Genomic DNA, 57,671 nt, shown 5'->3' with positions numbered 1-57,671 from the left:
GCCTGTCTCATCCGCAACTGGCCGCCGTGCTGGCGCGGCAGTTTCCGCGCCTGCCTGCGGCCGACGCCGCGGCTCTCGTGCCAACGGCCGCGACAGCGTTGCTGCCATCCACCCACGCTGCGTTTATCGCGACGCTGCACGCGCGGCTGATGGACGACGCGAATCCCGCCGTCGACCACGACGACGCCGGCTGTCTCGCGTCGATCATCGCGCACGCCTGCCTGCGCCCCGATCATCTGTGGCGCGATCTCGGGCTCGACGGGCGTGACGCTGTATCCGCGATGCTTGGTCGCTATTTCCCCGCGCTTGCCGCACGCAACGTCGCTCACCTGCGCTGGAAGAAATTTTTCGCGCAGGAAGTGGCGGCATCGCTCGACGTGCCGCCGGGCCCCGCGCCAGGGTGCCCGGGCTGCGAGGATTTCGGCTCCTGCTTTCCTCAAGCGCGATAGTCGCCACGGTAGCCCGTGCTGCCGATTCGATTCGTCGCATCGCCATCCGAAGAAGCCGCGTTGGCCGGCATTGCGGCCCCCAGCCTGCCATCGTGCGGCTTCGAAGCCGCCTTCCGCTTCTACGAAAAACCGGGGTTCGTTGAAACCTGGCACGACTGCGGCTGGATACACATCGAGCGCCGCGACCCGTTGCCGGAATTCCATCCGCATCGCAAATTCGATGCGGCGGCGAGTTGGTTCAGTCGCCGCTTCCGGCTCGCGAACTTCCGCTCGCTCTTCGACGATGGGCTCGCAGCCGGCATTCCCGAACAAACGACCGGTTGACCGCGCGCATCGGCCCACGCACAGAGCCTGGGGCGGCAGAGTCGGCTCACCGATCGATCCGGACAGATTGCCGCCCCGGTTGATCCAGAGCGAAGACCAGGCTCGCCCCCGTTGTTGCGACCACGACCCGGCAGCGCTGCCAACAGATGCGAGCGCGATGCAGCGCATGCCCCATAAACGGTTACCTTACGCGCCGCTTCGTCCGCCGCTTGTGGTGCGGTCAATGCCGGTGCCGGTGATGAATGTCCGGAAAATGCGCATGGCTGTGCGTGATCGGCAGATGCACGTGCGGATGCGTGTGCGGTTCGTTGCCGTCATACGTAAAGTCGTGCGCATGCTGGTGATGTTCGTCGTGCCGATGGCGGTGCGTGTGCTCGAGCCGCTCGTGCGTATGCGTGTGTTCATGCCGCTCGCGAACATGCAGCCAGATACCGAGCGCCATCAGCGCGGCAGCGATCCAGAACGTCGCGGGCGGCAGCGCGGGCCAGATCAGCAGCGACAGCACGACGCCGAACAACGGCGCGATCGAGAAATACGCGCCCGTGCGCGCGCTGCCGAGATGACGCAGCGCGACGACGAACAGCACGAGGCTGATCCCGTAGCCGCCGAGCCCCGTCAGCATCGCGGCGGCCGTGACCGGGAGAGCCGGCAGCGTCGCGCCGGTCGCCAGCGCGATGCCGATGTTCACGGGCCCTGCAATCAGCCCCTTCACGCACGCGATGACCATCGCATCGTTCGCGGCCACCTTGCGGGTCAGGTTGTTGTCGATCGCCCAGCACAGGCATGCACCGATGATCAGCAACGCGCCGACCGGCACACCGGCCCGACCTGGCGTCCACGACAGCAGCGTGCCGCCGGCGACGATCGCGACCATCCCGAGGAACACTTGCGTATCCACGTTCTCGCGAAACACCACCCATGCGATGACGGCCGTCAGCACGCCTTCGAGATTGAGCAGCAACGCGCTCGCCGCCGCCGGCGTGCTCGATAGCCCGAGCATCAGCAAGGCCGGCCCGGCCACCCCGCCCGCCGCGATCGCGCCGGCCAGCCACGGCAGGTCGGCGCGCTGCAGCGGCGCGGCGTCTGCGGCCGATGCGTGACGGCCGTGCAGGCGGCGAAGCAGGATACCGATACCGAGCCCGACGCCGCTGCCGAGATAGAACAGGCCGGCGACCATGAACGGCGACATCGCGCCGATCAGCGCCTTGGCAAGCGGTGTCGCGGCGCCGAACAGCGCGGCAGCGGTGAGCGCGACGAGAATCGCGGAATGTCTCGAGTGCATGATCGGACTGGATTGATGTTGAATGGCGCCGGTAGCGGCTTCGGGTTGTGTCGCGGTTGGCGTTCAGTACCTTTCTGAATGCAAGCTGCATCGCACCCGTCAACTTGCGAACGAACCGACGTGCCCCGGCGAGATTATCGCGCGTCAACGTGTCAGGACGACCGGGCACGAGCGCTCACATGCCATGTCGATGCTTCCGGCATTGCGCCATTTTAGGAAACCGAATTAACTGGATGAAGCGTCGTCGCGTTCCGGACATGCGTACCGTCCACGCGCAAACGACATAGTCGAGACATCGCGCGTGCAGCACCGATCGACGAACTTTCTTCGTCCGGTTGCAGGGTCTGTTCGAGGCGGGATAGATAAGAACCCGGCGCGTCAGGCGCCGGTGGGAGGAGTCCTGACCTGCCTCTGTCGAGGCAGGTCAGTCAGTCGTGTCGTTCGCCGCAGGCGATGTGCATGCGGGTCAGCGCCGCGCGGCATGCAGCCGCGCGGTGCCGGTTACTCGTTTCCGGCCGTTTGCTGCTCGACCTGCGGCACTGCGTCGGCTTGTGCTTCCACGTTCGCCGGTTGCGGCTCGGCGGCCGCCTCGGCCTGCTGCTCGGCCTTCGGCTGCTGCTGCGCGCCCTTGGCCGATTGCGCCGCGCCCTTGCCGGGGCGGCGAGCCTTCAGCCGGCGCGCCCGCGCTGCGTCGTCATGCGTGACGCGCCCTGCTTCGTTGCCCTGCAGGTCGACCCGCACGGCATCTTCGACGAGGCACGACCAGTAGCGGTTGCCGCGGCACCACGTCGACATCGCTTCGCGCAGTTCGGCTTCGTTGAGCCCGACGGCCTGTGCTTCGCGCGCGAGGTCGTCCCAGATGCCAACCTTGAGCGGCACTTTGGGGGCCGGATTCTTCGGGAACGCACGCGGAAACTTACGCTGCAGTTTGCCGATCGCAACGATGACCGGATCGACCGGCGCCGACGGCTTCGCCGATGCTGGCTTCGCGCGATGCGGTGCTTTGCCGCCGGCCGCAGCCGGCTTGGCGCCACGCTGCGGCTGGTCGCCGGACTTCGGCTTCGCGCCGGTGTCCGCCGGCGCTGCCGGCCGCTTCGCGTTGCGCTCCTGCTTGGCCTTCGCTGCGAGCTGCGCCCGCAATTCGGCAAGTTGTTCAAAACCCATAAATTCAATCCACCAGGAATATAAGGTGTGGTTCGTGCGGTCACACCGCGCGGCGCACCCGCTTCGCCGCCATGCGTGCGACCCGTCTGCCGCCGAGGCGGAACACTACGGGGCCGCATCGCGCACGCCACTCTGTTTTCAGGCACCCGGCCACGATGCCGGACAAGGCAGGAGTGGAAGTATACCGGTACGCGCGACGGCCGGTTGACTCACTGGTCTGCATTGACCCGATTCGGGGTACCGGAAATGCATCCGTACGGTCGTGTTGCGCATTATATGGATACGTCTCCGGAAGTCACGTCGTTCACCCTCGTCGGCGGAAATCGGGGCCATCTTGCGCGCCGCGATTGCCCCGGCGGCGGCACTGGCCGACGCGCCATGCGAGGTATGCCGCCTTCGGGCGCAGCCCCCGATCGTGCCGCATCGATGCGCCGCGAACCTCGGTCGCCATTCGCGATCCCGGGCAGCGCCGTCGGTTGCGTGTGAATCGACGATTGCGCCAATGTGAAGCGCCCGGCGACGAAGCAGCGCGTGTGTGGCGACATGCGAATGCCTCCGTCGATCGCATCGATATCCATACTCGACTCGTTGCGTCCGCATCGATCCCGTCGCGTACGAAGATGCCGAAAAGTGCGTAGTATGGCCGGATCGATGGCGGCGGAGGTATCCCTCGGCCTCTTTCGCTGCGCACCGGGCCAGCCGTCGACATCTCGCTTGCCGGCAAAAAGAACCGGTCGCACGAAACGGAGCAGATACATGGTTCCCCCACACGACATCCCGCACGACGGCATCACGCGCGAGGAAATACACCACCGGCAGATCGACATGCGCGGCTATCGGCGCAGCGACGGCCAGTTCGAAGTAACAGCCTGCCTCGCGGACCGCAAGGCTTTCGATTTCACACCGCCGGGCGGCACCCGGACGGTCGCTGCGCTGTCGCCGATCCACGACCTCGGCGTGACATTGGTCTTCGACGCCGACATGATCGTCCGCGCCGTATCCACGTTCCTCCGGTCACATCCGTATGCGCAGTGTCCGGGTGGCGGCGACTCGCTGCAGGCGCTCGTCGGATTACGCATCGGCGCCGGCTGGAACAGCGAGGTTCGCAAGCGCCTGCCGTCCTGCGATACGTGCACGCACCTGAAGGAATTGCTCGGCCCGATCGCCACCACGGCCTATCAGACAATGGTCGGCATGCGGAAGTCATCGCTCGAGGAGCGCGACAGCGACGGAAAGCCGCTCAAGATCGACAGTTGCCATGCATATGGCGCATCGCGCGATCTGGTGAAACGCCTTTGGCCCGAATACCACCGGCCTTCGGCGCAAACAAAAGGCAGCTAAGCGCCAGGCAGTCGCGCCAGTCCAGTGCCCGCACCGCAGGATCGGTACCGCACCGGTGTGCACGCGTCATGTGCACGAACGTACTTCGGTCCGGCCTCACGCCGACCGGCCGAGGCTGTCGGCGGCCTGAGTGATCAGAAAACGCCCAGTGCAAGTCCCGCTGCAAGACCAGCGCCCAATTCGGCGCAGCGCGCGAGATCGTCGCCGTCGATCGTCTTGGCCGCGAGGATGCGTTCCGGCGTCTGCGCATGCGTACAGACGATCAGGCCCGGCGCCACGTTCTTCAACCGCCAGCCTGTCGCGATCCGGTCGATCTGGCGCAAGGCGTTCTGTCCATCGCTTCCCGCGCAGATCATCACCGCATACGGGCGACCGTTCACGCGATCGAGCGCTGCGTAGTAGCAGCGGTCGAAGAAATCCTTCATCAGCCCGGACATCGCCGCGAGATTCTCAGGTGTCGCAAACAGATAGGCATCGGCGTCCAGCACATCGTCTGCGCTCGTCGCGTCCGCGCGCTGCAGCCGGACGTCGACGCCGGATTGCTCACGCGCCGCGCCGGCAGCCGCTTCGGCCATCTGTTGCGTGCCTCCGGTCATCGTGTGATAGACGATCAACAGTGTCTTCATGCGTCGTCACTCGCGTTCGGCTTCAGGTATGCCGGCAGCATCTCCGGGTTCCGCTGGATGGCCAGCGATCATATGAGGCGGTTCCGCATCCGTGGATCTGCCGGTTTGCCGGCTCGTCGGGCCAGGGCGCGCGTCGAACATGCGCATTGCGCCGGCCTCGCTTCGCGCATGATCGACCGGATGCACGATCAGTCTGCTGCGGCGCGTGATGCGTCGGGGTCTTCCGGTCGCGCGTAGTACGCGAGAAACATGTCTGCGGCGGATTCCGCGACTTTTAGTTGCTCCGGCGCCGCGAGTGGCGGCTGGCCCATCGTGATCTGCGGCCAGAACGCGAATGCCTTCACGACACCGTGCAGCTGATGCGCGGCAAACACCGGATCGGTGACCGACAGGCGTCCGGCCGCCGCGGCCGTTCGCACCCAGACCGTCATGTCTTCCTCGCGCTCGCCGAGACGCTCGACCATGTCGCGCGCGCGTTCCGGCGAATGGATGGCCGCACCGATCGCGACACGTGCGAGCGCGAGAAATGCCTCGTCGCCGAGCAGGCGCATTTTGCGCTCCAGCAACGCGAGCAATTGCTCGCGCAGCGGCACGTCGGAACGATAGGTTGGCGAACTGCCGGTTCGAGTCGCATCCCACAATTTTTGCAGGATCGCGGCGAACAGCGTTTCCTTGCCCGGAAAGTGGTTGTAGACCGTACGTTTCGACACGTCTGCGCGCGCGGCGATTCGATCCATGCTGGTCGCGTCGTAACCCGACGCGAGAAATTCCTCGATGGCCGCGTCGACGATGGCCGCGCGCTTTCGATCGGTCAGGCGCTGAGGGGGAGTGCTGGTATCCATTCGGAAATTTTACACCGCGTAGTTTACTTATCCAAAAAATAAACTACACTGTTTAGTGTACTTTATTCTCCGGACGAACCTACATGGCATCGCCTCTCGTTTTGATTCATCGCATTCTGGGTTTTGCGGCCGCCCGACGCGGCCGCACGCTGTCTGGCGGCTCGCCGCAGCACAATGGCGAGCGCTTCAGCAATGTCGCCCCCCGGCCGGCCGAGGGGTTGGGCAAGACACTCGGCATCGCGTGGAACATGCTGTTCAACAAGCCGCGCAATACCGTGCCCGCAGGGATGCTGCCCGTCGATTCGCTGACCCGCGCGGAACTCGACGCGGCCCCCGATCGCAGCCTGTACCGGCTCGGCCATTCAACGCTGCTGCTCAAGCTGCGCGGCGAATTCTGGCTAACCGATCCCGTCTTTGCCGAGCGCGCGTCGCCGTTTCGTCGCGTCGGTCCAAAGCGTTTCCATGCGCCTCCGATCGCACTCGAAGATCTTCCGCCGCTGCGCGGCGTGATCCTGTCGCACGATCACTACGATCACCTCGACCGCGACACGGTGCTCGCGCTCGCGGCAACCACCGGTGTGTTCGTGACAACGCTGGGTGTCGGCGACCGCCTGATCGAGTGGGGAATCGACGCGAAGAAAGTCCGTCAGCTCGACTGGTGGCAGAGTGTCGACGAAGCCGGCTTGACGCTGACCGCCACGCCTGCCCAGCATTTTTCCGGGCGCAGCCTGTTTGATGGCAACAGCACGCTGTGGGCATCCTGGGTCATCGTCGACGACGACTTGCGCGTGTTCTTCAGCGGCGACACGGGCTACTTCGATGGTTTCCGGACGATCGGCGAGCGCCTCGGGCCGTTCGACGTCACGCTGATCGAAACAGGCGCATACGATGCGCAATGGCCGTACGTCCACATGCAGCCGGAAGAAACCGTGCAGGCGCACATCGATTTGCGCGGACGCTGGCTGGTCCCGATCCACAACGGCACGTTCGATCTCGCGATGCACCGCTGGCAAGAACCGTTCGAGCGCGTCACGGCGCTGGCGATCGTGCGTGGCGTCGAACTGTCGACGCCCAGGATGGGCGAGCGCCTCGCTCTGGACGAGCCGCATCGCGGCGAGCGGTGGTGGCGCACTGTGGACGAGCGCGCGCCATCCGTTGCCACGAAATCACGCCGCTGGCCACTTTGCACGTCGCAAGCGACGAAGTAGGTACACCGGACATTGCGCATTTTCCCGGGAGCGCGGCAACGCCGAGCCTCCGGGAAGCTCGTTTCCGGCGTACCTGCACGTCGATGGGCCCGCCTGTAGACCCGATTACCCGAGTAGAGAAGTCATGCATCCGGCACCTGCCCCATACTCCCCCGGCCAACAGGTCGACGCCTCCACCATTGCTGCATTCAACCCCGTCTCTCCTCGATCGACCCGCCAGAGCCGGGAGAGCGACCTGCGGCTGACACTCGCAGAGCGCGTCGCGAGGTGGACGGACGGTGTTGACCACCTCACCACGGCCATTCCGAACCTGAGCCTCCATCGAAGGGAGACACCGACGCAGCCGATGGACTGCATGGTCGAGCCAAGCTTCGGGCTCGTCGTCCAGGGTACGAAGCGGATCATTCAAAGCGGCGATGTGTATCTATGCGATGCCAACCGTTTTCTGATCACGTCGCTCGACTTGCCTGGTTCAACGCAGGTCATCGAGGCCAGCCGAGAAACGCCGTTTCTCGGGATCGGGCTCAAGCTTGATTTTCGCGTCATGGCCGAACTGATGGCGCAGGTCGCACCGGATCACGAGGATGCCCCCGCAGGTCGCGGCCTCGTCGTCGGCGATATGACCGAACCGCTCTACGACGCAGTCAACCGGTTGCTAGCGTTGCTCGATGATCCCAACGCCATTGCAGTTCTCGCTCCGTACGTGGAGCGGGAAATCTACTACCGGCTGCTGACGAGCGACCAGGGTGGCCGCCTGCGTCAGATTGCGTCCGCCGGCAGTCAGGGCAACCGCGTGTCGCGGGCGATCCAGTGGTTGCGAACCCATTATGACGAGTCGCTGCGAGTCGACGATCTGGCGACGCAGGTTCAGATGAGCAGTTCGACTTTCCATCATCACTTCCGCCTGCTCACTGGCATGAGTCCGCTGCAGTACCAGAAATGGATACGACTCAACGAAGCACGTCGGCTGATGCTGTCCGAGCGACTCGACGCCACGTCGGCATCGTTCCGGGTTGGATATGCGAGCCCGACCCAGTTCAACCGCGAATACAGTCGGTTGTTCGGCAATTCTCCGCGAAGAGATATCGATAACCTGCGCAGCGGAACGGATGTCGTTCTGTCGGTGGCGGCAACTTACTGATCGCCGGAGTCGTACCGAAGATGCAGGATACCGATTTTGGCGGTATCCGCAGAATGGTTGGATCGGTTCCACGCTTGGTCCGGGCGAGTCACACGCTTGCAGCGGGACGCGCGCCTCTCGATTTCTTGCCGACTCAGGACTGACGGCTCGGCGGCCGCCTGGCGACTTGTAATTGAGTATCGAGTGATGCGTGACTGCCCCTCGAAGTCGGATGTTTCCCCCAACTCGCGAGCAAAGTGCAGATACAAGCAGTTCGTTCCATGCCGCTCTCATGAGCCGGTGATGACTTCGCCCCCCCCTCTTCAACGACAAAGTCCCTTGGCGGCCTTCCCAGCGCTCGGCCACAAATTCTTTGGCGCCGGGATTCTCGCGTCACTCTGTAATCCAACGAGTTGAGCAACCAATGCGCGTTGTCACGTGACAACTCGCGCCGATTATTGGCGCGGACATCCGATCAGAGACTCGACAGCGTGTCGCGGTGTATGTGATCCGCGGAATTCGATTTGTCTCAGATACCTAGGCGGGCCACATAAATTTCAAAAACTACATAATACGTATCAATAAATACATATCAACGCATCTTTATGCGTGCTCCCGGACGCGGGGCACGAAATGATCATGCGCCCCCATTTAAAGGCGCAATCTTGTCGATATTGCGTGAAACAACATGAAGAATATTGCGCAACTCGTTGCTGGATAAGGACTTCCACGAGCATCGAATTTCTTGGAATTGTTTCACGATCTGGCCCGTTTGAGTTATCACGCGACCTTCAATCTGAGGTTTGTCGCAAATCGGAGCCTCGCACACACGGCTGTCGCGCAAACGCTGATACTGCGCCGGCGGGAACGGGGTAGGCACGACAAAGCCTCGCCCTCCCCTGCTGGCTAACGTTCGATGAAGATGCAACTGAGCGCTTCCCAGAAAATGGGGACATATCATCGATGCTTATGGCATACGTTCGGGGTGCTGTTCCAGTAAGCGGGTCCCACCGTTTTTCGGGGGTATGAATACGGATTGCCGACGACGATGGGGCGGAAACTGCGATCAAACGATGCATCAAGCTCTTCGATACAGTGTGTACCGACCGACGTGCAGGGCAACGTGGCATTCGACACACACGCTCTTCAAACAACACTCCAGTTGTCACGTAACAACTCAGCAAACAACCGCCCCGGAGAATGGCCTTTCGCGACGAGCCAACAGTGACGAATCATCCCTTTACCGATCTATCTGTTCAATCAGCGGGGTTTGGTCGCAACAGGGATCAAAAACGACTCAGAGCGGTCGTCGCCAGACGTTCTGGGTCGATTGTCACGTGACAACTCACCTCGCTGCGAGGTAATCGTGCGAAACCACCGATCGAACATTGAAATGATCTCACCGAGGTCGTAACCGCGATCTATCCAAAGATTTCTCGGTGTCGGACCGCCTCGAAAAGTGCCAAATTTCTACGTCTTGTCACGTGACAACTGAGCTTCCCGACGACATTCTCTAAGCCGACCTACCGGAGTCACTAAGAGTTTTGCCGAGAGCTCCGCAAGATCAAGCGGCCAGCCTCCAAGGCGTCAATCCGTCACCACCGTTAAAGCTCGTCGAACTTTCCCGCGATCTTTGTACGTGCATTTCGAGCAAGATCGTCGATTTTATTTTTACTCGATCATCGCCCATCGCTGACTCGTTAGCCATTCGGCTACTTGTCACGTGACAACCCAATCGGTCACTAAGACATACATCGCATCGACGGCTTTTTCTGGACATTTATATAATAACTGCATATATTACACAAAACTCCGTGGAGGAATTTAATGGCTTTCAAGATCGCCGTCAGTAATCAAAAAGGTGGGACTGGGAAGACAACCATCTCCGTCAATATCGCGGCTGCGTTCGAAGCAGGCGGCAATAAGGTCGCCCTGATCGATGCCGACCCTCAAGGCACGTCCGTCCGGTGGGTAACGAGCGGCGAGAACACGCTGCCGATGACGGTGCTTTCGCTGGCCCCTGCCGGCCGCGGCATTGGCGGTGAAATCAAAAAACAAGACGCGAACTTCGATGTGATCGTCGTCGACTGCCCCGGCAACCTCGAAGATCCGCGAATCGCATCGGTACTCGAAGTTGCCGATTTCTGCCTTGTGCCGCTGTCGCCGTCGCCTGCCGATCTCTACAGCACCGTCGCGATGATCCGCATGATCGAATCGATGCGATCCGTCCGTAACCCAAATCTGTCTTCCGCATTAATGCTGAATAGTGTTAATGGAAAAACTAAAATGCGTGAAGAAATTTTAAAAATTCTAAGAGCAGAAGAAATAGGGGAGCATCTGCTCGACAGCCAGATCGCGCAACGCGAGGTCTACCGTCAGACGTTTGCACTCGGCACCACGATCCATCATCACAATCGGTACCTGAAGGGCCTGAAAGAAGCCCGAGCGGAAATCGAAAAGCTGGTCACGGAAATGGCCCAATACATCGCGTCGACGCGCACTACCGGAGCCGCCCATGGCTAAGGACACCTCGAAAGACAAGAAGCCGACCGGCAACCTGCATCTCGCAGCCGGCCTGCTGCGCGGGCTCGCGCAGGAAAATGCGGCGCTCGAAACGCGGCTGCCCGAACCGGCGGCCGCACCGAGCACCATCGGCGAATCGGCGCCCGCCAGCGCTCCGCCCGCGGCCGCACCCGCTGGTACGGCCGATCTTGGCGCGCCACAGAAGGTGCTGGTCAAGGATTGCATTCCGAACCCGTTCAACCCGCGCGTGTTCTACTCGGAGTCGAGCCTGCACGAACTCGCCCTGACGCTGAAACGGGAAGGGCAGATCGAGCCGATCAAGGTGACGCGGCTGCCGGAGTTTCCCGGCAAGCTCGTCGTGATCGACGGGCAACGCCGGCTTCGCGCGACGAGCATCAACGGCGACGAAACCATCAACGCCACGTTCCGCACCGATCACACGCCCGAGCAGCTCTACACGATCGCGTATCGCGCGAACCACGACCACGAACGCCAGACGATCTTCGACGATGCGGTCGCGTGGAAGCGTCTCCTCGACGAGAAGGTCTTTTCCGACCAGAACACGCTGGCGGAAAAGATCGGCAAGGACAAGGCATCGATCAGCAAGACGCTGTCGCTCAACGCACTCCCGAACACACTCCTTGAACGGATGGCGAGCGCGAACGACGTGGTCGGCCTGCAGGCGGCGTATTTCCTGAAGCTGATCTTCGAACGCCTGGGCGAGCCGACGGCCGACCGGCTGCTGACGGCCGTGATCGACCGGAAAAAGTCGGTTCGTGATCTCGAGAATTTCCTGCGTACGCAGAGCGACGGCAGCAAGAAGGCCGGACGCACCCGTTACAGCGTCCGGCATGACTTCGCGCTCGAATCGCAAGCGATCGGTCAGTTGAAGACCTATCCGGACGGCCGCCTGGATCTGCAGCTCAAGGGCGTCGACGCATCGCACCAGGAGGCGCTCGCCGACAAGCTGAAGACCGTCATCGACGCGTACGTTGCCGAGCTGGCAACGGCTACGCAAAAGTAACGCGCGAAAAGCAGAAGGCCTCGCATCCGCGTTTCATCGCGAAGCCGGACGACGACGTCCTGCACGCGACGCGCACCCGGCTGCGAGGCCTCGTTCAGTTGCCTGCGAGACTGCTTTTCAGCAAGAATTCCAGCAAGTCGTCCGAGGTCGGTTCGCCCCACGTATCCAGCGCGAGCCATCGGAAGAAACTGGTCTGCGCGAGTTTGCTCGCCTTCTTCTTCGGCGACAGCGTCAGATCCTTCGAGCCTGCCACCGTCTCGTTGTAACGCTCGATCAGCTTGGTCTGGTCGTCGATCTCCAGTTCGCGGAAATACGCGCCTGCTTCCTCGACCTTCGCCGCCAGATATTTGTCGCGAATCTGTTCCTGCTTGCTCTGCGCGGATTCCTTCGCCGGTGCGACCGCCTCCGTTCCCTGCCCGTCGGCCAGCGTATAGCCGTGCGTCAACGCCTTGCGGAAGTACGCGGCCACGTTGTCGACCGGCGCCGCATTCTTCTTCGTAGTCCGATTGAGCGTGTAGGCAATTGCAGCCTTGATGCGCTGCACGCCGTATTGCGTGATCAGCCGGCGCGCTTCCGAACGTGGAATGCCGAACTTGGCGACCTCCTCGGCCAGCGCCTCGTTCTTGACGTCGCCGTCCTCCACCGTATCGGCGCTCTGCTTGCGCGTCACCTTGAACTGGACGGCTTCCACGCTCCGGCCGGACTTGTGTTCGATCAGCTCGAGCGTGTGATCCGAAACTTCGTTCACCTCCTGAATGCACGGCACCAGGACCTTGCTCTTGAACAGCTTGTATTCCTTGTACGACTGCGACGCCTTGTCCTGGCCGAGAATGAGGTCACGAAATTTCGGCAGCGGGATCTTCGCGGTGATGCCGATTCCTTCGTAGCGCACCGTGTTTTCCCACAACGCGAGCGAGTGCGACCGCCGGAACTCGCGGGCGATCCGCATATCGATCAATGCGTAGATCTCGGGGTTGAGCAACTCGCTGCGAATCTGGTCGGAGAAGCTGTACTTCAGCACCGATTGCTCGAGCTCCGCGCCGGCGAGGAGGCCTGACGCTTTCCAGACAGTCGATCGATCCGCGGCCAGATAGTCCCAGTTGACGACTGTACTGATCAGCGAGTTGACCGTGTCCTTCACGTATTTCGTGTTGTTGCTGTTCAACCCGCTCTCGTGCGAGAGCGACGCGATCGAGATCGAGAAGCTCGTCCGGCCCGGCTCGAACGCCTCCTGCCGAAGCGCGTTCTTGATCAGCGAGCTGAACATCTTGCGCTGCTGCAGCCCGATCTTCCCGGACTTGGGCGCGATATGAATCGCCTGGACCGCCTTGCGCAGCAAGTCGGGAGGCTCGGGTGTCTGAAACAGCGAAACCTGTTTGTCTGAGCCTTTGCTTGCGGGCTTGCGCGGCATCGTAATGTCCGGATAAGGTCACCTTGTTGAGAGCGGACTTTATACCTTTTCGCGGCGAGGGGCAACGCCCTTGTTCCTGCTTTACTTGCACTATCTCGGCTAACCTTCAGATACGAAAGGAAAATCTTCGATCAGACGATCTTTGTGGGGCCCCATATCCATCTACCTTTCGATCAAAATGCCTCCCACAAGCTGCTACCTTTCATACCCGGTCACGGAAACCCGGCACGGGATTTGCCCTCGCCAAGGTAACCATCCATGGGAAACAGATGTGCAGAACCAAGATCGTTGGGCACATTCATGGTGCCGTGCAGCACAGTCTCGTTTTCCTCCCATAACTTGCTACCTTCATCGATTCCCACAGGAGGGTACCTTTCAACCGGTCTTGATTGCATGGATGCCACATACTGCTCCCATAAACGGCAACCCTCTGTTTTCCCCATAAAAGGTTACCTGTCCGTGCCATCGATCCTGTCCATGGGAACCAACCACTGGAAAACCTGGAAAAAGGCAGTCGGGCAGCCCCGGATGGTACCCATAACCGGGTACCTTTGAAGCGCCCCATAACCGGCTACCCAAGAAAAATCACTGTGCATTCAGGCGTCTAGGGATAAAAAAAATGCCCCATAAAAGGCTACCTACATGCGTTCCCATAGACGACTACCCAACGTGTTCGGTGGCCGATTTCCCATAACCGGGTACGCTTGCCCCATATCCACAACCCTGACTCCCCACAACCCGGTACCCCAAACCCCAAATCCACAGACCTGAAACCCCAGACCCTTACACCTGTGCTCCCATAAATGGGTACCGAACACCTGTCAAACCCTTGTGGGATAAGGCTGTGAGCCGTCTAAAAGTAGTTAAAGAAGTAAACGTCGTTAACAAAAGATGTAAACACACGTGCGCGTCCACAGAAAGACGAACCCCATAAACCGCTACCATTGAGTAGCCGTCTATGGTGTTGCAGGCACCTCAAAGCTTCGATTCAGGCCTGGGAAACAGTGGCCTGGCTCCTCTTTCCGCAAAGGTTCCAGGCCCAACAAGGCTTCCAGAAGAGGTGAGTACATACTCACATCGGCTGAAACGTAGAAACTTATGGGAGAAAAACGGGGGGAAACTGCCCGGTTCCAGGTACAGGTTCCCGTTTATGGGATCGAAAAACCGTCCCCGCAGCCTCGCGAATGAACGTCATCGACCGGCAAAGTCGATCGGCGACCGGAAACATAGATCTCTTCGGTTTCGTTCACAGCAGTTTGAAATCATCCGCTACGGCCGGGGAAGGAATTTTTGCACTCAGGCCTCCTTGTCTGTGAAGAAAGTTCTCCGATCGTCGGCTTGTGCTTCTGGCCAAACCTAGCCTGTCGGTTGTGCACAGAGGAAATCGACGCGACTCGCTTCGCCGCGGCCGGGGGCGTCCAACTTTCTACCTTTGGCTCCATCAACCGAAAATCAATGCTGTGCCTCCCGCCCACAACGAGAGACCCTGGAACGGCTTCCCTGAGATCAAGTAGGGGGCGGCATCATTTGCACGTGTCGCCGGGTTCTGGGTCGATCCAGTATGCGTCGCGGGCCAACGTGAAGATGGAGGGATCACGAAGCTCACCACAGTCGAATTCGAGCGATGATCCCGAACATTCTCACCTTCCGACACTTTTGGATCTCGTAAAAGCCCACCGGCCTGACGAGGCCGCAGGTATCGGCATGCTGTGCGGGCGGCAATGCTCGCCACGATGCGCTGCGGCCAAGGTCGCGGAATAAAAAATCTGTGTTTCGGGCACGCCGTCCGATGCGTTCCTGCGCTGAATCGGCCGGATCACACGTCATGGCGACATCATTTCCACGGACCACGTTCGCCCGACGACCGTGGTCACATCCGCGCTATGCCGTCAGCGCAGTCAATCGTGAAGCGGTCCCGGCCGATGTCATCACCGTTGGCAACGTCCACGCCTTTCGTCATACGGACCGCACGGCGACCGTATTTGCCCACTAAGGCAGCCCCTGGGATCACAGTTCAGCGATGGGTTGCCTGATCGAACTGCACACGCTGTGTACGATGCAATCGTGCTTGCCTTGATCTCCGTAACACCGAATCGTGGTCATTTATGGGAGGAACCGTCGCTTGAGCCACGTCGGCCGGCAACGTGACACACAGTTCGACTGCTGCGACCGCGGTGATCGTGATTGGCCGAATGACGATCACGTCCAGGGTGAGCGTGCCGGCAACCCCGCCTATGAAACAGTCATGGGTATTTCGCATCACACCTCCATACATCACTCGTCCGCGTCTTCAAGGCGCAGGTACATCGCGGGTGTCCGGCTTCCGCAATGGCGCGATCCGCAATTCCCGTCCTGGCAGTGACCGTCCCGGTCGAGTGCCGTCCACGTTTTCTCCCATACGTGTATCCCCGAACTCCATTGCACGTTGACGCCATATTTTTCACGACGCGGTTATGATGCACAGGTCCCGGATGCGGCATGACAACCGACCGGGGCAGGGGCGGTATCTCGATGGTCTTTCAATCCGTGATAAACCAGAAAAGAGAGTTCAGCGATGCGAATCCAGATCAGAAAACTCACGTTGGCTGCTACCGCAGCCGCGTTCCTGTTCGGCTCGGCAGTTCCCGCGTTTGCGCAGACCGACGCCAGCGCGTCCGCTGCACAGGACGCCAAGGCAGCGAAGAGCCAGGCACGCAAGGCGGCCAGGGCCCAGCGCAAGGCAGAGCACAAGGCTGCGCGTGCGAAGAACAACGCCGAGCTGAAGAAACTCGAAGATGCCGGTTACAAGCCGGCGGCCAATGATCCGAACTATCCGCAGAACCTGCAGAACGCGGAGAAAAAAGCCGGCATCGGCGCAAGCCAGTAAGCGTCGTCCGGCGGCAAGCCACGGATCGATCCGCGGCTTGCCGCATGCGTCGCCGTTCCACGGCGCACATCGAACGCAGCAATCCCGCTATCGACAATAGGCAATACGCAATCCAGTCGCTTGCGTTATTTGATTCGTATTCCTGCATTTCACGGCGCGTGCCATTTGTACACCGACGCGGTCAGTTCCGCCCGCCCGGCGCAGCCGCATTTCCCGTCACCCTCAGCCAGTCCTTGAACGCCCGTACGGCGTCGTCGTTCGCGCGTGCGGAGGCGACGTACGTGAAGTAACGCCACGGCGGCAGCGCCGGTTCGCCGAACGGCTGCACGAGCCGACCTTCGGCGATGTCGTCCGCGACGAGCGCGATCGGTCCCATCGCGACGCCGAGCCCGTCGAGCGCGCCCTGGAGCGTCAGGTAGAAATGCTCGAGCGTGAGCGAGTGGCGCGGCACGAGATTCGGATGTCCGGCTGCCGCGAGCCATTCAGGCCACATGCCGGGATAAGTAGCCGCGTGCAGCAGCGTGAAGCCGGCAAGATCGGCGGGCGTATGCAATGGTCGCCCTTCCAGCAGCTTCGGTGCACATACGGGCAGCCGGACTTCCGACAGGAATTCCTCGGCAACGTAGCCGTCGATGGCCTGCGGGCCGCCGCGCACAATCAGGTCGACCTTGTCGCGCAGCTTGTCGATCGGCTCGTTCGACGTCGACAGCCGTACCTCGATGGCTGGATGGGCGACCTGAAACGACGACAGCTTCGGCACCAGCCAGCGCAACGAAAACGTAGCAGGTGCACTGACGCGCAGCACGCGCTGCTGCGCATGGCCGAAATGCTGCGCGGTGGCGAGCGCGATCCGGTCGAACGACGCACCGACCTCGGCGAGATACGCGCGGCCCGCGTCGGTCAGCTCGACCCGCCGGTTATGGCGTTCGAACAGCGGCCGTCCGAGCCACGCCTCCAGTTGCTGAACGTGCCGGCTGATCGCGCCGTGGGTCACGCACAGTTCGTCGGCGGCCAGCGTGAAGCTGCCGTGGCGCGCGGCGGCTTCGAACGCGCGCAGCGAATTCAACGGAGGGAGGCGTCGGGCCATTGCATCGTTTCGCGTGATATTTACTCACACGATGGTTCAGGTTTAATCGTTTGATCGGGTGCTCAAGCTTCGCCAATATGGCACACAAACGGCCGGCTCGGCCGAACGATTGTCTGAATTTCTCACATGGAGTGCGGAGCATGCCGAACGTGGTGGTCGTGGGCGCCCAATGGGGCGACGAAGGTAAGGGACGCGTCGTGGACTGGCTGGCGGCACAGGCCGATCTCGTCGCGCGCTACAACGGCGGCCACAACGCGGGTCATACGCTGGTCGTCGGCGGCAAGACATACAAGCTCGCGCTCCTGCCGAGCGGCATCGTGCGCGGCAAGCGCGGCGTGATCGGCAACGGCGTGGCGCTCGATCCGGAAGCCTTGCTCGCGGAAATCGCGCGGATGGCCGAACTCGGGCTGTCGGTGACGCCGGACAACCTGTCGATCGCCGAGAACGCGACGCTGGTGCTGCCGATCCACCGCGCGATCGACCGGGCTCAGGAGCGTCTGCGCCGCGAGCCCATCGGCACCACGCTGCGCGGGATCGGGCCGGCCTACGAGGACAAGGTCGGGCGTCGCGGGCTGCGCGTCGGCGATCTCGCGGAACCGGGCCGGCTTGCCGCCAAACTGGATGTGCTCGTCGACCATCACAACGCGTGGTTCCGCGGCCTGGGGCTCGACGAGCATTCGCGCGATGCGATGCTGGCAACGCTCGCCGACCTCGCGCCGCGAATCCTGCCGTTCGTCCGCCCCGTCTGGGCCGATCTCAACGACGCAACCGACCGTGGCGAGCGCATCCTGTTCGAGGGGTCTCAAGCCGTGATGCTGGATATCGACTGGGGCACGTATCCGTTCGTGACGTCGTCCGGAACCGTTGCATCGGCGGCGGCGGCCGGCACGGGGCTCGGCGCGTCGAAGCTCGGCCACGTGCTGGGCGTCACCAAGGCGTATGCGACACGGGTCGGCGGCGGCCCGTTCCTCACCGAGCTGTCCGACGCGACTGGCGAAACGCTGCGCGCGCGCGGGCAGGAGTTCGGCGTGAATACCGGCCGGCCGCGCCGCTGCGGATGGCTCGATGCCGCGCAGTTGCGTCAGGCGGTCAGGATTTCGGGCATCGATTCGCTGGCGCTCACCAAGCTCGACGTGCTCGACGGTTTCGAGTCGATCGAGCTGTGCGTCGGCTACGAACTCGATGGCGTGCGGGTCGATCATCTGCCTGCAAGCCTCGATGCGCAGTCGCGTGCGAAACCCGTGTACGAGCGGTTCGACGGCTGGCGCGGCACTGTGAAAGGGGTACGCGAACGCGCGGCGTTGCCGCGCGCTGCGCAGGATTTCATCGCGCGCGTCGAAGCGGTCGCGGGCGCACCGGTATCGATGATCACGACCGGCGCGGAGCGCGACGACACGATCGTGTTGCGCAATCCGTTCGATGCGGCCGCCACGGCCTGATCCGTCATACATGACGTGAATCGTGCGGCGACACCGTGGTCGCCGGGTAGTTTTTGCCGATTCGGCGCGGTTAGCTTGCCGGCGCGTCCGGACGTCATGCACACGAACCGGACGACGCGTGCATGGCGGCTCGGCGACACGATTCGGCATCCGGATCATGCCGCGTACGGCGAACTGGACACGTCTGCACCGCTGCTGTACTGTTCCGCACAATTCGCGCCAGACCGGCCCGCGCCGGAACCGCCGGCACCATGGCCGCACGGTGGCGCGACGTGATCTCAATCCCGGGGACAGGTCGATGGACACGTTACAGATGATGCGCATTTTCGTCCGGGTTGCGGAGGAGGGCAGCTTCACGAGCGCGGCCCAGCGCCTGGACATCACGACGGCCTATGCATCGCGGTCGGTCGCGCAGCTCGAGACGCATCTGCGCACGCGCCTGCTCAACCGCAGCACGCGCCGCATCGCACTGACCGATGCCGGGCAGCGTTATCTCGACCGTTGCCAGCGCATCCTCGGCTATATCGACGAAGCGGAAGCCGAGGCGGCCGATGCACAGGCGAAGCCGTCCGGGCGGCTGCACGTTCATGCGACGACGAGCTTCGGCCAGGCCTACGTGGTGCCCGCCGTCGTGCGTTACCGGCAGCGTTATCCGTCGGTCGCGGTCGAGCTCACGCTGTCGCAGCACGTGCCCGACATCATCGACGAAGGCTACGACGTGTCGCTGCAGTTGAGTGCGACGGAGCTTCCCGATTCGGGGCTCGTGTCGCAGCGGCTCGGCGAGGTGCACAGCGTGCTGTGCGCGTCGCCCGCGTATCTGAAGGAGCGCGGTACGCCGCGTACGGTGCGCGAGCTCGACGGCCACGCGTGCCTGCAGATCGTCACGCCCGTATTTCCGCGCGATCGCTGGCATCTCGACGGCCCCGACGGCCCCGAGACGTTCGACCTGCCGTTGCCAGATTTCCAGGTGAACATCGCCGATGCGCTCGGCGCCGCATTGCGCGCCGGCCTCGGCATCGGTTCGCTGCCGATGTCGTCGGCACTGCCCGCGCTTGCGAGCGGCGCGCTGGTGCGCGTGCTGCCCGACTACCGCTTGCAGAAGCTGACCGTCTACACGCTGTACGCATCGCGCCAGTATCTCGATGCGAAAATCCGCACGTTCGTCGATTTTCTGCGTGAATGCGTACCCGAAATGCTGTCCACCGACGAGGCTGCGCTGAACGCTTCCTGCACGTCCTGAAGTCGCGCCATCGGCGCGCGAGGATGACGCTGCGCGTCAATCGAACCAATAATATGCAGTCCTGTATTTGAGCCGGGTATCGAATTCATCTGCACGACCGGCTCGACCAAGGATGCGCGGGCAACCGGCCGGCCTTTGTGAAAGTGCTTGCTTTCGATATCGAACATCGTTGGTTCGGTGCATGGGTGCCGCGCACGTGACGTGCGTGGCCTACGGCGCGACGCGGGATAGCGGCACCGTCTGGTCGCGCAGCTTCACGACATCGCGGCCCGGCGCATCGCCGAAGAGGCGTGCGTATTCGCGGCTGAACTGCGACGCGCTCACATAGCCGACACTGCGGCACGCCTGCTGCGCATCCATTGCCGACAGGCACATCAGGCGGCGCGCCTCCTGCAGCCGCAGCATCTTCTGGCATTGCAACGGGCTCATCGACGTGACCGCGCGGAAGTGGTGATGGAACGTCGACGGGCTCATGTCCACCTGTCGCGCGAGTGATTCGACCGTCATCGGATCGAGGTAGTGGTCGCGGATCCAGGCGACCGCACGCGAGATGCGCTGTGTCGTCGAGTCGACCTGACCGACCTGCGCGACGCGCGCACCCGACGGGCCGCGCAGCAGCCGGATGAGGATTTCGTCGACGATCAGCGGCGCGAGCAGGTCGATGTCGTCGGGTTGTGCGATCAGTTGCATCAGCCGCGCGATGGCGTCGATGATTTCGGGTGGCGCATCGTGCGTGTCGAGTGCGCCGCAGTCGACGGCCTTCGGCAGCCCGCGCGGAAACACGCGTGGTGTGAGCGCCGCGATGCGGGCCGGGTCGAGTTCCAGTTGTGCGTAAAGAAACGGCTCAGCCAGGCTCGCGCGCGTCACGCGGCCGGTGGCGGGCAAGTCGGCAGTCGTAACCAGCATCCGCGATTCGTCGATCACGTAGGCGGCGTCGCCGACCCGTGTCGATTTCGCGCCTTGTCCGACGATGCTCAGGCACGCGTGGTGCACGCCATGGTTCCAGTGTGGCGGCGACGCGGACACGCGTGCGATGCGCAAGCCACGCACCGGGAGCTCGAACGTGCCGTCGTGCGGTGCATAGGCGGCGATCAGCGCAGCGAGCCGGGCTGTGGGCGACTGAGGGTCGTGATCAGGTGTGGTGCGCTGTAGCGGCGTCGTTCGGGCGTCGATTTCCATATTGCGTGAGCGGATGACCGAGGGGGCGGTGCAAGGTGCGCGACTGCGATTCCCCGTCGGTGTCTCGGCAGGTGGCTGGCGTGGCGGTCACATCGTACGGCGAGTCGCGCGCACGTGATTGCCTAAATCTGTTGGAAATCAGCCCAATCATCCGGATCTGCACGGCCGGCGGCCGTATTGCCCGTCGTTGCGCAGTGTGCAGCGCACAAATTCGGAAATTAAGGCAAAACAATCGCAGGATCAGGCAAGCCAATTTCCGGCGGTTTTCATACCATTGCACCTGCTGAAAGAAACGTGTTCCAGTGCGCTCGGGTGATGCAGGTATGAGCGTCGCCAGGCCGACGGATGCCGCCGGCGTTGCCGCTGTGAATCGCTGCAAGAGACTCAGGACTGCTATTCGAATATTCGTGCATCGGGCCAGCCGAGGCCGGCTTGCGTCCGTTGCATGCCGGTGCGCGTCCGGCGCGAGCGCACCGACCGATCCGGCGTGGCCGGCGTCGGTGCCGCCGCATTGGCCGGGCCGTCCCATGTCGGTCGGGACGTGGCAGCGGGTGTGCGCGTCCAGGCGGCCGACCGCGCAGGGGAATCCGGACAAATGGACCAACTTCAATCGATTCGGGCATTCGTGACGGTGGCAAGGGAAGGCGGTTTTCGCCGGGCGGCGACGCGGCTGCGCGTGTCGACGGCGATGGCGAGCCGGCTGGTCGATGCGCTCGAGACGCGCCTTGGTGCACGCCTGCTTCAACGCAGCACCTGCCACCAGTCGCTGACGGAAATCGGCGAGTTGTATCTCACGCGCGTCGAACGGATTCTCGGGGCGATCGACGAGATCGACGGTCGTTTCGTCGCGATGGGCAGCAAGCCGGAAGGCGCGCTGCGCATTGCCGCGCCGGTCGCGTTCGGGCTCAGCCAGTTGAGCGCGTTGCTCGATCGTTTCGTGAGCCGGTTCCCGGACGTGCGGCCGACCGTGACGCTGACCGACGCACATGTCGATCTGACATCCGAAGACATCGACGTTGCGTTCCTGACCGACGGCATGCCGGTGACAGGTGCGCACGCGTTGCACACGCTGGCCTCTTACGAATCCGTGCGCGTCGCGGCACCGGGTTATGTCGCCGCACACGGCGGCGCGGCTGCGTCGGGCGACTGGCCCGATCTTGCGGCCGTGCGGCTCGATCTGCCGGCCGCCGGTGGCGACGATGCGGCTGCGTTCCGGCCCGACGCGACGCCCGGCGGCAGTCAGGGAGTCGGCCATCTCGAGATGGCACGGCGGCTGGCCGTGGCCGGCATGGGCGCCGCAGTGCTGCCCGCGTATCTCGTCGACGCCGATCTGGCGGACGGTGCGCTGGTGCGCGTTGCACCGGTTCACTCGCTTGCGCCCGTCACGCTGAAGCTCGCGCATGCGCGTACCGCGCATCTGCCGGCCGCTGCACGGGCATTCATCGAATTCGCCGGCACCGCGTTCCGGCCCGCGAGTTAGCGGCCCGGTTGGTCGCCGCGGCAACGCCCGCCCGCCAGTGCCGGGCTCATGACGCTTTTTCCACGGAAGCAGTTCGACGAACGAACGCTCCGCAGGGCGCAACGAACGCCCGACATACGCGACCGCATCCGCGGCAAACAGGACGCGACAGCATTCCGGCCGCGCGTGCAGGTTACGAGGAGATCTGGTGATTCCAATTGAAGGTCGTCTATTTGCGAGAGGTCGCTCCATGCGCGTCGAACGGGTTCCATACCGCTTAATCACTGCCGCAACGGCCGCCGTTTTCCTGGCCGCGTGCGGGAAAAAAGAATCGGCACCGCCGCCGCAAACGCCGGAAGTCGGCGTCGTCACCGTCCAGCCGCAAGCCGTACCGGTCTTCACCGACCTGCCGGGCCGCACCAGCGCGTTCCTCGTCGCGCAGGTCCGCGCGCGGGTCGACGGCATCGTGCTGCGCCGTGAATTCACCGAAGGCACCGACGTCAAGGCCGGTCAGCGCCTCTACAAGATCGACCCGGCGCCTTACATCGCCGCGCTGAACAGCGCGAAGGCAACGCTCGCGAAGGCGCAGGCGAACCTCGTCACGCAGAACGCGCTGGTCGCACGCTACAAGGTGCTGGTGGCCGCGAACGCGGTCAGCAAGCAGGACTACGACAACGCGGTGGCCACGCAAGGCCAGGCCGCGGCGGACGTCGCGGCCGGCAAGGCGGCGGTCGATACCGCGCAGATCAACCTCGGCTATACCGATGTCGTGTCGCCGATCACCGGCCGCGTCGGCATCTCGCAGGTGACGCCGGGCGCATACGTGCAGGCGAGCCAGGCGACGCTGATGTCGACGGTGCAGCAGCTCGACCCGGTGTATGTGGACCTCACGCAATCGAGCCTCGAAGGGCTGAAGCTGCGTCAGGACGTACAGAGCGGGCGCCTGAAGACGTCCGGCCCGGGCGCGGCGAAGGTGTCGCTGATCCTGGAAGACGGCAAGACCTATTCGGAGCCGGGCAAGCTGCAGTTCTCGGACGTGACGGTCGACCAGACCACCGGCTCGGTGACGATCCGCGCGGTCTTCCCGAACCCGGGCAAGGTGCTGCTGCCGGGCATGTTCGTGCGTGCACGGATCGAGGAAGGCGTGAACGAGAACGCGTTCCTGGTGCCGCAGATCGGCGTCACGCATGACCAGAAGGGTCAGGCGATCGCGATGGTGGTGAACGCCAGCAACAAGGTCGAGCCGCGTCCGCTGAAGACGACGGGCATGCAGGGCCCGAACTGGGTGGTCGAAGGTGGTCTGCAAGCGGGTGATCACGTGATCGTGCAGGGCGCCGACAAGGTGCGCCCGGGGGCGACCGTGAAGACCGTCGCGGCGCAGCTCGCACCGGCGCCGGACGCCGCGTCCGGCACACCGGCAAGCGCCGCGAATGCGTCCGGCGCCGCGCCGGCAAGCACCGTCGCCAATGCTGCCGCGAGTTCGACCGCTGCGTCGTCCGCGCAATAACAAGGAGTCCGTTTCATGGCCAAGTTTTTTATCGATCGCCCGATCTTCGCGTGGGTGATCGCGATCGTGCTGATGCTGGCCGGCGTCGCATCGATCTTCAAGATGCCGATCGCGCAGTATCCGACGATCGCACCGCCGACGATCCAGATCCAGGCGAACTATCCGGGCGCTTCCGCGAAGACGGTGGAAGACACGGTGACGCAGGTGATCGAACAGCAGATGAGCGGTCTCGACAACTTCCTGTACATGTCGTCGACCAGTGACGACTCGGGCAACGCGACGATCACGCTGACCTTCTCGCCGGGCACGAATCCGGACGTCGCGCAGGTGCAGGTGCAGAACAAGCTGTCGCTCGCGACACCGAACCTGCCGCAGGTCGTGCAGCAACTCGGCATGCAGGTCACGAAGTCGAGCAGCAACTGGCTGATGTGGTTCGCGTTCAACTCCGAGGACGGCAGCATGTCGAAGGAGGACCTGACGAACTATGTGGCGTCGCACGTGCTCGATCCGCTCAGCCGCGTAAACGGCGTCGGCCAGACGCTGCTGCTCGGTTCGCAGTTCTCGATGCGCATCTGGCTCGATCCCGTCAAGCTGACCAACTACAGCCTCACGCCGACCGACGTGTCGGCGGCGATCACGCAGCAGAACGTGCAGATCGCTGGCGGCCAGATCGGCGGCACGCCGGCGAAGCCGGGCACGATGCTGCAGGCGACGATCACCGAATCGACGCTGCTGCGCACCCCCGAGCAGTTCGGCAACATCCTGCTGAAGGTCAACCAGGATGGTTCGCAGGTCCGCCTGAAGGACGTCGGCCGCGCGGCGCTCGGCTCGGAGAACTACACGTTCGACACGAAGTACATGGGGCAGCCGACGGCCGGCCTCGGCATTCAGCTCGCGACGGGCGCGAATGCGCTCGCGACCGCGACGGCGCTGCGGGCCAAGGTCCAGGAGCTGTCGAAGTACTTCCCGCACGGCCTCGTCGTCCACTATCCGTACGACACGACGCCGTTCGTGCGCCTGTCGATCGAGGAAGTGGTCAAGACGCTGCTCGAAGGCATCGTGCTCGTGTTCCTCGTGATGTACCTGTTCCTGCAGAACCTGCGGGCAACGATCATCCCGACGATCGCGGTGCCGGTCGTGCTGCTCGGCACTTTCGCGATCATGGGCCTCGCCGGCTTCTCGATCAACACGCTGTCGATGTTCGGCCTCGTGCTCGCGATCGGCCTGCTGGTCGACGATGCGATCGTGGTGGTGGAGAACGTCGAGCGCGTGATGGCGGAGGAGGGCCTGTCGCCGAAGGAGGCGACCCGCAAGGCGATGGGCCAGATCACCGGCGCACTCGTCGGCGTGGCGCTGGTGCTGTCGGCGGTGTTCGTGCCGGTGGCGTTCTCGGGCGGTTCGGTCGGCGCAATTTATCGCCAGTTCTCGCTGACGATCGTGTCGGCGATGGTGCTGTCGGTGCTCGTCGCGTTGATCCTGACGCCGGCACTGTGCGCGACGATCCTCAAGCCGATTCCGCAAGGGCATCACGAAGAGAAGAAGGGCTTCTTCGGCTGGTTCAACCGTACCTTCGACCGCAGCCGCGATCGTTATACGGGCGGCGTGAACCACGTGATCCGGCGCTCGGGGCGCTGGCTCGTGATCTACCTGGCCGTGTTCATCGCGGTCGGCGTGATGTTCGTGCGCCTGCCGAAGTCGTTCCTGCCGGATGAAGACCAGGGCTACATGTTCATGATCGTGCAGACGCCGTCCGGTTCCACGCAGGAAACGACCGGCAAGACGCTCGACAACATCAACACGTACCTGACCACGACCGAGAAGGATGTGGTCGACTCGGTGTTCACGGTCAACGGCTTCAGCTTCGCGGGCCGCGGCCAGAACGCGGGCCTCGTGTTCGTGAAGCTGAAACCGTACGAGCATCGCCAGCGCTCAGACCAGAAGGTGCAGGCGCTGATCGGCCGGACCTTCGCGCACTACTCGCAGTACAAGGACGCGATGGTGATCCCGTTCAACCCGCCGTCGATTCCCGAACTCGGTACGGCGGCCGGCTTCGACTTCGAGCTGACGGACAACGCCGGTCTCGGCCACGAGGCGCTGATGGCCGCGCGCGGCCAGTTGCTCGGAATGGCCGCGAAGGATCCCACGCTGGCGCTCGTGCGCCCGAACGGCCTGAACGATACGCCGCAGTACACGGTCGACATCGACCGCGAGAAGGCGAACGCGCTCGGCGTGACGGCTGCGGCGATCGACCAGACGTTCTCGATCGCGTGGGCGTCGCAGTACGTGAACAACTTCCTGGATACGGATGGCCGGATCAAGAAGGTGTACGTGCAGGCGGACGCGCCGTTCCGGATGACCCCGGAAGACATGAACATCTGGTACGTGCGCAACAGCACCGGTGGCATGGTGCCGTTCAGCGCGTTCTCGACCGGCCACTGGAGCTATGGGTCGCCGAAGCTCGAACGCTACAACGGCGTATCGTCGATCGAGATCCAGGGGCAGGCTGCCGAGGGCAAGTCGACCGGCCAGGCGATGGCCGCGATGGAAGCGCTCGCGAGCAAGCTGCCGGAAGGTATCGGCTACTCGTGGACCGGCCTGTCGTTCCAGGAAATCCAGTCCGGCTCGCAGGCGCCGATCCTGTACGCGATCTCGATCCTTGTCGTGTTCCTGTGTCTGGCGGCACTGTATGAAAGCTGGTCGATCCCGTTCTCGGTGATCATGGTGGTGCCGCTCGGCGTGGTCGGCGCGCTGCTCGCGACGATGCTGCGCGGCCTCGAGAACGACGTGTTCTTCCAGGTCGGCCTGCTGACTACCGTGGGCCTGTCCGCGAAGAACGCGATCCTGATCGTGGAGTTCGCGCGCGAGTTGCAGGCGAACGAGAACATGGGGCCGGTGCGCGCGGCGATCGAGGCGGCACGCTTGCGGCTGCGTCCGATCCTGATGACGTCGCTCGCATTCATGCTCGGCGTGCTGCCCCTTGCGATCAGCAACGGCGCGGGCTCGGCGAGCCAGCATGCAATCGGCACGGGCGTGATCGGCGGGATGATCACGGCGACGTTCCTCGCGATCTTCATGATCCCGATGTTCTTCGTGCGGGTTCGCGCGATCTTCAGCGGCGAGACGGAGAACGTCGACGATGCCTGGCGTCTCGTGCAGGGCGACCTGCAGCGCAGTCACGGCGACGCACACGATTCGAAGGGGCAGTAACGATGCAAAAACATGCTTTGACTGCAAGTGCGGTCGCGATGGCTGCCGCGTTGTTCGCTGCGGGCTGCACGATGGCGCCGCATTACAAGCGGCCCGACGCACCCGTCGCGCAGGCGTACCCGGCCGGCGGCGTCTACGCGACGCAGCCGGGTGCGGCCGGCGGGCGCAGCGCGAACGGCCAGGCGGCGACCGCCATCGGCTGGCGCGAATTCTTCGTCGATCCGCGCCTGCAGCGGCTGATCGAGATCGCGCTGAAAAACAACCGCGACCTGCGCGTGTCGGTGCTGAACATCGAGGCGGCGCGCGCGCAGTACCAGATCACGCGCGCGGAGCTGTTCCCGACGCTCGACGGCACGGGCACGGGCAGTGTCCAGCGCATTCCGCAGGGCTTGTCGACGACCAATGCGCCGCTGATCTCGCGCAATTACAACGTCGGGCTGTCCGCGTCGTGGGAACTCGACCTGTTCGGCCGCGTGCAGAGCCTGAAGGACCAGGCGCTCGCGCAGTACCTGTCGACGTCGTATGCACGGCAGGCATTCGAGATCTCGCTGGTGTCGCAGGTGGCCGATCAATACCTGACGCTGTTGTCGACCGATGACCTGCTGAAGGTCACGGAGGACACGCTGAAGTCCGCTCAGGCGCAGTACGACCTGACGAAGCTGCAGTTCGACAACGGCACGGGCTCCGAGCTCGAGCTGCGTCAGGCGCAGACGGTGGTCGAGCAGGCGCTGTCGAACCAGCAGGCGCAGGCGCGTGCGCGTGCGCAGGCACTGAACATGCTGGTGCAACTGATCGGCGAGCCGCTTCCGGACGACCTGCCGGCAGGCATGCCGCTCGACGCGCAGAACCTGCTGACGGACGTGCCGGCCGGGTTGCCGTCGGATCTGCTGACGCGTCGTCCGGACGTGATGCAGGCCGAGCAGACGCTGCTGGCCGCGAATGCGAACATCGGCGCGGCGCGCGCGGCGTTCTTCCCGCGCATCTCGCTGACGGCGGCGTTCGGTACCGCGAGCCCGACGCTCGGCGGCCTGTTCAAGGCCGGCACGGCGGCATGGTCGTTTGCGCCGAGTATTGCGCTGCCGATCTTCGAGGGCGGTTCGAACATCGCCAATCTCGATCTCGCGCACGTGCAGAAACGCATCGAGATCGCGAACTACGAGAAGGCGATCCAGTCGGCATTCCGCGAAGTGTCGGACGGGCTGGCCGCACGCGGTACGTACGACCAGCAGATCGCGGCGCTCGAGCGCAACGAGCACGCGCAGCAGCGACGTTTCGACCTGTCGGACCTGCGTTACAAGAACGGCGTCGACAGCTACCTGTCGGTGCTGACCGCGCAGACGGATCTGTACTCGGCACAGCAGACGCTGATCAACGCACGTCTGGCGCGCTGGACGAACCTCGTCGACCTGTACCGCGCACTGGGCGGCGGGTGGATTCAGCGGGCAGGCGAGACGCCGCGCGCGCCGGATGCGCCGGTCGACTACGACAAGGCGTCCGCTCCGGCGCCTGCGTCGTCGGCGGCGACGAACGGCTAAGTGAAAGGCGGGGCAGGAGCGGGAAACTGCTTCTGCCTGCCGAACCGGCGAGAAGCAAAAGCGAAAACGCCACGGACGAAAGTCCGTGGCGTTTTCTTATTGCTCGGCTGCTCACATCCGAAGCGATGTTGCGCTACGCCTGCTTTGTCCAAAGCGTGCGGCCGAAGAACGTCAGCGTGCGATCCCATGCCATTTGCGACCACACGGGATCGAACTGCGTGCCGGCGATACGGCCGGGGCCGACGGCCGTTTCGTTCGCGAACGCATGATGCGCGAGATAGCGATGGAATTCGAAACCGACCTTCGCGTCGGTCAGCTTCTTCTCGAGCGCATCGACCTGGTCGATCGCGAAGAACGCATCCTGCGTGCCCCAGTGGCCCATCAGCGGCACCTTGAGCTTCGCCGGATCGAGGTAGTCGAGCGGCGGGAAACCGTACCACGTGACGCCCGCGTCCGCGTCGGCGAACTGCAGCGACAGCAGCGTGAGTGCGCCGCCCATGCAGTAACCCGTTACCGCGACACGCGACGCAAGCGTCTTCAGATAGGTCACGGCGCCCGGAATGTCCTGCGAGGCCGCGTCGCCGAAATCGAGCCCGGTCATCAGGTGATGCGCTTCTTCTTCCTCGACCGTCGACTTGCCGCGATACAGGTCGGGCACGAGCGCGAAGTAGCCGCAGCGCGCGAGGCGATCCGCGACGCCGCGGATCTGGTCGTTCAGCCCCCACCATTCCTGGATGACGACGACCGCGGGCGCGCCTTCGATTTTTGCCGGCGTGGCGAGATAGCCCTGCAGTTCCTGGCCGTCTGGGCGTCGAAACGTGATCATGGAACCGGATGTTTGAGACATGAAACCGCTCCTTTTCGAAAAATGCGATGAGTGCGGCATCGGGGCCGGCCTGCGGCGCGGCGACGATCGGGCAAGCCGGGCGTCGTGGTTTCCGCTCGCGTTCGTTTCGGCCGGCGCCGACCACGCGGCCATTCTATGCGCAAACACAGGCTGCCTGCGTGAACGGCACGGCGTTCGCAAGACCGCGTGCGATGGGGGGCGATTCGTTCCCGGAACGGATGACCGAAAAGCAACACCCCGCCCCGTTTGAACGGGAGCGGGGTGTCGTGCGGTGTGCCGCGCGTGTCGGAATATGCCGGCGCGTGACGGGCGCTTACTGGCCGAAATACACGGAGTCGCGGCCGTCCTGCTTGACCGCGATCGCGCGGCCGGCACGCACACCAGCGGCGGCTTGCGCGCCGTAGCCGGCTTCATCGGCGTTCGTCACGCGGGCCTGTGCGGTCTGCAGCGCGCGCGGGTAATACTGATCGGAGACTTCGGGCTTGTAGCCGGCCTGTTCGAGCTGGACGAGTTCCGCGCGCACCTGGGCACGCGTCAGTTGGCCCGACGGATTCGACTGTGCGAATGCGCCGTACGAGGCGGACAGGGCGGTTGCGGCGACGACAGCGTAGATGAACGACTTCATGACGACCTCCGGTTTCATTGATTTCGCGCTTCGCTTGTTGCGTTCAGCGGTTGATTGCATCGTAGCGATCGCGTTACCGGTCGGAAATACGCGTTCCAGCGAATAATTATTGCAACTGGGTAAACGATCTGAACGGGCGAGTATTTCGTCTGACGATTGCGGGCTTGTCCGGCGCTTGATCTGGACCAGGGGCGAGGCCGTCAATGGAGCGATGTCGTCGATCGGCAAGTGGCCGGACAACGATGAATAAATCGTATTCCGAAGTGTTCGAGTGGGGCTGACGACATCATCGTTCGTGTCGTATCGCCTGCGTACCGCCGCGTCACTCGGCCAGGACTGCCTGCCGTTTCCGGTATTCGGCAGGTGTGATGCCGACGTGCCGGGTGAAAGACCGCCTGAGCGTATCGACGTTCGCGAAGCCGCATTTCGCGGCGACCTGTTTCGGCGTGTCGTGGCCGTTCTCGAGCAGGTGGCGGGCTGCCGAAATCCGGGTCGCCTCGACCCATGCGGCAGGCGTCATGCCGACTTCCGCGCGGAACAGCCGAGCGAAGTGGCGCGGGCTCATGCCTGCATGCTTCGCCATCTCCGCCACCGAGTGCTTGAGTTCCGGATTGGCCGCGATCCAGCGCTGGACCTCCTGCAGTACCGAACGCCCGGCGGGGCGCGCCTCGCCCTTGCGGCTGAACTGGAGTTGCCCGCCCGGTCGCTTGAAGAACATGACCAGTTGCGCGGCGACGCGCCGCGCGATCTCGCGGCCGAGATCTTCCTCGACCAGCGCGAGCGCGAGATCGAGCCCGGCCGTCACGCCGGCGCCGGTGCGCAGCTTGCCGTCGCGCACGTACAGTGCGTCCGCGTCGACGGCGAGCGACGGATAGGCTTCGGCAAGCGCGTCCGCGGCAGCCCAGTGCGTGGTCAGGTGACGCCCTTTCAGCAGGCCGGTGGCCGCGAGAATGAACGCGCCGGTGCAGATCGAGCCGTAGCGCTTGCTCTGCACGGCCGCCGCTCGCAGCCACGCGAGCACGTCGGTGCGCAGTGCGATCCGGCCGGCACTCGGCGCGCCGGCGACCAGCAGCGTGTCGATGCGCTCGGGAATGTCGGGAACGATCCAGTCGGGCAGCAGCTGCGCGCCGGACGAACTGCGGATCGGGCCGGACTCGCCGGCAATGATCCGCAACGTATAGAACGGTTTCCCGCATTCGGCGTTCGCTTGCGCGAAGACGTCGAGCGGTGCGGAGACATCGAGCAGTTGAACGCCCGGAACGGCGAAGATTCCCACGACCTTCGGCATGATCGATTGCGTGTTGTTTCGAACGTGACGGGTAGCAGTATAGAGGGGCCGGCGATGCACGGAGCGCGCGGCGGAGCCTGTTTCCGACGTTCTTCTTGCCGTGCGGGCACCGTGTCCGTCTGTCGCGCAAAATGGCAGGATTTGACGTAATGCGTCTATTGGAGACAGCTATCGGGATCCGGAGAATCAAGGGTGTTTTCAATGGAGATCGATCATGACTGAGAACGTTGCAGGCATCACCATTCCCGATAGCCAACTGACGCGCGAGATCACCGAACTCGTTCGCGATACCGCGTCGCCGTTGCTGTTCCATCATTCCAGCCGCGTCTTCTATTTCGCTGCGCTCGCGGGCCAGCGGCGCGGTCTGAAATACGATCCCGAGTTGCTCTACTGCGGCTGCATGTTCCATGACATGGGGCTCACGCACAAACACAGCAGCGCGTGCGAGCGGTTCGAGGTGGACGGCGCCAACGCCGCCCGCGATTTCCTGAAGGGCAAGGGCATCTCGCAGCAGGATATCGATGTGGTATGGACTTCGATCGCACTGCATACCACGCCGGGTATCCCGCAGCACATGCATCCGGTGATCGCGCTCGTGACCGCGGGTGTCGAGATGGATGTGCTGGGCCTGAAATATCCGGAATACAGCGACGTCGAACGCGAGGCCGTCGTCCGTGCGCATCCGCGTACGCCGCACTTCAAGGAAGACATCATCCAGGCGTTCTACGACGGGATCAGGCACAAGCCCGACACGACATTCGGCAACGTGAAGGCCGACGTGCTCGGCGACAAGGATCCGCATTTCCACGCCGGCAACTTCTGCAGCGTGATCCGGTCGTCCGCGTGGGCGGGCTGATTGTTCGCGGTATGGCGTACGACCTCTGCTGCTGAACGGAGATCGTGCGCGCCACGCGAATCGCGATTCGCATATTATTCAGGAGTGCGATTATGTTGGGCCGGTCGAACGATCGAAAACTGATCGGAGCAAACGGCGCGCCGGTCGAAGATGACGTCAACATCCAGACGATCGGCCCGCACGGCCCCGCGCCGTCGCAGGACGTCTGGCTGATCGCGAAGAGATTCCGGAGCAGCGCACGCGTGCGAATGATGCCGGTGCGTACGGCGTGTGCTGTGGCGCATGGCATTAGCCGATACACAATGGCGAAAACCTTCACGGCAATCGGCAGGCGGTTGCATGTTTTCCGACGTTCACCGGTGTACTTGGTGCGGCCGACTTTGTTGGACAGCACCACGCGTTGGATCTTCGGGGAGAGTCGCAGAACATCCTCCACGACAAGGCGGCAACTGTGCGAAGGCCGGATCGACATATGGCGTGGACATTACGGCGACATGGGTGCGGCTTGCGGTGTCGTCGAAGCAAGCCGGGCGGTACGGCGACGCGGCATCGCTGCATCACCAGCGGAAAGGTAGCCGTGTATGGGGGCGTGATTCGTTGCGCTGCCGGATTTTCGACCCATACGAGTGTTTCGATGGCGCCCAAACCTCACTACATATCCGACAGCCCCGGTGTCGGTGTGTGCTCGACACTGTTCGACGATGCCTGCAAGGGGAGGCCGAATGGCCGACGAGGTCTCGCACTGGGTGTTCATGACCGACGACGAGAAACGTGCGATATGGGAACGCATCCGGCGCGAGGCGCTGCGATGTGTTTCCGTCGTGACGAACGGTGAGTTGCCGGGAGCGGCGTTCCCAGTGCCGGGGACGGGGGCCGCGCTTGACGAAGTCTCCGTGTCCTTGGCGAACCTCTCGGCCTTGTCAGGAAGAATGGGCGGCGGATTGGGAGCGGATGAAATCAGTAAAGATGTTGTTACGTGACAACCACGTGATATTTCCCCGACTTTATATACTGAACAAGTGCCTTCCATCACCCTGGCGAATCTTTGATTCGCCCCCCAGTAACGCGCCTCCAGGCAGGTGGGTCATGCTTGCCCCCGCCTTTGCGGACACCCTGATCTCCACCACAGCCACACTCTCCATCCACCTTCCGCCAGTTCCTGGCAAAACGCCTATAATGATTGGGCAAATTGCCGGGAGAAGTCATGAGCACCATTGCTTTTCATCCTTCGGGCGTCGCGCATCCGCGTCAGGCCGAATTCACGATTCTCGAACAACTGCTGGCGATCCGAGTCCGATCGGGGGCCGATCTTGCCGAGCTGGCGAGCGCGCGCGTCGACGTCTCGGTGATCGACCGGCTGTCCGAGCGCGGGCTGAAATCGGACGAACTGGCCTTCATCATTCCGCGCCGCACGCTGAGCCATCGTCGCCAGGCGCACGAACGCCTGTCGCCCGAGGAATCCGACAAGGCGATCCGTCTCGCGCGCATCGTCGCGCAGGCGACGGCCACGTTCGGCGACCAGGACAAGGCGATGGCGTGGTTGCGCAACGGGCTCCAGCGCTTCGGCGGCCGCACGTCGCTCGACATGGCGAGCACCGAGCATGGCGCGCGGCTCGTCGAGGAAGCCCTCACGCAGATCGACGAGGGGTATTTCGCTTGACGACGCTGTGGCGGATCAGCAATTTCGCCGACCTGAAAGGCATCGGCGGGTTGCGCGCCGGCGGGCGCTGGCATTTCGCCGGGCAGCCCGTCGTGTATCTCGCCGAGCATCCGGCGCTCGCGCTGCTCGAGACGCTCGTTCATTTCGAGATCGCCACGGTCGCGCAATTGCCGAGCGGGTACCAGTTGCTTCGCATCGAGGTGGCCGATTCGGTCGATATCGCCGAAATCGCGGAGGGCGACGCGCCGGACGACTGGCGATCCAACGTCGACTGGACCCGCAGCGCCGGTACCGAGTGGCTGCACACGCAGCCGAGCGCGCTGCTGCGCGTGCCGAGCGTCGTCGTGCCGCACGCGCACAACTTCCTGCTGAATCCACTGCATCCGGCTGCTTCCGAGGCCCGCATTGCCGAAGTGATGCAATCACCGTACGACACCCGGATTCTGCGGCTGGTCCAGTCGAAGCCCGGTGAATAGGGAACCGGACGACGGAGCCTGCGCCGGACGCGGGATCAGCGCTCGTGTGCGGCGCGATCCGCTGCCGCATCGGGTGGCAGCGTCTGCCGGAGGCGCGTGACCGTTCGCGTACTGACGAGACCGAGCATCGTACTGACGTCGGCATGTGCATGGCCCGCAAGCAACTGGCGGCGTGCAACCGTATTGCGCAGCACGCGCGGGCTGATGTCCGCCGCATGGAAGCCGATCGCGCTCAGTGCGTCGCGCACCACGAGCAGCAGGAACATGTCGTTCATCGCGCCACCGCCGCGCGGTGCGGGAAACAGCAACGCGGATGCCGGCGCGTCGGCCGAGCGCGCACGCCATGCGGCGAGCGGCGCCAGTGAAAATTCGGCGAGCCTGATCCGGCGCGCCGGCCGCGCCCGATCGCGCGGCACGGATAGTGCCGGCGGCCGCGCGTCGAGATCGAGCGCGTCGTGCGTCGTCGCACGTATCTCCGCCGAAGTGATGCCGCTCCCGAGCAGCAGCGCGACGATCGCGCGATTCCGGCAATCGGCCGGTGTGTCGTCCGGTCGAGGTTGCACGTGGTGCTGAAGCGCCGCGTCGGCATCGGGCGGCAGGTAGCACGGCTCGGGCTCGCCGTCCGGCCATGCGAGATCACGCGTCGTCCGGCCGGCCGGATGAATCGTGCGCACGCCGGCCTCGACCAGATGCCGGCCCAGCCGGTCGATCAGCTTCGCGTAGCGCACGCGAGTCGACGTGCCGGGCGCACAGGTGCGCTCGAGTTCCGCCAGGAAGGCCGCGACGTGGTCGGGCCCGAACGTGGCCAGCGACACGCGGTGCGCGATCAGATGACGCAGGAACCGTTCGAACATCGCGACGTGCTGCACGACCGAACGCGGCGCGAACGGCCGGCGGTCGGCACCGGTCGCGGCGGTTTCCTGCCATGCCCGGAAGGCGCCGACGGGGTCGTGGGTCCAGCGATTCGTGTCCATGCACGATTTATAGCCGGAACGCGGAGGCTCCGGCAATCGGTCAGATGGCCAGTCCGACGCAACCGGTGCGTCAGTGCGCGGGACGTGCGTCGACGATGCAGTCGTTGTGCCGGGCCAGGCAAGCGAGCAGCAGCGTGTTGAAGAAACGGAGTGCGTCCGGCACCCAGTTCCATCGTGTCGGGGTCCGCATCCGGATCATCCGTGGCTGACCGTCATGAGCCCGGCCCGTCGTGTGAGGAAGCTGGGTGTCGGGCCGGCAATCGCAAACGAACCGGCTGCTCGGCGTGCGATGTCGCTGGCACGCGGCACCGCGCAACGTCACCAGCCGCCACCATCAACCGTCGCGCGAAGGCGAAGAAGCCGCAACCGGTGTCGCGCTTGCCTGTCCACTGAGCCGCGCAAATGCGGCGAACGCCAGTTGCGTCGCGATGGCAGCCAGCGTGCCGGCCGCCATGCCGTTGCCGAGCACGATCTGCACGGGTGAGCTGAAATGGCGATACAGGTTCGGCACCAGGATCGGTGCAAGGCCGACGACGAGTGCGGCCGCGAGCGTGTACTGGTTGGCGCGCGCGTGCAGGTCGACGCCGGCGAGCAGCCGGATGCCCATCACGCCGATCATCGCGAACACGACCAGCGCGGTGCCGCCGACCACCGCGGCCGGAATCGCATACGCGAGCCGCGCGAGCGGCGCGAACAGCGCGATGACGATCAGGATCGCGCCGGCCGCGGCCGTCACGTAGCGCGAGCGCACGCCGGTTGTCTGCACGACGCCGATATTCTCGGCGCTGGTCACGATCAGCGGCGTGCCGAACAGCGCGCCGGCGAGCGACGCCAGCCCATCGCCGCGTATCGTCTTCGGCACGTCGCGCGACAGCGAGATCGGCTTGCCGCACGTTTCGCCGACGGCGACCGTCTGCGCGGTGGCCTCGGCCATCGAGATCGCGGTGAAGATCAGCAGCGGCAGCGCGGCCAGCACGTCGAAGCGCGGCATCCCGAACGGCAGCCATACCGGATGCGTGAACAGCGGGCCGCGCCACACGTCGGCGAGCGCCGGCATCGCATCGAGCGCCCAGCCGAGCGTTGCGCCGGCCATCAGGCCGATCAGCACCGCGAGGCGCCCGAGTGTGCCGCGGAACGCACCCGCGACGATGACCGTGGCGACGATCGTCGCCAGCGCGAGACCGAGCGCGCGCGGCTGCGCGAAGTCGGCCGAACCGGGCTGGCCGACGACGATCGTCGCGTAGATCCGGATCAGGTTGATCGACACGAGCAGCAGCATCGCGCCGACGACGATGCGCGGAAAGAGCCGCAGGCAACGCGTGAAGACGGGCAGCAGCACCCAATAGAACGCGCTGGCGAGCAGCGCCGCGCCGGCGGCGGTCGGCAGGCCCGATTGCGCGGCAATGCCGGCGAACAGCATCGTCGGTGCGCCGCCGGGCACCATCACGAACGGCATGCGCGCGCCGATCGGGCCGGCGCCGAGCGATTGCAGCAGCGTGCCGATCCCGCAGGCGAAGAACGTCGCGCCGATCAGCTGGACCGTCAGGTCCGCCGGCAGCGCGAGCACTTTTGCGATCAGGAACACGGCCGTGATCGGGGACGCGGCCATTGACAGCACGTGCTGCAGCCCGAACAGCGCGAGCTGCCAGGCGGGCAGCCGTGCGTCGACGGGCGTTGGGATCGGATCGTGCGACACGGCAGGCCCCTCGGAAGCGAACGGCGACGAGCGCCGGAAACCGGCGGTGAACGGCAAGGTCAGGCCCGCAGCCAGGGCAGTTGCGCGGCGCTGTAGCGGAACGTCTGGAACACGCTGTTGAGCTGGCCCGGCCCGGTCTTGCGCGCGGCTTCGTCCGGGTATTCGGCGAACCACGGAATCACGTATTCCCAGACGACCTCGCCGGCGGGCGTCACTTCGAACAGGCGGCCTGTCGACGATTCGGTGACGTGCGTGTTGCCGTTCGGCAAGCGCTGCGCATTGCCCATGAACGGCGTGTAGAACAGGTTCACGACGTCGTCCGCATACGACCACACGACGCGCTGCGTCGCCGGATCGATCTCGACGACGCGCGAGAACGCGACGTGCGCGCCGTGGCGGAAATTGCCGTTGTCGAACGCGAGGATGTTGCCGTTCGCGAGCGGCACCGGCGCATGCTGGTGCGACACGACGTCGGGCCCGATCCGCAGGTCGACGCGGCCGGTTTCGCGGTTCACGCCGATGATGCCCGACGTCGTGCGCAGGCTCATCAGCACGCGGCCGTTCGCGTCGACCGCGAGGCCGTTGACGAGCGGCCAGTGATAGCGCCCGAAGCCGGCCGCGATCGGGAAATCCTCGGGTCGCAGGTGTTCGCGCGCACGCCATTCCCACACGATCTGCCCGGCCCGGTTCACTTCGCGGATCACGTCCGCATACATCACTTCGTCGTCGCCGTGCGGCGTGCCGCCCGGCACGCGCCGCGCGAACGCGGCGTCGACCGGTTCGCACGCGGCGTACAGCAGGTTGCCGTTCGGCAGCCACTGCGCGTCATGATGATGCGCGGGGTCCTCGTAGCGCCACACGGTTTCGCCTTGCGGCGTGACTTCGTAGAAGTCGCCGCCATGCCACATCGACCACGGCGCATAGCGCGATTCGGAGTGCGGATGATTGCCGTTATAGCCGAGGTTGCCGTTCGCGAGGATGACCGCATGGCGGCCGGGGCGCACGGGCATCTTCCACTGATGCGCGACTTCACCGTCGATGCCGACGAGATAGACGTTGCCGTCGGCCGTCTGCGGCGCGATGAGCGTATAGCCGCCCGCGGACAGTGCGGGATCGTGGGCGATGAGGCCGACGCCACGGCGGCGCTGGGTAATCTGGTCGACGGTTGTCACTGCACTCTCCATTCGAATCGGACACGGGGATGCAGCGCAATCTAGACGATCCGGGCGATCAGTAAAATCGGATTATTCTTGACGGCCTGTTCGGAAAAAACTAACGGATCACTCATGCGTTCGATATCGCAGGCATTCCGCTGTTTCGACGAAGTCGCGCGACGCGGCTCGATTCGCAAGGCGGCCGACGCGCTGCACCTGACCGCCGCGGCGGTGCACCAGCAGATCCGCAATCTGGAGGAGCAGGTCGGCGTGCCGCTGTTCGACCGGTTGCCGCGCGGCATGCAGCTGACGCTTGCCGGCGAGATCGTGATCGCGGCCGTGCGGCGCGGTCAGCGCGACTTCGACAACGCGCTCACGCAGGTCGAGGACCTGCGCGCGCTGCGGCGCGGCCACGTGAACCTGGCGGTGCCCGCATCGACCGCGGAAAAGCTCGTGCCCGACGCGATCCTTGCCGCGATGCAGCGCTATCCGGGCGTCACGTACAGCGTGCGCTCGGGAAACGGCGAAAGCATCGTGCGCTGGGTCGAGACGGGCGAGGCCGACATCGGCTATGCGTTGCGCCGGCGCACGTCGGCGGGCGTCGTCGAGGTGCGGGCGTTCGCCCAGCCGCTGGGTGTCGTCACGGCGCCCGGCCATCCGCTCGCGGCGTCAGGCGGAAAGGTGCGGATGCGCGACTGCTTCGCGTATCCGCTGATCCTGATGACACCCGACACGGAACTGCGCGCGATGTTCGACCAGATCGATGCGCGACAGCCGCGCAACGTGCGGCCGCTGGTCGAGACGGGTTCGGTGCCGATGGTGCGGCGCCTTGCGGCCGAAGGCGCGGGCGTCGGCTTCCTGATCGCCGAGAACGTCGCGGACGACGTGGCTGCCGGCCGGCTCGCGTGGACGCCGCTTGCCGATGCGGGCGCGCGCTCGTTCAGCTGCATCTACCAACGGGCGGACATGAGCGCGACTGTCGCCATGACGATGTTCCTCGAGTTCTTCTCCGACGCGATCGAAGCGATGGAAGACGGTTTCGCGCGTGACGGCCGAACGGCCGGCAAGCGCCGCCGGGCAGCGCGATAACGACAGCGGCCACGCGAGCGCATCGCACTGCGATGCAGTGCAACACGCGTACCCGTGCGCGTGCGGTCGTGACGTTGTGCGTGCAACGTCCGGCGGCATTACTTCATTCCCTTATTGCGGAAAAAAATTTGTTCATGGGACTATCGAATGCGTTGTCGGCGCACCGAGGGGGTCGCAGGCAGCGTGGTGTCCCTCGCAACGACTGACAAGAACATCGGCAGACAATGAACAGAACAGCGATCTTTCCGTATGCGTCCGCGTTGCTCGCGGCCGCCATGATGACGGCCTGCGGCGGCAACGACATCGAAACCGACACGGGCGCCACGACGACACCCACGGCCGACACGAGTTGTCTCGCAATCGACAACAGCGGCTCGACTGTCGTGGTCGGGTCGAACCAGCCGGGCGACCCGTCACTGCCGGAAGCGTCGTCCGGTTATCGCACCGGGATGAAGCCCGTCTATGCGAAAACGTATCTGGTCGCCACGTCGAACGCCTACGCGAGCGCGGCCGGTTGCGCGGTGCTGAAGAAAGGCGGCACGGCCGCCGACGCGGCGGTTGCCGTGCAGGCCGTGCTCGGGCTGACCGTGCCAGAAGCGACGGGCCTCGGCTCGGGCGGTGTGCTGCTCTACTACGATGCGCGCGGCAAGACGCTGCAGGCGTATGACGGCCGGGAAACCGCGCCGGCCGCCGCGACGGAGAACTACCTGCGCTATGTCGACGATGCGACCGACCACTCCGCGCCGCTGCCGAATGCGCGTGCGAGCGGCCGTTCGATCGGCACGATCGGTGTGCCGAGGCTCATCGAGGCGCTGCAGCAGGATCACGGCCGGCTGCCGTGGCAGAACCTGTTCGGCGATGCGATCACGCTGGCGACCAACGGCTTCCCGATCGGTGGCCGGCTCGCCGACGCGATCGCGGCGAACGCCGCGAACCTGAAGCGCGACCCCGAGGCCGCCGCGTATTTCCTGAACGCCGACGGTTCGCCGAAGACACTCGGCACCGTGCTGAAGAATCCGGCGTATGCGCGCACGCTGACGCTGATGGCGCAGTCGGGTGCGAACGCGCTGTACACGGGGCAGATCGCACAGGACATCGTCGCGAAGATCGCCACGACGAAGGGCGCTGATGGCTCGACGCTCACGCCGGGCAAGACGACTGTCGCGGATCTGGCCGCCTACCAGGCGAAGCGCCGCGACCCGGTGTGCACGACCTATCGCAGCTACTGGGTGTGCGGGATGCCGCCGCCGTCGTCGGGCGGCATCGCGGTCGCGTCGGCACTCGGCATTCTCGAGAACTATGACCTGAAGTCGCTGAAGCCGACGGCGATCGATCTCGAAGGCGGCAAGCCGACCGTCGCGGGCGTGCACCTCATCACCGAGGCCGAGCGGCTCGCGTATGCCGACCGCGACAAATACGTGGCCGACACGGATTTCGTGCCGCTGCCGGGCGGCACGTGGAATACGCTGCTGAACAAGCCTTACCTGAAATCGCGCGCGGCGCTGATCGACCCGGCCAAGAGCATGGGTACCGCGAAGCCGGGCGATCTCGGTGCGGTACCGCTCGGGGTCGACACGACGTTGATCGAGCACGGCACGAACCAGTTCACGATCGTCGACGGCGACGGCAACGTGCTGAGCGCGACGACCACGGTCGAGTCGAGCATGGGCTCGTTCCACATGACCAACGGCTTCCTGCTGAACAACCAGTTGACCGATTTTTCCGCGAACCCGGTCGACAGTTCGGGCAATCCGGTGGCCAACCGCCTGCAGCCGGGCAAGCGGCCGCGCAGCTCGATGGCGCCGACGATCGTGTTCGGTCAGGCCGCGGACGGTTCGCGCGGTGACTTCGTGATGGCGACCGGTTCGCCGGGCGGCGGCACGATTCCGCAATACGTGGTCAAGACGCTCGTCGGCGCGCTCGACTGGGGTCTCGATGCGCAGCAGTCCGCCGGGCTCGTCGACTTCGGCGCAAGCAACAGCCCGACGACCACGATCGGCGGCGAGCATCCGAACGTCAACACGGCGAACAACGGGGCGAACGATCCGCTGATCACGGGGCTGCTCGCGCTCGGGCACAAGGTGTCGACGTCCGCGCAGGCGAGCGGCGTCAACACGGTGATGCGCGTGACGGTCGGCCAGTCGCCCGCGTTGCAGGGCGGCACCGATCCGCGGCGTGAAGGCGTCGTGCTCGGCAATACGTTCCGGCCATAATCGGGCGGTACGCGTGCGGTTCCGATCTGCCCGTATTGGCCGACGGGCGATCGGGGCCGTGCATCGTGAAGGAGCCGCAATGATGCATGCGCATCTGCTTGAAATGGACGCCATCCTGTCGGCGCCGGGCTTTTTCGATTTCCTCGCCGACCTGGATTGCGACCGCGCGCTGGACAGTCGCGATGCCGAGCCGTTCGATGCGCAGTGGATGGCGTCGTTCGACGAAATCGACGGCGATCCGGGCGCAGCGCTCGACCGGCCGGCCGTGGATGCGCTGAGGGAAAAGGCGTTCAAGCTCGCGTTCGGCGCATCGGGGCATGCCGGCGTGGCGGCGTGCGTGTCCGACGACATCGAGCTGATCGCGAGAAGCCGGTTGTCAGGCCGTACCGACGGCTGGCCGACGAGCGTCCTTTGGAGTGCTTATAGAAGCGGCCGGTTTCCCTGCTAGCCGTTTCTGGTCGCTTCCGGCCGTTTCGCCTGTCTGGTTCCGAGCCGCGGCGATCGGCCTTGTCTCTGTCGCGGAATGCACCGCGCGACACGCCTCCAGACTCTCCCCGTCCGCCGGGCTACACCGTCCCGATCCCGTTGCAATCCCCCGATTGTCAAACTGTGTGAATCAATCGTCAGCATTTGCAACCGAAGTAACAGTCCCTGCAAATCAATCGTTTTGCGCGTTCGCGCCGCTACATTAGCTCCACCTGCCGCACGTCGCGGCGAGGCATGCGACAAGCCGCACGAAGGCGGCCCGCAGCAACAACGTCTTTGGGGAGAATGACCATGAACAAGATCCGTACGATTCTGGTGGGTGCTGCACTGACGGCAGTGGCGACTTCGGCTGCGTTCGCACAGACGGCGCAAACCGGCGCCCAGGGTTCCGCGGGTGTCGGCGCGCAGGTTCAGACGCCGCTGCTCGGCGGTGGCGTGGGTGTGCAGGCCGGCGCCGGCGCGAACGCGGCAGGCTCGGGTTCGGGCGCGGGCAACGTCGTCGGCGGTGCGCTGAACGGCGTCGGCAAGACGGTCGGCGACGTGGGCTCGGCGGCCGGCAACGCGGTGGGCGGTGCGACGCACGCGGTCGGTTCGGCAGCGGGCACGGCGAAGGATGCCGCCGCATCGGCCGTCCACTCGACGAAAGCGCACGTGAAGCATGTCGCGGGCAAGGCGAAGAGCCACGCGCAAGGCGCGGTGTCGACGGCAGGCGACGTTGCCGGCGGCGCGAAGGCGAAGGCCGGTGAGGCGCTCGAAGGTGCGACGAACGCGGTGCAAGGCGGCGCATCGGTCGGTGTGAAGGGTTCGGCGTCCGCGCAAGGCGGCGCGCTGTAAGCGTCACGCTTCCCGTCAAGGCCCGGCCCGCTTCGATGCGGGCCGGGCTTTTCTATTGGCGCGCTCGGCGCGCCGTTCAACGCATCCTCGATACGGGGATGCGTCGACGTTCGCCACCGATCCGGCGACGCGACACGTATGCACGCCTTTGTCTGGAGCCGCCGGCACGTGCCCGCAACGGGCGGCGTGCGCGCCCCCTGCCCATTGCCCGCCCGCCATGCTTAAATAGCGGGGCTCCCGGTCGCCGGGCCACCGGGATCGCGGTGCCGGCCGACACGGGCCAGCATGTCCGATCGACATCGTGACGACAGACGACACCAAAATGCCGTTCCGGCCAGTCCGGCGCGGCCCGATAACATTCCGAGGCCTCACGTCATGACCATCCTGTTCCGTCTTCTCGCGCTCGCCTGCGTGCTCTGGCTGGCCGCCTGCGCAGCGCCGCCTCCGCCGTCCGCCAGCACCGGCGCGTCCGCCGCCGCACCGGATGCCAGCGAACGCCGCGGGCTCGGCACTGCATGGGGCGAGTCGGTGCGATCCGAAACCCGCCAGGTCGATTTCGAACGCGCGGATCCGGCAAAGCCGACGGATCTCGCGTCGGTCTATTACAACGATGCGCTGCCCGGACATCCGCCTGCGTCCCAGGTTCGCCGGTTGCCGACCCGCGTCGCGCTCGCCAACGGCGACATCGCGCTGTCGTTTACGGACGAAAAGGGTGCACCGCTGCGTCTTGCGCGCAGCAACGGCCGCTGGCACATGGCGGGCGTCGAAGGTTCGCGCTACATGATCGTGCTGCGCAACCAGGGGCGCCGTACGTTCGAAGTCGTGTCGACCGTCGACGGGCTCGACGTGCTGTCGGGGCGGCCGGGCAGCTACACGAATGGCGGTTACGTGCTGTATCCGGGCCGCACGCTGACGATCGAGGGCTTCCGCAAGAGCCGCGACGAAGTCGCCGCGTTCCGCTTCGCGGCGGTGCCCGACAGCTACGTCGCGAACTCGAAGTACGGCGATTCGGCGAACGTCGGCGTGATCGGCGTCGCGCTGTTCGCGCAGAAGGAGAATGAAGAGGAAGCACTGCGCCGCAACGCGAATCCGTTCCCCGGCAATGACAACGGCTATGCTCCGCCGCCGGTGCCGCGCGGAGAGTGACGCTGCGTCGTGGATCGGCCGCGCGCGTCGCGGCGAACGATGCACGCGCGGCGATCCTGGGTCGCCGCGGCCCGAGCGGTATGCCGGCGCATGCGACGGACCTCGCGACGGTCCTGCGCGATTCTTGCGAGCATGGATCGGCCCGATGAGATCGTCGATTGCATTGAAGCTCGCGGCGCTGGCGCTGCTGGCCTCGAATGCCGCCGTTGGATTCGCCGAAACGCCGGCGCCAGAATCGGTGCGGCTCGCCAACGGTCACGAGATCGAATGGGCGAGCCCGAGGTTGTTCGAGGTCGATGCGGCCCGCCACACGAAATCGGCACTGATCGTGCCGGCCGCGCTGCGCCGTGCATTGGCCGAGGCATCGGGCGTTGCGTTTCCGTCGGGCCGTTCGAAGCGGATCGACGGCAACGACTATCTGCTGGTCGTCGTCAATCGCTCTTCGAGCAGCCGTCCGACCGGATATTGCGGCGCGGGCGAAGAAGGGTCGCTATACGTGCTGGAACTGCGCGGCACCCGTGCGGTGCCACGTTTCTCGCTGCCGGTCCAAAGCTGTCTCGATTCCGTTTCTCTCGAAACCGACGGTGGAACTCAATCGCCTTACCTGGCGATCGCGTGGCACGACGATCCGGCCGCCATCGACATCCGGTGGGAATATGTTGCGCATGGCGGTGCGTTGCATCGCGTTTATCGTTTCGTGAACGGCACGTTTGTCGAGGCCGAGGTACCGCGGTAACACGGTCATCCCGTGGCACGATGGCGATTCGAATTCGCATCGCGTGCTTCCCTCCCTTCCGGATCCACGGAGAGCGTCATGTCGTTACCCGCTTTCAGGTACCATCCCGACCCGCCGGCAACGGGCAGTGTGATCCGCTCGGACGCGTGCTGCGTGTGTTGCGGCGATGCACGTGGTTACGTATACGCCGGCCCCGTGCATGCGGTCGACGAGTATGAGAATTGCCTCTGCCTATGGTGCATCGCCGACGGTTCGGCGCAGCCTTCACCGACACGTACGGCATCGGCGGCGGCGAATGCGACGAAGTGCCCGACGCGGTCGTCAGCGAAATCGCTTGTCGCACGCCGGGCTTTCAGGGTTGGCAGCAGGAGCGGTGGTGGACGCATTGCGGCGATGCCGCGCAGTTCGTCGGTCGTGCGGGTGCGGGAGAACTGCGCGCGCTCGGCCCGCAGGCAGTCGCGTCGATTCGGGAATCGGCCGGACTCGACGAGGGCGCGGAGTGGGAGCATTTCCTTGCCGCACTCGACAAGGGCGGTTCACCGACCGCGTATATATTCCGCTGTATCCGTTGCGGCGAACCCGGCGGCTACCAGGATTGCGACTGATGGCCTGGCTCACGGCATCGCGCGGCGATCGCAGGCTTTATCGTCATGAAACAGAGGAATCTTCGTGAAGTTCATCCACGCGGCAGACATACATCTTGACAGCCCGTTGCACGGCCTGAGCGCGTATCCCGACGCGCCGGCCGCGCAGTTGCGCAACGCGTCGCGCGAGGCGCTGCGGCAACTCGTGGATCGTGCGATCGAAGAGGAAGTCGCATTCCTCGTGATTGCCGGCGACCTGTACGACGGCGACTGGAAGGATCACAACACGGGCATCTTCTTTGGCCAGCAGATGGGGCGCCTGCGCAAGGCCGGCATCCGTGCGTTCGTTCTCGGCGGCAACCACGATGCCGAAAGCGAGATGACGAAGAAGCTGACGCTGCCCGACAACGTCACCGTATTCGGCCACCGCAAGGCGGAAACCCACAAGCTGCCTGAATTCGAAGTCGCGCTGCACGGGCAGAGCTTCAAGGACAAGGCCGTCGTCGACAATCTCGCGATCGGCTATCCGGATCCGGTGCCCGGTTACTACAACATCGGCGTGCTGCATACGGCGCTCGAAGGCTATGCGGCGCACGCGAACTATGCGCCGTGCACGCTGGCCGAACTCCATGCGAAAGGCTACGACTACTGGGCGCTCGGCCACGTGCACGAATTCCAGCAATGGTCGGGGCCGTCCACCGTGGTGTTTCCCGGCAACCTGCAGGGGCGCCATATCCGCGAGACGGGCCGCCGCGGCGCGGTGCTCGTGACGGTCGAGCAAGGCCGCACGCAGGTCGAGCGTCTGTATCTCGACGTGCTGCGCTGGGAAGCCGTGTCGGTCGACGCGTCCGATTGCCTGACCGTCGCCGACCTGTCGAGAAAGATCGGCCAGTCGCTGGAAGCGTTGCTGACCGTCGACGGTCATGTGCCGCGCGCGGTGCGTGTGACGGTCGCGGGGCGTACGCCCGCCCACGGCCTCTTTTTCGGCCGCGCGCCGCAGTTGCGCGCGGAGGTGCTGAACCAGATCGGCATCATCGGCAACGAGCGGCTGTGGCTCGAGAAGGTCCGGCTCGCGACGTCCGCGGCCGATCATCAGCCGGGCGAAAGCGAGCAGCTCGAAGCGCTTGAGGACCTGAAGCAGATCCTGGCCGATGCCGCGCGCGATCCGGATTTCCTCGAGTTGCTCGAACGCGACCTGAAGCCGTTCGTCGGCAAGGTGCGAAGCGACGTGAAGGAAGAGGTGCCGTTGTTGGCGATGGCACGCGCGGGCGAGCTCACGGCGCTCGTCGAGCAGGTCGGGCCCGCGTTGCTTGCGCGGCTGGCGAGGGGGGAGTAAGCGATGCGGATCAACCAGCTCGATCTGATCAAGTACGGCAAGTTCACCGACGAGACGCTGCGTTTTCCGTCGGCCGGCGAGGATTTCCATGTGATCGTGGGGCCGAACGAGGCCGGCAAGTCGACGATCCGCACGGCCGTGTCGGAGCTGCTGTTCGGGATGAAGCTGCAGACGCCGCTCGATTTCCTGCACAGCACACCGGAACTGCGGATCGGCGGCGTGCTGGAGAGCGGCACGGGCGAACTCGCGTTCCACCGCGCCCGCGGGCGCAGTCCGCTGCGCACGCCCGCCGACGACAAGTTGCCCGACGATTACCTGGCCGCCGTTCTCGACGGCGCCACGCGCGAATTCTTCGAGCAGATGTTCGGGCTCGATCACGGGCGTCTGGTCGATGGCGGCCGGAGCATTCTCGACGCATCCGACAAGCTCGGCCAGGTGCTGTTCGAATCGGCCGCCGGGGTCGGCAGTCTCGGGCCGGTGCGCGAGGAGCTCGATGCGCGTGCGGTCGAGCTGTGGGCGCCGCGTCGCAGCGGCAGCGCGTTTGCACTTGCCGAAACGTCGTTCAACGAAGCCGTGACCGAACTGAAGACGGTTCAGGTGCGCACGCGCGACTGGGTCGAACGCAAGGACGCGCGCGAAGCGGTCGAACAGCAGATCGAGCAGGCGCGCGCGGAACAGCGCCGGCTCGAAGCGCTGCGCTCGAAGCTCGAGCGCGTGCGACGGCTGGCGCCGTACCTCAAGGAGCTGACGGTCAAGGACGCGGCGCTCGCGGAACTGGGCGCGGTCGTCGAGTTGCCGCCCACCGCGTATGCGGATCTGTTGAAGGCGCAGGGTGATCTCGCGGCCGAACAGAAGGTGCTCGAGGAACGGCGTGCCGACCTGCTCGCGAAACGGCAGGCGCGCGATGCGATCGACGCCGACACTGACACGCTGGCGCTCGAAGCCGACATCGAAGCGCTCGATCGGCTGCGCGGCGCGTGCATGAATCACGCGCAGGATCTGCTGCTGTTGGGTGCGGACGTCGAGCGGCACCTGTCCGCCGCGTTCGCCGCGGCCGCCCAGCTCGACTGGCCGACGGACGAAGCGTCGCTGCGAGCGTCGCTGCCGACGGCGCTGTCGCTGAAGACCGTGGCCAACCTGTTGCGCGAACACGGCGCGCTGCACCAGGCGCTGGCCGGCGCGCGCGAATCGCTCGACGAACGCACGCGCGAGCTGGCGCAGGTGCGGGAACAACAGGCGCGCCTGTCGACCGTCGATGTGCCGGAAACGCTGCGCGCGGCGTTGGCCGATGCGCAGGGCTTTCGCAACAGCGGCCAGCGCGAGCAGGCGCTCGAACAGGAAATCGCAGCTGCGGAACGCACACTGTCCGGCGCACTCGATGCGCTCGGCCGGTGGCGCATGCCGGTCGACACGCTGCGCGCGCTCGACGTGCCGTCGGTGGCGCGGCTCGGTGCGCTGCTGAAGGAGGACAGCGAACGCGCGAGCGCGGCCGCTGCTGCACGCGACGCACGGGACGGCGCGCTCGAAGAGCTCGAGCGGCTCGAACTGCAGGAGAAGCACTTCGCGGAGAACCACAAGGTCGTCACGACCGCCGACGTGCTGGCAGCGCGTGCGCGGCGCGACGGCGCATGGGGCGATATCCGCAGCGGCGCGATCGATCTCGGAACGGGCGCGCCCGCGCTCGACGATGCGATTCGCCTTGCGGACGAACTCGTCGACGCGCAGTTGGGTGCGACGCAGGCGGCGGCGACGTTGCAGTCGCTGCGTCAGCAGGTCGAATCCGCGCGTGCGGGCGTGACGCGCAGGCAGGCCGCGCTGGACGAGCGCGAACGTGAGCTCGCCGCGCATCGCGACGCATGGGCCGCGCTCGCGACGACGGCCGCGGTGCCCGGCATGCCGCTGGCGGCGATGGGCGATTGGCTTGCGAAGCGCGACACGGTGTTCGCCGCGCAGGCCGATCTCGATCGCCAGCGTCGCGAATTCGACACGATTCGCGCCGCGCGGGCCGGTGCCGAAGCTGCGTTGCGCGCTGCGCTGCGTACCGTGTCGCGAGGCGGCGAGTCGGACGGTCTGGCGGCGCTCGTCGCGACCGCCGAGGCCTTCGTACAGTCGGCCGAGAAAGCGCTCGCGCAGCAGGACAGTCTCGAGGAGCGCGCGCGGGAAGCCGAACGCGGATGCGCGACGGCGCAATCGCGCGCCGGCCACGCGCAGGCGGCCTACGACGCGTGGCACGCGCAATGGCGGGACGCGCTGGCCGACGCGAAGCTTTCCACGAGCGCGGCGACGTTGGCCGCGGCGGAAGGTGCGCTCGCGCTTGCCAACGCCGTGACCGCCGAACTGGCCGATGCCGACGCACCGCGCAACCGGATCGCCGTGATCCGCGCGGAACTGGCCGCGCTCGAGGCGGGCGCACGGCGGCTTGCCGCGGCGCTCGCGCCGGAATGGCTGACGAGCGGCGACTGGCCGGACGTCGCGCGCCGGCTGACGATGCGCCTCGCTTCCGCCAGGGAAATTGCGCGTGCGATCGGTCGGGCCGACGAGGCCGTCCGGCAGGCCGACGGCAAGGTCGCGGATGCCGCCGCCGCGGTGGCCGGTGCCGATGCACGCGTCCAGCCGCTGCTGCAACTGGCCGGTGTCGTGTCGATCGATGCCGCGCTGCCGCTGGCCGAACGCTCGGACCGGCAGCGCCAGCTGCGGCAGGCAGTCGATGCCGCGCACGAGGCACTGGTGCGCGACGGCGACGGCCTGTCCCGCTCCGCCGTCGAAGCCGAAGTCGCGGAGCAGGACATCGCCGACGTACCAGCGCACCTCGAAGCGGTGAAGCAATCGCTCGGCGATGTCGGCAAGCGGCTCAATGAGCTTTCACAGCAGCAGGTCGTGGCCGATCAGACGTTCGGCGCGATCGACGGCCAGGCGAACGCGGCCGTTGCCGAGTCGAAACGGCAGGAAGCGCTGGCGGCGATGGGCGATGCAGCCGAACAGTACCTGGAAGCGGCCACCGCAAGCCGGTTGCTGAAGTGGGCGACGGATCGCTATCGCGACCAGAAGCAGGGGCCGATGCTCAGGCGTGCGGGCGAAATCTTCGCCGGGCTCACGCTGGGCGAATTCGCGCGGCTGACCGTCGATACCGAACGGACGCCGCCCGCCCTGTATGCAAGGCGGACGAAGGGCGCGTCGGTCGAGGTTGCCGGGTTGAGCGAAGGCACGCGTGACCAGTTGTTTCTCGCGCTGCGGATCGCGGCGCTGGAACTGCAACTCGGCAGCCGGACCGCGCTGCCGTTCGTGGCCGACGATCTGTTCATCAACTTCGACGACGCGCGCGCGAAGGCCGGCCTCGATGCGCTGCGCGATCTGTCGACGCGAACCCAGGTGCTGTTCCTGACGCACCACGACCACCTGCTGCCGCTCGTGAGGGACGTATTCGGTGCGCAGGTCAACGTGGTCGAGCTGCAGCGCGCGCCGGTGAGCGCGTGATGCGGGGTGTGCCGGGATGCCGGCGCACGGGCGCGGTCATCGCGTGCAGGTAGTATGTGCGGTTCCGAAATGCGCGCGACCGGTTCTGCCGGTCGCGGGTCTGGCCATACGAGGGGGGAATATGAAAAAGCTGGTAGCCGCCATCGCGTTCGCGGCGGACAAGCATCGCAATCAGCGGCGCAAGGACGAAGAAGCGTCGCCGTACATCAATCATCCGATCGCGCTCGCCGACGTGCTGGCCAACGAGGCCGGCGTCGAGGACGAGCGGGTGATCGTCGCGGCCGTACTGCACGACACGGTCGAGGATACGGAAACGACCGAACAGGAGCTGCTGCGGCTGTTCGGCAAGGACGTGGCGGACATCGTGATGGAAGTCACCGACGACAAGTCGTTGCCGAAGGAAGAGCGCAAACGCCTGCAGGTCGAGCATGCGGCGACCATCAGCCGGCGTGCGAAGCTCGTGAAGCTGGCCGACAAGATCTGCAACCTGCGCGACATCGCACGGCATCCGCCCGCGGACTGGCCGCTCGAGCGCAAGCAGGCGTACTTCGACTGGGCGAAGTCGGTCGTCGACCCGATGCGCGGCGTGCATCCCGGTCTCGAAGCGATCTTCGACGCCGCCTACGACGCACGGCCGGCGGACTGAGGCGCCCGCATGCGATCGGCCCGATCCGCTGGATCCGCTGGATCCGCGCGGCAATCGCCGGCCGTGGCGGGTGTCGATGTGGGTGGCGAAAAGAAGCAATGCGATCTCGTGATCCTGCGTGGACCAATGGTCGTTTGCCGCGAGGAACGGATCGCGCCCGAAGCGGTACCTGCGCTGTGTCTCGCCCATGACGTCGTGGCCGTCGGTGTCGACGCACCGAGCCTGTGGTGGACGGGGAGCGGGCGCCGGGCGGCCGAACAGGCGCTCGCGCGCGAACGGATCTCATGCTTTCCGACGCCGTCGCGGGAGCAGGCGGTCGCGAGCACGTCAGGTTTCTTCGACTGGATGTTCATGGGAGAGCGCGTCTACCGCGCACTCGCGGACGCCTATCCGCTGCTGACCGGCGCGCGCTATGCGGGCGGGCGCGCGAGCTTCGAAACCTATCCTTATGCGATCACCTGCGCAATGCTGGGCAAGACTGTTGCGTCGGCGAAGCAGAAACGCAACCAGCGCCGGCAGTTGCTGGAGCGACTGGGGATCGACGTGTCGACGCTGAAGTCCGTCGATGCGCGAGACGCGACCCTGTGCGCGTTGACCGCGCAATATGTCATCGACGGGAATGCGCACGCGTATGGCGATACGGAGGGCGGATATATCCGCGTGCCGATCGTGAACGAGACGATCGCTCTCGACGCACCGTAGTTGTGTCGCGCGGCCCGGGCGAGGCGCGTAGCAAAAAGGTGAGCTTTTTCGGGAGGGGCGCGGCCGGTGTGCCGGCGAGGGTGTCAGGCTGCGATTGCCGGCCGGCAAGCATCGGAATGGCTGGCGCACACGGCGTTACGTCGGCGCGCTACGCTATTCCGGGCTGCGTTACTCAATCCTCGAGGATGGCTTTCGGCACGCTGGACAGGTCGCAGGCTTGCGCCTGTTCGAAGTAGCCTTCGGCGTCGTCGATCATCACGACTGCGACGTCGATCAGTTCGTCGAGCCGTTGCAGCAGCGATTCGCGCCACTCGATGTCTTCGTCGCGCTCGGGCGTCTTGTCCAGTTGCTCGATGATCGAGTCGGCCGTCTGCAGGAAGGGAATCGCCTGTTGATAATTTTCGATCGAGACCATCGCAGCGTTGCGCGCGCCGACGAGCCGCTCGCGGTGCTCGTCTGCCAGTTCGGATTCGCCGCTGATTCGCGGCAATACATCCGAGATGCGTTGCAGAAGCGGCGGAGCCTGTTCTTCCAGGATGATGGCGCGCTCGCGGAGCGCTGCATATTCGTCGCGAAGGTCGGCGTCGCCGGGTTGAGTCGTGCTGTCCATCGTGGATATGAGTGCGTGGTTCGGTCGCGGCATGATACTCGACAGCACCGGATTCCTTGCCCGTTCCGCGTCCGTATATATAAGGGAAACGAGAGGCATACGTCACACCAATAGAGGTTTGATCGCGTGGCGACGCGCGGCTCGTCGTGAGGCTAGCCCCGGTGCGCGCCAGCGCACGGGGCCTTCTCAAAATATTTTCACAAAGGGCTTGCGTGGATGAGGGCGGGTGCTTAGAATCACGCCTCTTTCGCGCTAACGGAAACGCGGCGCGGGAGAGGGAAGCAAAGCTGGTGGTGTGCTGCAGTGTCGGGCGCGCGGCTGGCCTGGAAGTTGAACCCCGCAGTCGCAACGATGTAGTGTAAAAAGTTGTTGACGAGCTGCGAAACACGGTTCATAATCTCGCTTCTCTGCTGCTGAAAACGCAGCGCTGCCGGGAAACACGAAGTTCCTCGCAGATTGCTCTTTAAAAATTAACAGCCGATAAGTGTGGGCGCTTGATGGAAGCGAGCTGATCTTCGGATCAGATAGCAAAAGTATCAAGAGTCTCACACTAAAGTAAGTCAGGTTTATGAAGTAATTCATTTACCTGTCAGCTTTGAGTGAGCGACCGGTTCTTAACCGAACCGAAAACAGTAACAGGTTTAAACTGAAGAGTTTGATCCTGGCTCAGATTGAACGCTGGCGGCATGCCTTACACATGCAAGTCGAACGGCAGCACGGGTGCTTGCACCTGGTGGCGAGTGGCGAACGGGTGAGTAATACATCGGAACATGTCCTGTAGTGGGGGATAGCCCGGCGAAAGCCGGATTAATACCGCATACGATCTACGGATGAAAGCGGGGGACCTTCGGGCCTCGCGCTATAGGGTTGGCCGATGGCTGATTAGCTAGTTGGTGGGGTAAAGGCCTACCAAGGCGACGATCAGTAGCTGGTCTGAGAGGACGACCAGCCACACTGGGACTGAGACACGGCCCAGACTCCTACGGGAGGCAGCAGTGGGGAATTTTGGACAATGGGCGAAAGCCTGATCCAGCAATGCCGCGTGTGTGAAGAAGGCCTTCGGGTTGTAAAGCACTTTTGTCCGGAAAGAAATCCTTGGTTCTAATACAGCCGGGGGATGACGGTGCCGGAAGAATAAGCACCGGCTAACTACGTGCCAGCAGCCGCGGTAATACGTAGGGTGCAAGCGTTAATCGGAATTACTGGGCGTAAAGCGTGCGCAGGCGGTTTGCTAAGACCGATGTGAAATCCCCGGGCTCAACCTGGGAACTGCATTGGTGACTGGCAGGCTAGAGTATGGCAGAGGGGGGTAGAATTCCACGTGTAGCAGTGAAATGCGTAGAGATGTGGAGGAATACCGATGGCGAAGGCAGCCCCCTGGGCCAATACTGACGCTCATGCACGAAAGCGTGGGGAGCAAACAGGATTAGATACCCTGGTAGTCCACGCCCTAAACGATGTCAACTAGTTGTTGGGGATTCATTTCCTTAGTAACGTAGCTAACGCGTGAAGTTGACCGCCTGGGGAGTACGGTCGCAAGATTAAAACTCAAAGGAATTGACGGGGACCCGCACAAGCGGTGGATGATGTGGATTAATTCGATGCAACGCGAAAAACCTTACCTACCCTTGACATGGTCGGAATCCTGCTGAGAGGCGGGAGTGCTCGAAAGAGAACCGGCGCACAGGTGCTGCATGGCTGTCGTCAGCTCGTGTCGTGAGATGTTGGGTTAAGTCCCGCAACGAGCGCAACCCTTGTCCTTAGTTGCTACGCAAGAGCACTCTAAGGAGACTGCCGGTGACAAACCGGAGGAAGGTGGGGATGACGTCAAGTCCTCATGGCCCTTATGGGTAGGGCTTCACACGTCATACAATGGTCGGAACAGAGGGTTGCCAACCCGCGAGGGGGAGCTAATCCCAGAAAACCGATCGTAGTCCGGATTGCACTCTGCAACTCGAGTGCATGAAGCTGGAATCGCTAGTAATCGCGGATCAGCATGCCGCGGTGAATACGTTCCCGGGTCTTGTACACACCGCCCGTCACACCATGGGAGTGGGTTTTACCAGAAGTGGCTAGTCTAACCGCAAGGAGGACGGTCACCACGGTAGGATTCATGACTGGGGTGAAGTCGTAACAAGGTAGCCGTATCGGAAGGTGCGGCTGGATCACCTCCTTTCCAGAGCTATCTCGCAAAGTTGAGCGCTCACGCTTATCGGCTGTAAATTAAAGACAGACTCAGGGGTCTGTAGCTCAGTCGGTTAGAGCACCGTCTTGATAAGGCGGGGGTCGTTGGTTCGAATCCAACCAGACCCACCATTGTCTGACGTGTCGGTGATCGTTAGCGCTTTAGCGCTTACGAGTACCCCAAGCCGACCGGCTAACACCTGAGGGTATCTGTACTCAATGGGGGCATAGCTCAGCTGGGAGAGCACCTGCTTTGCAAGCAGGGGGTCGTCGGTTCGATCCCGTCTGCCTCCACCAATCACCAACGCTAAGTGCTTGGTTCATATGATGAACCGAGAATTTTGCATTGGCGATTGAGCCAGTCAGAGCGGTACGAAAGTATCGGCTGTCGTTCTTTAACAATCTGGAAGAAGTAAGTAATTTGGATAGCGGAAGCGTCTTGAGATGGACGTGGAAACTATCCGGGTTGTGATTGTATCGATGTATCTCAAGATGATTCGAACTCTAAGTTTGACTCAATTGGAATACGGCACAACGCGAGAACTCAACCTGTAGCGACTGTCGATGAGACAGACTCGTTATAGGGTCAAGCGAACAAGTGCATGTGGTGGATGCCTTGGCGATCACAGGCGATGAAGGACGCGGTAGCCTGCGAAAAGCTACGGGGAGCTGGCAAACAAGCTTTGATCCGTAGATGTCCGAATGGGGAAACCCACTCCTTTTGGAGTATCCATGGCTGAATACATAGGCCATGTGAAGCGAACGCGGTGAACTGAAACATCTAAGTAACCGCAGGAAAAGAAATCAACCGAGATTCCCAAAGTAGTGGCGAGCGAAATGGGATGAGCCTTGCACTCTTTATTTGTATTGTTAGCCGAACGCTCTGGAAAGTGCGGCCATAGCAGGTGATAGCCCTGTAGGCGAAAACAGTATGAAAGAACTAGGTGTGCGACAAGTAGGGCGGGACACGTGAAATCCTGTCTGAAGATGGGGGGACCATCCTCCAAGGCTAAATACTCGTGATCGACCGATAGTGAACCAGTACCGTGAGGGAAAGGCGAAAAGAACCCCGGGAGGGGAGTGAAATAGATCCTGAAACCGCATGCATACAAACAGTCGGAGCCTCGTAAGGGGTGACGGCGTACCTTTTGTATAATGGGTCAGCGACTTACGTTCAGTAGCAAGCTTAACCGTATAGGGCAGGCGTAGCGAAAGCGAGTCCGAATAGGGCGTTCAGTTGCTGGGCGTAGACCCGAAACCAGGTGATCTATCCATGGCCAGGATGAAGGTGCGGTAACACGTACTGGAGGTCCGAACCCACTAACGTTGAAAAGTTAGGGGATGAGCTGTGGATAGGGGTGAAAGGCTAAACAAACCTGGAAATAGCTGGTTCTCTCCGAAAACTATTTAGGTAGTGCCTCGTGTCTCACCTTCGGGGGTAGAGCACTGTCATGGTTGGGGGGTCTATTGCAGATTACCCCGCCATAGCAAACTCCGAATACCGAAGAGTGCAATCACGGGAGACAGACATCGGGTGCTAACGTCCGGTGTCAAGAGGGAAACAACCCAGACCGCCAGCTAAGGTCCCCAAATATAGCTAAGTGGGAAACGAAGTGGGAAGGCTAAAACAGTCAGGAGGTTGGCTTAGAAGCAGCCACCCTTTAAAGAAAGCGTAATAGCTCACTGATCGAGTCGTCCTGCGCGGAAGATGTAACGGGGCTAAGCTATATACCGAAGCTGCGGATGCGTGCTTGCACGCATGGTAGGAGAGCGTTCCGTAAGCCTGCGAAGGTGCCTTGTAAAGGGTGCTGGAGGTATCGGAAGTGCGAATGCTGACATGAGTAGCGATAAAGGGGGTGAAAGGCCCCCTCGCCGTAAGCCCAAGGTTTCCTACGCAACGTTCATCGGCGTAGGGTGAGTCGGCCCCTAAGGCGAGGCAGAAATGCGTAGCTGATGGGAAGCAGGTCAATATTCCTGCACCATTGTTAGATGCGATGGGGGGACGGATCGCGGAAGGTTGTCCGGGTGTTGGAAGTCCCGGTCGCTGCATTGGAGAAGGCACTTAGGCAAATCCGGGTGCGTAATTCAAGGGTGTGGCGCGAGCTTCTTCGGAAGCGAAGCAATTGGAAGTGGTTCCAAGAAAAGCCTCTAAGCTTCAGTCTAACGATGACCGTACCGCAAACCGACACAGGTGGGCGAGATGAGTATTCTAAGGCGCTTGAGAGAACTCGGGAGAAGGAACTCGGCAAATTGGTACCGTAACTTCGGGATAAGGTACGCCCTTGTAGCTTGACTGGCCTGCGCCAGGAGGGTGAAGGGGTTGCAATAAACTGGTGGCTGCGACTGTTTAATAAAAACACAGCACTCTGCAAACACGAAAGTGGACGTATAGGGTGTGACGCCTGCCCGGTGCCGGAAGATTAAATGATGGGGTGCAAGCTCTTGATTGAAGTCCCGGTAAACGGCGGCCGTAACTATAACGGTCCTAAGGTAGCGAAATTCCTTGTCGGGTAAGTTCCGACCTGCACGAATGGCGTAACGATGGCCACACTGTCTCCTCCCGAGACTCAGCGAAGTTGAAGTGTTTGTGATGATGCAATCTACCCGCGGCTAGACGGAAAGACCCCATGAACCTTTACTGTAGCTTTGCATTGGACTTTGAACCGATCTGTGTAGGATAGGTGGGAGGCTATGAAACCGGAACGCTAGTTTCGGTGGAGCCGTCCTTGAAATACCACCCTGGTTTGTTTGAGGTTCTAACCTTGGCCCGTGATCCGGGTCGGGGACAGTGCATGGTAGGCAGTTTGACTGGGGCGGTCTCCTCCCAAAGCGTAACGGAGGAGTACGAAGGTACGCTAGGTACGGTCGGAAATCGTGCTGATAGTGCAATGGCATAAGCGTGCTTAACTGCGAGACCGACAAGTCGAGCAGGTGCGAAAGCAGGTCATAGTGATCCGGTGGTTCTGTATGGAAGGGCCATCGCTCAACGGATAAAAGGTACTCTGGGGATAACAGGCTGATACCGCCCAAGAGTTCATATCGACGGCGGTGTTTGGCACCTCGATGTCGGCTCATCTCATCCTGGGGCTGTAGCCGGTCCCAAGGGTATGGCTGTTCGCCATTTAAAGAGGTACGTGAGCTGGGTTTAAAACGTCGTGAGACAGTTTGGTCCCTATCTGCCGTGGGCGTTGGATATTTGAAGGGGGCTGCTCCTAGTACGAG

General features: G+C 63.9%; 42 protein-coding genes, 2 tRNA genes, 2 rRNA genes and 2 pseudogenes (2 of these 48 cut by a window edge). 33 read left to right on the top strand and 15 right to left on the bottom strand.

Annotated elements, in window-relative coordinates; all coding sequences use genetic code 11:
- Positions 1-449 carry the 3' portion of a nitrogen fixation protein NifQ gene (locus APZ15_RS33360; RefSeq protein WP_027792194.1) on the top strand. 142 nt of this gene lie to the left of the window's left edge, so 449 of the gene's 591 nt are visible here — the last part of the coding sequence; its start codon lies off the left edge, out of view; it ends in the stop codon at positions 447-449.
- 15 nt (positions 450-464) lie between these two features.
- The gene (locus APZ15_RS33355; RefSeq protein WP_063623168.1) at positions 465-773 is read left to right on the top strand and encodes a VOC family protein; all 309 of its coding nucleotides are present in this window, start codon (positions 465-467) and stop codon (positions 771-773) included.
- A gap of 220 nt (positions 774-993) precedes the next feature.
- On the opposite strand, the gene APZ15_RS33350 is transcribed toward APZ15_RS33355, so the two are convergent.
- Together APZ15_RS33350 and APZ15_RS33345 are read right to left on the bottom strand one after the other, a co-directional pair.
- Complete coding sequence (locus tag APZ15_RS33350; protein WP_027792195.1) at positions 994-2,055, bottom strand: DMT family transporter; 1,062 nt, start codon at positions 2,053-2,055, stop codon at positions 994-996.
- Between the two features lie 501 nt (positions 2,056-2,556).
- The gene (locus APZ15_RS33345) at positions 2,557-3,219 is read right to left on the bottom strand and encodes a ProQ/FinO family protein (protein ID WP_021163663.1); all 663 of its coding nucleotides are present in this window, start codon (positions 3,217-3,219) and stop codon (positions 2,557-2,559) included.
- Between the two features lie 756 nt (positions 3,220-3,975).
- Between APZ15_RS33345 and APZ15_RS33340 the strand changes: the two genes are divergently transcribed.
- Positions 3,976-4,560, top strand: a complete 585-nt coding sequence (locus APZ15_RS33340; RefSeq protein ID WP_027792196.1) for a DUF2889 domain-containing protein — start codon at positions 3,976-3,978, stop codon at positions 4,558-4,560.
- Between the two features lie 134 nt (positions 4,561-4,694).
- Here the strand turns inward: APZ15_RS33340 and APZ15_RS33335 are convergent, their stop codons facing one another.
- Together APZ15_RS33335 and APZ15_RS33330 are read right to left on the bottom strand one after the other, a co-directional pair.
- Complete coding sequence (locus APZ15_RS33335) at positions 4,695-5,186, bottom strand: flavodoxin family protein (RefSeq protein WP_027792197.1); 492 nt, start codon at positions 5,184-5,186, stop codon at positions 4,695-4,697.
- Positions 5,187-5,374: 188 nt separating this feature from the next.
- Positions 5,375-6,028, bottom strand: coding sequence for a TetR/AcrR family transcriptional regulator (locus APZ15_RS33330; protein ID WP_027792198.1), 654 nt, complete (start codon positions 6,026-6,028; stop codon positions 5,375-5,377).
- A gap of 83 nt (positions 6,029-6,111) precedes the next feature.
- On the opposite strand from APZ15_RS33330, the gene APZ15_RS33325 reads away from it, so the two are divergent.
- Together APZ15_RS33325 and APZ15_RS33320 are read left to right on the top strand one after the other, a co-directional pair.
- Entirely contained in the window at positions 6,112-7,236 is a 1,125-nt protein-coding gene (locus APZ15_RS33325) for an MBL fold metallo-hydrolase (protein ID WP_027792199.1), read from the top strand.
- Between the two features lie 124 nt (positions 7,237-7,360).
- Positions 7,361-8,377, top strand: coding sequence for an AraC family transcriptional regulator (locus APZ15_RS33320; protein ID WP_027792200.1), 1,017 nt, complete (start codon positions 7,361-7,363; stop codon positions 8,375-8,377).
- A 616-nt stretch (positions 8,378-8,993) separates the two neighbouring features.
- Here APZ15_RS33320 and APZ15_RS41435 read toward each other — a convergent pair.
- Positions 8,994-9,236: a hypothetical protein gene (locus APZ15_RS41435; RefSeq protein ID WP_138143340.1), complete on the bottom strand. Its 243-nt coding sequence runs from the start codon at positions 9,234-9,236 to the stop codon at positions 8,994-8,996.
- A 947-nt stretch (positions 9,237-10,183) separates the two neighbouring features.
- Here APZ15_RS41435 and APZ15_RS33315 point away from each other — a divergent pair.
- Together APZ15_RS33315 and APZ15_RS33310 are read left to right on the top strand one after the other, a co-directional pair.
- Positions 10,184-10,879 (top strand): ParA family protein, encoded by a 696-nt coding sequence (locus APZ15_RS33315; RefSeq protein WP_027792201.1) that lies wholly within the window; start codon positions 10,184-10,186, stop codon positions 10,877-10,879.
- Positions 10,872-11,903 carry a ParB/RepB/Spo0J family partition protein gene (locus APZ15_RS33310; RefSeq protein ID WP_027792202.1) on the top strand — a complete coding sequence of 344 codons (1,032 nt, stop codon included), beginning with the start codon at positions 10,872-10,874 and terminating at the stop codon, positions 11,901-11,903. Before APZ15_RS33315 ends, APZ15_RS33310 begins: the two co-directional genes overlap by 8 nt.
- Positions 11,904-11,997: 94 nt before the next feature.
- On the opposite strand, the gene APZ15_RS33305 is transcribed toward APZ15_RS33310, so the two are convergent.
- Positions 11,998-13,314: a replication initiation protein gene (locus tag APZ15_RS33305; protein WP_027792203.1), complete on the bottom strand. Its 1,317-nt coding sequence runs from the start codon at positions 13,312-13,314 to the stop codon at positions 11,998-12,000.
- 2,554 nt (positions 13,315-15,868) lie between these two features.
- Here APZ15_RS33305 and APZ15_RS33300 point away from each other — a divergent pair.
- Entirely contained in the window at positions 15,869-16,180 is a 312-nt protein-coding gene (locus tag APZ15_RS33300) for a hypothetical protein (RefSeq protein WP_021163674.1), read from the top strand.
- A gap of 181 nt (positions 16,181-16,361) precedes the next feature.
- Here the strand turns inward: APZ15_RS33300 and gcvA are convergent, their stop codons facing one another.
- Positions 16,362-17,267 (bottom strand): transcriptional regulator GcvA, encoded by a 906-nt coding sequence (gcvA, locus tag APZ15_RS33295; RefSeq protein WP_027792204.1) that lies wholly within the window; start codon positions 17,265-17,267, stop codon positions 16,362-16,364.
- Positions 17,268-17,407: 140 nt separating this feature from the next.
- On the opposite strand from gcvA, the gene APZ15_RS33290 reads away from it, so the two are divergent.
- Positions 17,408-18,706 carry an adenylosuccinate synthase gene (locus APZ15_RS33290; RefSeq protein WP_027792205.1) on the top strand — a complete coding sequence of 433 codons (1,299 nt, stop codon included), beginning with the start codon at positions 17,408-17,410 and terminating at the stop codon, positions 18,704-18,706.
- A gap of 298 nt (positions 18,707-19,004) precedes the next feature.
- Positions 19,005-19,946, top strand: a complete 942-nt coding sequence (locus APZ15_RS33280) for a LysR family transcriptional regulator (protein ID WP_027792207.1) — start codon at positions 19,005-19,007, stop codon at positions 19,944-19,946.
- A 210-nt stretch (positions 19,947-20,156) separates the two neighbouring features.
- Here the strand turns inward: APZ15_RS33280 and APZ15_RS33275 are convergent, their stop codons facing one another.
- Entirely contained in the window at positions 20,157-21,125 is a 969-nt protein-coding gene (locus APZ15_RS33275) for an AraC family transcriptional regulator (protein ID WP_027792208.1), read from the bottom strand.
- Between the two features lie 595 nt (positions 21,126-21,720).
- Here APZ15_RS33275 and APZ15_RS33270 point away from each other — a divergent pair.
- The 4 genes from APZ15_RS33270 to APZ15_RS33255 all read left to right on the top strand — a co-directional run bounded on the left by APZ15_RS33270 (position 21,721) and on the right by APZ15_RS33255 (position 28,833).
- Complete coding sequence (locus APZ15_RS33270) at positions 21,721-22,605, top strand: LysR family transcriptional regulator (RefSeq protein ID WP_027792209.1); 885 nt, start codon at positions 21,721-21,723, stop codon at positions 22,603-22,605.
- Positions 22,606-22,834: 229 nt separating this feature from the next.
- On the top strand, positions 22,835-24,091 hold the full coding sequence (locus tag APZ15_RS33265; protein WP_027792210.1) for an efflux RND transporter periplasmic adaptor subunit: 1,257 nt from the start codon (positions 22,835-22,837) through the stop codon (positions 24,089-24,091).
- 15 nt (positions 24,092-24,106) lie between these two features.
- A complete protein-coding gene (locus tag APZ15_RS33260; RefSeq protein WP_027792211.1) occupies positions 24,107-27,298 on the top strand; it encodes an efflux RND transporter permease subunit in 3,192 nt (1,063 codons plus the stop codon).
- A 2-nt stretch (positions 27,299-27,300) separates the two neighbouring features.
- Positions 27,301-28,833 (top strand): efflux transporter outer membrane subunit, encoded by a 1,533-nt coding sequence (locus tag APZ15_RS33255; RefSeq protein WP_027792212.1) that lies wholly within the window; start codon positions 27,301-27,303, stop codon positions 28,831-28,833.
- 133 nt (positions 28,834-28,966) lie between these two features.
- On the opposite strand, the gene APZ15_RS33250 is transcribed toward APZ15_RS33255, so the two are convergent.
- The 3 genes from APZ15_RS33250 to APZ15_RS33240 all read right to left on the bottom strand — a co-directional run bounded on the left by APZ15_RS33250 (position 28,967) and on the right by APZ15_RS33240 (position 31,593).
- On the bottom strand, positions 28,967-29,680 hold the full coding sequence (locus APZ15_RS33250) for a dienelactone hydrolase family protein (protein WP_027792213.1): 714 nt from the start codon (positions 29,678-29,680) through the stop codon (positions 28,967-28,969).
- Between the two features lie 313 nt (positions 29,681-29,993).
- Positions 29,994-30,305 carry a DUF4148 domain-containing protein gene (locus APZ15_RS33245; protein WP_027792214.1) on the bottom strand — a complete coding sequence of 104 codons (312 nt, stop codon included), beginning with the start codon at positions 30,303-30,305 and terminating at the stop codon, positions 29,994-29,996.
- A gap of 322 nt (positions 30,306-30,627) precedes the next feature.
- Positions 30,628-31,593 (bottom strand): GlxA family transcriptional regulator, encoded by a 966-nt coding sequence (locus APZ15_RS33240; RefSeq protein ID WP_027792215.1) that lies wholly within the window; start codon positions 31,591-31,593, stop codon positions 30,628-30,630.
- 214 nt (positions 31,594-31,807) lie between these two features.
- On the opposite strand from APZ15_RS33240, the gene APZ15_RS33235 reads away from it, so the two are divergent.
- The 4 genes and pseudogenes from APZ15_RS33235 to APZ15_RS33220 all read left to right on the top strand — a co-directional run bounded on the left by APZ15_RS33235 (position 31,808) and on the right by APZ15_RS33220 (position 34,585).
- Positions 31,808-32,449 carry an HD domain-containing protein gene (locus APZ15_RS33235; RefSeq protein ID WP_027792216.1) on the top strand — a complete coding sequence of 214 codons (642 nt, stop codon included), beginning with the start codon at positions 31,808-31,810 and terminating at the stop codon, positions 32,447-32,449.
- Between the two features lie 634 nt (positions 32,450-33,083).
- Positions 33,084-33,284 (top strand): annotated as a pseudogene (locus APZ15_RS42430) (DUF1289 domain-containing protein).
- A 369-nt stretch (positions 33,285-33,653) separates the two neighbouring features.
- On the top strand, positions 33,654-34,109 hold the full coding sequence (gene parS / locus APZ15_RS33225) for a type II RES/Xre toxin-antitoxin system antitoxin (RefSeq protein WP_006480981.1): 456 nt from the start codon (positions 33,654-33,656) through the stop codon (positions 34,107-34,109).
- Positions 34,106-34,585, top strand: coding sequence for an RES family NAD+ phosphorylase (locus APZ15_RS33220; RefSeq protein ID WP_027792217.1), 480 nt, complete (start codon positions 34,106-34,108; stop codon positions 34,583-34,585). The genes parS and APZ15_RS33220 overlap by 4 nt, the downstream gene beginning before the upstream one ends.
- A 35-nt stretch (positions 34,586-34,620) precedes the next feature.
- Here APZ15_RS33220 and APZ15_RS33215 read toward each other — a convergent pair whose 3' ends face one another.
- The 3 genes from APZ15_RS33215 to APZ15_RS33205 form a co-directional block, all read right to left on the bottom strand.
- Positions 34,621-35,559, bottom strand: a complete 939-nt coding sequence (locus APZ15_RS33215) for a tyrosine-type recombinase/integrase (RefSeq protein WP_027792218.1) — start codon at positions 35,557-35,559, stop codon at positions 34,621-34,623.
- A 334-nt stretch (positions 35,560-35,893) separates the two neighbouring features.
- Positions 35,894-37,255: a uracil-xanthine permease family protein gene (locus tag APZ15_RS33210; protein WP_027792219.1), complete on the bottom strand. Its 1,362-nt coding sequence runs from the start codon at positions 37,253-37,255 to the stop codon at positions 35,894-35,896.
- 59 nt (positions 37,256-37,314) lie between these two features.
- On the bottom strand, positions 37,315-38,439 hold the full coding sequence (locus APZ15_RS33205) for an aryl-sulfate sulfotransferase (protein ID WP_027792220.1): 1,125 nt from the start codon (positions 38,437-38,439) through the stop codon (positions 37,315-37,317).
- A gap of 102 nt (positions 38,440-38,541) precedes the next feature.
- Between APZ15_RS33205 and APZ15_RS33200 the strand changes: the two genes are divergently transcribed.
- The 11 genes and pseudogenes from APZ15_RS33200 (at position 38,542) to APZ15_RS33150 (ending at position 51,655) form a co-directional block, all read left to right on the top strand.
- Complete coding sequence (locus tag APZ15_RS33200) at positions 38,542-39,498, top strand: LysR family transcriptional regulator (RefSeq protein WP_027792221.1); 957 nt, start codon at positions 38,542-38,544, stop codon at positions 39,496-39,498.
- A gap of 224 nt (positions 39,499-39,722) precedes the next feature.
- Positions 39,723-41,711: a gamma-glutamyltransferase family protein gene (locus APZ15_RS33195; RefSeq protein ID WP_027792222.1), complete on the top strand. Its 1,989-nt coding sequence runs from the start codon at positions 39,723-39,725 to the stop codon at positions 41,709-41,711.
- Positions 41,712-41,790: 79 nt separating this feature from the next.
- A complete protein-coding gene (locus APZ15_RS33190; protein WP_027792223.1) occupies positions 41,791-42,159 on the top strand; it encodes a hypothetical protein in 369 nt (122 codons plus the stop codon).
- Positions 42,160-42,488: 329 nt separating this feature from the next.
- On the top strand, positions 42,489-43,031 hold the full coding sequence (locus tag APZ15_RS33185) for a hypothetical protein (RefSeq protein WP_027792224.1): 543 nt from the start codon (positions 42,489-42,491) through the stop codon (positions 43,029-43,031).
- A gap of 375 nt (positions 43,032-43,406) precedes the next feature.
- The gene (locus tag APZ15_RS33180) at positions 43,407-44,177 is read left to right on the top strand and encodes a hypothetical protein (protein ID WP_027792225.1); all 771 of its coding nucleotides are present in this window, start codon (positions 43,407-43,409) and stop codon (positions 44,175-44,177) included.
- Positions 44,178-44,322: 145 nt separating this feature from the next.
- Positions 44,323-44,913, top strand: coding sequence for a hypothetical protein (locus tag APZ15_RS33175; RefSeq protein WP_027792226.1), 591 nt, complete (start codon positions 44,323-44,325; stop codon positions 44,911-44,913).
- 78 nt (positions 44,914-44,991) lie between these two features.
- Positions 44,992-45,518 (top strand): annotated as a pseudogene (locus APZ15_RS33170) (CbrC family protein).
- 64 nt (positions 45,519-45,582) lie between these two features.
- Positions 45,583-46,833 (top strand): metallophosphoesterase family protein, encoded by a 1,251-nt coding sequence (locus APZ15_RS33165; protein ID WP_027792227.1) that lies wholly within the window; start codon positions 45,583-45,585, stop codon positions 46,831-46,833.
- Positions 46,834-46,836: 3 nt separating this feature from the next.
- Positions 46,837-50,307 (top strand): ATP-binding protein, encoded by a 3,471-nt coding sequence (locus APZ15_RS33160; protein WP_027792228.1) that lies wholly within the window; start codon positions 46,837-46,839, stop codon positions 50,305-50,307.
- A gap of 121 nt (positions 50,308-50,428) precedes the next feature.
- Positions 50,429-50,953, top strand: coding sequence for an HD domain-containing protein (locus APZ15_RS33155; RefSeq protein WP_021161966.1), 525 nt, complete (start codon positions 50,429-50,431; stop codon positions 50,951-50,953).
- Between the two features lie 9 nt (positions 50,954-50,962).
- Positions 50,963-51,655 (top strand): DUF429 domain-containing protein, encoded by a 693-nt coding sequence (locus tag APZ15_RS33150; RefSeq protein ID WP_027792229.1) that lies wholly within the window; start codon positions 50,963-50,965, stop codon positions 51,653-51,655.
- A 172-nt stretch (positions 51,656-51,827) separates the two neighbouring features.
- Here APZ15_RS33150 and APZ15_RS33145 read toward each other — a convergent pair whose 3' ends face one another.
- Entirely contained in the window at positions 51,828-52,265 is a 438-nt protein-coding gene (locus tag APZ15_RS33145; RefSeq protein ID WP_165843631.1) for an ATPase, read from the bottom strand.
- 643 nt (positions 52,266-52,908) lie between these two features.
- Between APZ15_RS33145 and APZ15_RS33140 the strand changes: the two genes are divergently transcribed.
- The 4 genes from APZ15_RS33140 to APZ15_RS33125 form a co-directional block, all read left to right on the top strand.
- Positions 52,909-54,441 (top strand): 16S ribosomal RNA (locus APZ15_RS33140).
- 63 nt (positions 54,442-54,504) lie between these two features.
- A tRNA-Ile gene (locus tag APZ15_RS33135) sits at positions 54,505-54,581 on the top strand.
- Positions 54,582-54,670: 89 nt separating this feature from the next.
- Positions 54,671-54,746 (top strand) — tRNA-Ala (locus tag APZ15_RS33130).
- Positions 54,747-55,033: 287 nt separating this feature from the next.
- Positions 55,034-57,671, top strand: a 23S ribosomal RNA gene (locus APZ15_RS33125) (it continues 243 nt past the right edge of the window).
- Together the 16S and 23S rRNA genes with 2 tRNA genes alongside form the textbook arrangement of a ribosomal RNA operon.

It is taken from the genome of Burkholderia cepacia ATCC 25416, from assembly GCF_001411495.1.
GTDB classification, from domain to species: Bacteria; Pseudomonadota; Gammaproteobacteria; order Burkholderiales; family Burkholderiaceae; genus Burkholderia; species Burkholderia cepacia.
Note: the sequence above shows the minus strand (reverse complement) of the source record. Positions and strands in the feature narration are given on the sequence as shown.

Excerpts from the sequence above, each read along its gene's own strand:
- APZ15_RS33350 (WP_027792195.1), bottom strand. The coding sequence starts at position 2,055 with ATGCACTCGAGACATTCCGCGATTCTCGTCGCGCTCACCGCTGCCGCG.
- APZ15_RS33345 (WP_021163663.1), bottom strand. The coding sequence starts at position 3,219 with ATGGGTTTTGAACAACTTGCCGAATTGCGGGCGCAGCTCGCAGCGAAG.
- APZ15_RS33340 (WP_027792196.1), top strand. The coding sequence starts at position 3,976 with ATGGTTCCCCCACACGACATCCCGCACGACGGCATCACGCGCGAGGAA.
- APZ15_RS33335 (WP_027792197.1), bottom strand. The coding sequence starts at position 5,186 with ATGAAGACACTGTTGATCGTCTATCACACGATGACCGGAGGCACGCAA.
- APZ15_RS33330 (WP_027792198.1), bottom strand. The coding sequence starts at position 6,028 with ATGGATACCAGCACTCCCCCTCAGCGCCTGACCGATCGAAAGCGCGCG.
- APZ15_RS33325 (WP_027792199.1), top strand. The coding sequence starts at position 6,112 with ATGGCATCGCCTCTCGTTTTGATTCATCGCATTCTGGGTTTTGCGGCC.
- APZ15_RS33320 (WP_027792200.1), top strand. The coding sequence starts at position 7,361 with ATGCATCCGGCACCTGCCCCATACTCCCCCGGCCAACAGGTCGACGCC.
- APZ15_RS33315 (WP_027792201.1), top strand. The coding sequence starts at position 10,184 with ATGGCTTTCAAGATCGCCGTCAGTAATCAAAAAGGTGGGACTGGGAAG.
- APZ15_RS33310 (WP_027792202.1), top strand. The coding sequence starts at position 10,872 with ATGGCTAAGGACACCTCGAAAGACAAGAAGCCGACCGGCAACCTGCAT.
- APZ15_RS33305 (WP_027792203.1), bottom strand. The coding sequence starts at position 13,314 with ATGCCGCGCAAGCCCGCAAGCAAAGGCTCAGACAAACAGGTTTCGCTG.
- APZ15_RS33300 (WP_021163674.1), top strand. The coding sequence starts at position 15,869 with ATGCGAATCCAGATCAGAAAACTCACGTTGGCTGCTACCGCAGCCGCG.
- gcvA (WP_027792204.1), bottom strand. The coding sequence starts at position 17,267 with ATGGCCCGACGCCTCCCTCCGTTGAATTCGCTGCGCGCGTTCGAAGCC.
- APZ15_RS33290 (WP_027792205.1), top strand. The coding sequence starts at position 17,408 with ATGCCGAACGTGGTGGTCGTGGGCGCCCAATGGGGCGACGAAGGTAAG.
- APZ15_RS33280 (WP_027792207.1), top strand. The coding sequence starts at position 19,005 with ATGGACACGTTACAGATGATGCGCATTTTCGTCCGGGTTGCGGAGGAG.
- APZ15_RS33275 (WP_027792208.1), bottom strand. The coding sequence starts at position 21,125 with ATGGAAATCGACGCCCGAACGACGCCGCTACAGCGCACCACACCTGAT.
- APZ15_RS33270 (WP_027792209.1), top strand. The coding sequence starts at position 21,721 with ATGGACCAACTTCAATCGATTCGGGCATTCGTGACGGTGGCAAGGGAA.
- APZ15_RS33265 (WP_027792210.1), top strand. The coding sequence starts at position 22,835 with ATGCGCGTCGAACGGGTTCCATACCGCTTAATCACTGCCGCAACGGCC.
- APZ15_RS33260 (WP_027792211.1), top strand. The coding sequence starts at position 24,107 with ATGGCCAAGTTTTTTATCGATCGCCCGATCTTCGCGTGGGTGATCGCG.
- APZ15_RS33255 (WP_027792212.1), top strand. The coding sequence starts at position 27,301 with ATGCAAAAACATGCTTTGACTGCAAGTGCGGTCGCGATGGCTGCCGCG.
- APZ15_RS33250 (WP_027792213.1), bottom strand. The coding sequence starts at position 29,680 with ATGTCTCAAACATCCGGTTCCATGATCACGTTTCGACGCCCAGACGGC.
- APZ15_RS33245 (WP_027792214.1), bottom strand. The coding sequence starts at position 30,305 with ATGAAGTCGTTCATCTACGCTGTCGTCGCCGCAACCGCCCTGTCCGCC.
- APZ15_RS33240 (WP_027792215.1), bottom strand. The coding sequence starts at position 31,593 with ATGCCGAAGGTCGTGGGAATCTTCGCCGTTCCGGGCGTTCAACTGCTC.
- APZ15_RS33235 (WP_027792216.1), top strand. The coding sequence starts at position 31,808 with ATGACTGAGAACGTTGCAGGCATCACCATTCCCGATAGCCAACTGACG.
- parS (WP_006480981.1), top strand. The coding sequence starts at position 33,654 with ATGAGCACCATTGCTTTTCATCCTTCGGGCGTCGCGCATCCGCGTCAG.
- APZ15_RS33215 (WP_027792218.1), bottom strand. The coding sequence starts at position 35,559 with ATGGACACGAATCGCTGGACCCACGACCCCGTCGGCGCCTTCCGGGCA.
- APZ15_RS33205 (WP_027792220.1), bottom strand. The coding sequence starts at position 38,439 with ATGGAGAGTGCAGTGACAACCGTCGACCAGATTACCCAGCGCCGCCGT.
- APZ15_RS33200 (WP_027792221.1), top strand. The coding sequence starts at position 38,542 with ATGCGTTCGATATCGCAGGCATTCCGCTGTTTCGACGAAGTCGCGCGA.
- APZ15_RS33195 (WP_027792222.1), top strand. The coding sequence starts at position 39,723 with ATGAACAGAACAGCGATCTTTCCGTATGCGTCCGCGTTGCTCGCGGCC.
- APZ15_RS33190 (WP_027792223.1), top strand. The coding sequence starts at position 41,791 with ATGATGCATGCGCATCTGCTTGAAATGGACGCCATCCTGTCGGCGCCG.
- APZ15_RS33185 (WP_027792224.1), top strand. The coding sequence starts at position 42,489 with ATGAACAAGATCCGTACGATTCTGGTGGGTGCTGCACTGACGGCAGTG.
- APZ15_RS33180 (WP_027792225.1), top strand. The coding sequence starts at position 43,407 with ATGACCATCCTGTTCCGTCTTCTCGCGCTCGCCTGCGTGCTCTGGCTG.
- APZ15_RS33175 (WP_027792226.1), top strand. The coding sequence starts at position 44,323 with ATGAGATCGTCGATTGCATTGAAGCTCGCGGCGCTGGCGCTGCTGGCC.
- APZ15_RS33160 (WP_027792228.1), top strand. The coding sequence starts at position 46,837 with ATGCGGATCAACCAGCTCGATCTGATCAAGTACGGCAAGTTCACCGAC.
- APZ15_RS33155 (WP_021161966.1), top strand. The coding sequence starts at position 50,429 with ATGAAAAAGCTGGTAGCCGCCATCGCGTTCGCGGCGGACAAGCATCGC.
- APZ15_RS33150 (WP_027792229.1), top strand. The coding sequence starts at position 50,963 with ATGCGATCGGCCCGATCCGCTGGATCCGCTGGATCCGCGCGGCAATCG.
- APZ15_RS33145 (WP_165843631.1), bottom strand. The coding sequence starts at position 52,265 with ATGGACAGCACGACTCAACCCGGCGACGCCGACCTTCGCGACGAATAT.